The following is a 57362-nucleotide window of genomic DNA, read 5'->3' on the forward strand; positions in this document are numbered from 1 at the left end:
TGACCGGCACGGAGGGCGTCGGCGAGGTCGGACCGGGCTGGGAGTACTACCTGGACGCCCTGGCAGCCTCGCACGACGGCCAGCCGGCACCGAACTTCGACGACTACTACCCCGCCATGAAGGAGCACTTCGAAGCGCAGCGATAGCGTACGCCGTCGAGGTGCCGCACCACCCCGGCATCGACGTCGAGCCGATCGCCACGTTCGTGCCGAAGATGTTGGACGCGCACCGCTTGACCGAGGACACGTTCTTGTGGGCCATTCCGGGGGTGCGGCCCTCGTGCTCGCGCGCGCTCTAGTTGATGCGCGTCAATCTATCTGGCAGGCTCGGCATTCGGATCGAACAGAGTGGAGCCCGCATGCCTGCACTTCGTCGGATCGTCGCAACCACAGCGTTGGTCGGGGCGGTGTCCGCGTCCGTCCTGCTTTCCGGGCCTGCGGTCGCCGCCGAAACCAAGACCTTTTACGGCAACGGAATGAACAATAACTACTTCACGGCGCTGGCCAACGCCAACAACGCTGCGCGCTCCCTTGCCAGCGCGGACGGCTTCGATCCAGACACGCAGTGCAGCCACGGGGGGAGCTTCACCACGCAGCCGTGGCCGGGCCTCTACTCGGTGCTGGCGCAGATCAACTGCACCCGCTGAGTATCCACCTCAGGGGCCTTCGGGGTAGCTTCGCCCGACTCGGGGAACGCTTCGTGTTGTAGCCGGATCGGGTGACGGCCAACGCCGACCGCGACCCGCACCGGCCCGGCGCGAGCCCTTCTCCGAGCACGGGTACTCCGGCTCCGGGAACGAGTCTCAGCCGGTGCTCGACGGCTGGATCAGCGAGTCGTCGGCGAACACCAGCCCACGGTCCGTTCGACGTCGGCCTTGCCGTCTACGTCCTTCTCGCCGCGCTCTTCGTGGTCGGCTGGAGCGGCTGGCTGGTCCGCTCGGAAGGCGCGCGCCGCGCGGCGTCCGTCGAATGCGTGGAGCAGCCGGCCGCCAAGGTCGATGCCCTGACCGCTCCACTTGAGCATCACCGGTGACCCACGATCTCCGGCGAGGGGTAGCGAAGAGGCCGGCTGGAGTGTCCTCCAACCGGCCTCTCACCTGCTGTCTTCTGTTGTGTGTCGGCGACGCGTGAAATCGGGCTCTGGCACACATTCTGTGAGTCGTGCTCGCTGAAGGTTCGGGTTGGGTGCCGGAGTGGAGATCATTTCGGCGTTGCTGCCTCATCTGGTTGGTCTGCGGTTGGACGCGGTGGTGGTCCGCGGCGTCGGGGTCAGGATCGACGCGGCGACACAGACGGTGCGGGCGCCGTGCGGCGCTTGCGGCACCTGGTCAACCACGGTGCATGGTCGCTATGTGCGGCGGTTGGCTGATGTCAGGTTGGGTGGCCATGAGGTGCTGGTCGCGTTGACGGTCCGCCGATTCGCCTGCTCGAACGTCGGGTGCCGGCGGCGGACGTTCGTCGAGCAGGTTCCCGGGCTGACCCGCAGGCATGCCCGCCACACGGTCCTGGCGGCGGGTGACCTGGAAGCGGTCGCGGTGGCCTTGGGCGGTCGATCGGGCAGCCGGTTGGCGCAGCGGTTGGCGGTGTCAGTGTCCCGGATGACGTTGATCCGGATGATCCGGCGGATGCCTGACCCGCCGCCGGTGACGCCGGCAGTGCTGGGCGTGGACGACTTCGCCCGACGGCGGGGGCACCGATACGCCACCGTGCTGCTCGACATGCACACCCGCCGGCCGATCGACGTCCTGCCCGACCGCACCGCCGACACCCTCGCCGCATGGCTGCGCGACCATCCTGGCGTCCAGATCATTTGCCGGGACCGCGGTGGCAGCTATGCCGACGGCGCCCGCAAGGGAGCACCTGACGCGATTCAAGTCGCCGACCGGTGGCACCTGCTCAAGAACCTCAGCGATGCCGTCGAAAAAGTCGTCCGTGGGCACCGCCGATGCCTACGGGAACACACCGAACCGACGCCCGCCCTGGCTGGACCGATCATGGACGAGCCGGTCAGGACGGGCCGTCGGGCGGCGAACACCCGCCAACGCCACGCGGCCGTGCACGCCCTGCGGGCCGAAGGACTGTCGATCAGCGCGACCGCCCGCCGCCTCGACATGAACGTCAGAACCGCCCGCAAATACGCTCACGCCGCGACCGCCGAGGCGTTGATCGGCCCGAACGCCAGCAGCCGGCCCAGCGTCCTCGCACCGTTTCACACCCACCTGCGTCAGCGACTGACCGACGGCATCCACCAGACAGCCGACCTGCACGCCGAGATCTTGGTCCGCGGCTACCAAGGCAGCCTGCGCGTGCTGCGGGACTGGCTCGCCACGAACCGCACCCGACCCACACCTGCGACCGCAGTCCGGGTGCCGTCGGCCCGGCGGATCACCGCCTGGATCATGCGACCCGGCCACAAACTCACCGACGACGACCACACCGACCTCGCCGACGCCCGCAGCCGCTGCCCCGACCTCGACACCGTTGCCGATCTCGCCCGCGGGTTCGCCGCCCTGGTCCGTCACCAGGGCACCGGACAGCACCTCGACGCCTGGATCGACCGCGCCCGCAACGCCGGATACTCCGAAATTCGCGGCTTCGCCGCCGGTCTGGTCAGCGACCGCGATGCCGTCGTCGCCGGCCTCGCTCAGCCCTGGAGCTCAGGCCCGGTCGAGGGCCACGTCAACCGCATCAAGACGATCAAGCGACAGATGTATGGCCGCGCGAACCTCGACCTCTTACGCAAACGCGTCCTGATCAACCCGTGAGCCGCCACCAAGATCAATCACAGAATGTGTGCCAGAGCCCGATTTTTCACGCGTCGCCGACAGTAACCTGCGCATATTCCCCCGCCAGGCGACATAGATTGTGGTCGACTGCTACGCAAGACGGCTGAGCGCTCCGCGTGAATCAGGACGCTGCATCGGATCTGACTTGCAGAACCATAAAGCCGCAGGTAGGCGCGAGTGCCGTTGAGTGCGGTTCAGTGTCGTTGGATGCAGTTCACTGCTGTTCAGTTCACGCGCCTGCTCCCACCCCGCTCCCCCGTCGCGGCCCCATGTGGACCCATACGGGCAGCCGGGACAGTCGGCCCATCGTAGGGTCCTCCGTTCTCGCGGAGCGACCCGACCGGCAGCGGTGTGTGCAACAGCCCGACTGTCGCGTAGGAGGGCAGTCCCTCTTGGGGCATGGTCGGCATTGGCCCAGAGCGGGTGGCCTTCGGTCGTCCACCGAAGGCCACCTCACCGTCCACGTAAGGACCTGTTCGGCTCGGTAACCTCTGCCGCCCGGCCTGCCCTGCGGACCCAGATTGAGGTCAGTTCCTCACGCGCAGCCGCTCAGGCCCCCGCCCCGGCGGCCTTCCGTAGGAGCTCGAACATGAGCCGGGCGTGTGGCTTCAGTACCCCCCGGCTCTTGTAGTCCGCCTCGCGGAACAGCAATTGCCGCTGGCCGTTGCCGACCTCCCGGTCGAGCATCCGCCGCAGCGAACGCTCGACCCGGGCGTGGAGGTCGTCCGCCGGCTGGTCGGCTAGCAGCGACAGGGCACGGTGCAGGGCGGTCTCGGCGTCCGGCAGGTACAGGTAGTCCGAAGCGGTCGGCAGACGCTGCCGGGACAGGTCAACGCCGTACCGGAAGGCCACGCCGATCAGGTCGGCCTCGGAGAAGTCATTTCCGTGGAACTCGTTGGACTCCCGCAAGGCGAGCGCCCGGTACCCCGGTGGTTCTGTCCGCCCCTGCTTCGCCAGGAACGCCAGGTCACTCGCGAACCCCTCGGCGGAACCGGGCGGTGGAGCGCCCCAGAACGTCGTCGACCTGATCCGTCCGGTAAAGACGCAGTCCACAATCTCCAGGTAGTTCGCCGTCAGATCGCGGATCTCCGCCTCCCGAAAAGTGCAGCCGACGAACTGCGAGTAGCCGGCAGTGCCGGTAAGCACCGCGCCGTCGAAGGAGCACTCGACGTACTGCGACAACTCCATGCCGGAGCCGAGCGCTACATCCTGAAACCGGAGTCCTTCGAAGCGGCACCGCTCGAAACACGCACCGATACCGACCAGCCCGGTCAACCCCTGCGCGGAGTAGTCAACCCCGACAACCTCCTCGCGCTCGACGACCAACCGGTTACCCTGCTCACCTGCCACGATCCACCCTTGCCGCTCGCATCCGCTACTTCCTCCAGTTGTACAAGGCGTAGCCCCTCGTCATGCCTCCTAACGCTCGGACAGCGACAGATCCGGATGTTCAGTCGCGAGGCCAGCCGGGCTTGTGCTGCTGTTGGCCTGGGGAAATTACGACAGCAGCTCGTACTCCTCCGCGAGCTGCTCGGCGTAACGGCGTACCAGGTCGTTACCGGTGGCGCGTACCCGCCGGACCAGCTCAGCTGCTTCACCGGTCGCACCTCGGTCCAACAGCAGCGCAGCGAGCAGGCATCGGCAACGGTTCTCCAACAGCGCGGCGTCAACGAGCACGTCCAACCTCGTGCGGCGAATCTTTCCCTGCTGGTTGTCGGTCCTGCCGTTGGTCACGATCCCGATGCGCCAGCCTGCCGAGCGCAGTTGTCGGAGCGCGTCGAGATCCTCGGCTCTGCAGGAGACCAGCTCGGGCACGCGCTGGCGGTACTGCTGCCAGAGATCCTCAGCGGCTTGCGTGAGAGCGAATTCGTCGCGAACTGCGGTGAAGAAGGGGCCTCTGGGGCCTGGCATGTGTGCGTCGGTGGCGATCAGCCAGGTCAGGGCTTTATCGTCAAGTCCGCGATCGGTCACGAACTCTTCAGCCCATTCGCGGAACGCTGCCTGGCGATCGATGAGGGTGTTATCCAGGTCGAACAACGCCAGTCGCTGCATGGTGGCACGGTAATTGATCGCTGCCTGTCTGCTTCGAGCACGCTCGTCAGCCGCTGGCCTGACCAGCTGTCGTTGGTGCGTATCGGTTCCAGGTGCCGCCGGCGGCGGCGTGGTGCCGTTGGGTGACCGGAACGTGCTACGACGATGGAGCCAGTGCCAGGTCCAGGTGTGGTGGCCTCGGTGGGTGTGGGTGTGGGGGTGGGCACGGACTTCAGGCGTCTGCGCAGGGCTCCTGACCAGGGCCTAGAGTTGCTTATTCGCTGAAACTAGGGGAGCCCCATAGCCGAGCGTTGACAAAACCTGCGCGTACGGTGACCTTCACGTCACCTACCTCTCGGGAGAACGAGCATGGGCCTGTTCCGCCGTCAACCCACCCCACCGCCGGACGACAACGACCGCGCCGTCAGCGAGTTGATGGACCGCCACCACCATCGGGCGAGCATTCTCGACGGCGACGACAGGATGATCATCCAGCCGGGCCAGGCGCTAGAGAACTTTGCGCTGACGATGGAACGTCTGGACAACGACATCGACACCCCGGTCGGGGTCTCCGACGCCGCCTCGTTCGAGGAGGTCCTCGGGATGATCCAGATGGGAATGGGGTCCTTCCTGGCGGTGCACCTGGTCAACACGGCGATGCGGATCATGTCCGCGCGTTACCCGGAGGAGTTGGTCAGGAGGCCGCTGCCGGAGCAATACGACCTGCGGAAGCTGGTGCCGGTGCTGACGTTCACCGACGAGCAGCATGAGGCAGCGCGCCAAATCTTCAACCAGCGGACCCTAAGCACCGTCGACCTTCAGGCGGAAGACATCGACGATGTGTGGGAACGGCTGAGCGAAGAAGACCAGGTCCAGGTCGTCACCGCCCTGTTCTTCATGTTCGGCAACAAGGTCGGCGCGATGAAGTACCGCACCGGCATTAAATAGCCGAGAGCACGAACACCAGTGCCGGGCCCCGCATCCACCGGGAGCGGTCGCCAGTCGTCCTTGGACATGAAGTTGATGTCGCCGCCGTACACGGTGCGGTGGTCGACGCGGTTCTGCGCGGCGCGGCGTTGCCGCTCAGCCGCCGACACCGTTGTGTCGCCTGAGACGGTGCGGGCCCGGCCGGCGTCACGCTGGGTTTCACGCCGGCAACGCTCCAGTGAAGGTGCTTCCCATCTCGGCGAACAATGCCAGGCCTGCTCGGCCGGCGCCGGCACGGGAGTAGCGGGCGACCAGGCTGCCTGGTCGACAGCGGTCCCGGCTCGATGGTGACCTGGAAGATGGTCCTTGGGCTGCCTCAGGCGCTAACGTACCGTATGCCAGTTATTGATCTGGATGCGCCGTCGCGCAGCTCGCCGCCTCTGCGACGCCCGCACCCTCGGCTTGTTATTGCCGTCGGCGTGATGCTGGGCCTTGGCTGTCTTACTGGCGAGCCGGCGGAACGGCCTTTGCAGGTTGATACGAGGTCGGTTTGCGGGCCTCCTACGGTTGAAGCAGACAACGCGGCGACTCCAACAACCCTGTGGCCGAGGGTCGAACTCACCATCGATTCTCAGACCGGCCGTATCGTTTCGGTGCGGTGCCACACTCCTTAGCTCGCTGCGACACGGAGCCTCTCGTGCACGGCGGAGCCTTGGAGGACATGGCCAGGGCAGACTGCGTTCGACGGTCGTGAAACGTGGCAGGCCCGGACGCCCCGGGCCTGCCACGTTCCGCTCGTCAGATGAGTTCACCGTCGAGCGATGTAGGTGATCTTCTCCGGGGTCGGGAGGTTCACGGTCGTGTAGGGATTGTGCGTCCAGTCCAGACCGCCGAAGCGAAACGTGCCGATCTTGTCGCCGGTGGCGTACTGGTACACGTTCGACCAGGTGCCGTACAGGGTACCGGTACCCGTGTAGCCGTTCGGGACGCCGTTCAGCATGCAGAGACTGGTCGTAGAGCACCCCGGGCCGACGGGGGTGAGCGCGGACGGGGTGATCGTGCTCTCGGTGTCGATTGCGGCCAGGATCTTGCCGGCCTCCGGGTCAACGAGCAACTGAACCTTGTGTCCGGAGTTCGCGATCCTGTCGATCTCCTCCTCGCTCTGTGACCCGGCGAGGGACCACAGCATCTCCGTGTAGTCGGGCACGAGGATCGACTCGTTGACCGGGGCCGGGGAAAGCCCGCCAGACGGCGCTGCACCAGCCGGCGAAACGAACGACAACGTTCCGAACATCGCGGCGAACACCAGCACCGCGAGCTTGCGCATTCCCACCTTAGTCACCTTGGGTAAACCTTCCGTCGCTAAGAGGGATGAGCTGTAAGGATGCCCGGCTTGCCCTCAATAATCAAGTCCGCCAATGTTTGGTTAATATGAGCATTTAATTGCATTCATTAAACCCGCTGGTGAGCGGGGCTCAGCGCTTTCGGGGGTTCTGCTGGCCCCGGCCCTTGCGATCGGCTTGATGGCGGGATCGTCGTGGTGAGCAAAGCAGGTCGTCGGCCAGGTGGCGCCGGCCGCCATCGCGGCCATCAGCGCGGTCGCCCTGGCCGCGATCGGGGCGTCGACGTGGTGCTGCCGGCGCAGGCCCCGGCGCTCGACCAGTGGGCCCGGCCGTAGTTTCCAGACCAAAAACAACTCCAACGCTGGTCAAGGGCGTGATGGAGAACCAATCTCCCGGGCGTTCGTACGGTGCTGCGACCAGGGTTGGCGTTGCTCTCGACCCGAAAATTACGGCGAGCCCTGACAGGACTGGTTCCGGTGTGATTCGGGGATACTTCGTCTATGCGCGGCCATGCCTTCGCCTTGATTCCCTGCCTGCTGTTGGCGGGCTGTTCCGCAGGCGAGAACGCGACACCGTCGGCGGCTCCTGCCACGACCGCGTCACCGGTCCCGTCACCCGCCACGTCGGCGCCGACACCCGCGACGATCGCGATTCCGACCGGACCGCTTCGGCTGACCGGTGAGATGACCCGGCCTGGGGCGCGACTGCGGTTCGGTGAGAAGGCGATCGTGCCCGTCCGCCACTATTACCCCCTGCTGAAGACCTACGCCGAGGGCGTGCTCGGCATCGTGGTGCAGCGCATTCAGACGACCCCGGGTTCGGAGGTCCAGGGCAACTTCGACGAAGACAGCAGGGCGGTACTGAAGCGCCACACCGCGTACTACGCCAAGATCATCATCACCAACGAGAGTGGCAATGCCTTCTCGCCGGGAACGCCGCGCTTTACCGGCGAGTTCGGCGACTTCGGTCCCGCCGTCACCGTGACCGGCGAGATGCGGCTGCCGGGTTGCCGAGAGAGGTACCCACCCGATTCCGACGAGTTCGATCGCAAGGGCGCCGAATGGAAGACCTGCCTGCTCGCCGTGTCATCACGTTCCCGCCCCATGACGGAGGTGCGGTACGAAGACGCGCCGTACGGCAAGGAGATTCAGTTCGAACAAGACCCGTCACCGGACTTCAACAAACACTACAACCTCGGAGCGATCACCTGGTCCTAGGGTCGACGGCGCGATCTCAACGGGCGCGCCATCAAGGGCCGGCCGTAGTTTTCGGGTCGAAAGCAACGTCAGCCTCTGGTCGCAGCACCGTACGAACGCCCGGGAGCTTGGATCTCCATCAGCCCTGGACCAGCGTTGGAGTTGTTTTTGGTCTGGAAACTACGGCCGGGCCAGATAGCGCCGCGACCCCTCGGCGTGCAGGACGCCGAGGGGTCGCAGCGGACGACTTTCCCGAGCCCGAGACCCCGGCGATCGACACCAGCTTGTTCAGCGGGATGTCGACGTCGCGGAGGTTGTTTACACGCGCGCCACGCACGCAGATGACATCCGGCACGGTGGAGCCAGCGGCAGGAACTGAATCCATGTTCGGGCTTCTCTTCGGCAAGGGCGAGGGTGGTGCGCATGGTTGCGGGATGCGTACGCGACGGTGCTCACACCCCGGAAAGGTGGAGGGTGAGGATCCGGCCAGCTCCACGTCGACAGGGCAGAGCGAAGTGCGGCGCCCGCGACCGGGAGGCTTCCGCCCGCTGCGCCGTCGACGATCGCAGCGGGCGGCAGACGAATGAGGCCTCACGTCGTCGGTACGACGACGACGTACTTTCCGGGCTGGTGGCGGGACTCGACGTCGCGGTGTGCATCGGGCACCTTCTCGAGACCGTGATAGGCCCCGGCGATCACGACGTTCAGAGTGCCGGATTCGATGGCCCGCAGGTACTGGTCCAGCGCATCGGAGGGGAGGTCGCTGGCTTCGCCGGCGTAGCTGGTGAGGCGGACTCCGGTAGGGATGGTGAACGGGTCGAAGTCGGGGATGGTCCAAGCGCCGCTGAGTGCGCCGGCGAAGCAGACGGTGCCGCTGGGTCGGATGAGGGAGAGCACATCGGGCAGTGCGGTGGCTCCCACGAATTCGAGTGCGGCGTCGATGCCGTCCGGTGCGATCGTGCGGATCGCGTCCGGCAGGGTGTCATCGTCGACAAGGGCGTGGTCGGCGCCGACGCGGGTGAGGAGCTCGGCTCTCGCGGGGTTCCGGGTTGTTGCGATGACCGTGGCGCCGAGGTGGTGAGCGATCGCGATGGCGGTCAGTCCCACGGTGGAGGTGCCGCCGTGGATGAGGACGCTCTGGCCCGATTTCAGCCCCAGTCCGGTGGTGATCGAGCCGTGCGCGTTCTGCATCATCTCGGGGAGGCCGCCGACGACGTCCCAGCCCAGGTCGGTGTCGAACGGGATCACGTTCGCGGCGTCGACGAGGGTGTATTCGGCGTAGCTGCCGTCGATGGTGCGGCCGAGGCCGCTCATCATGGTGGCGACTTTCTGCCCGGGAGCGAGGTCGACGCCGTCACCGACGGCGTCCACGACGCCGACGGCTTCGATGCCCAGGATTCGGGGGAAGGAGAAGTCGGGGCTGGACTCGCCCTGGCGGCTGGTTACCTCGGACTCGTTGACACCGAACGCCATCACGCGGATACGCACCCATCCCGGGCGCACGTCGGGGATCGGAACGTCGCTGACGATGAGCCCGTCGATGCCGACGGGGCCGGTCAAGCGGATGGCGCGCATTCTCGAAACCTTCACGGGGATCGACCGCCCGTAGCCTGCATGCGACCAACGCGACCGCATGTGCAGGCCGCCCCGCGCATGTAGTCGGCGGCCTTGGCCTCGTCCACTGCGGCGGCGATGGTCGCCGCCGCGGCGTACCCCGGCCGAAGTTGCCGAACGGATCCGGGCGACGTCGATGGCGACCAGGAGCCGCACGTCCTTGTCGAGATCACCGGCCCGACCGAAGCGGCCATGCTGCGTAGGGCCGCCGATTGGTTGGAGACCTTCGACGGCGCTGTCCTGGTCCTCGCGACCAGTTGGCACGGCGACATCAGCGAGCTCACCCAGCAGCCAGACGTGGGGGCCTACGGCGGCGAGCGATTCGCGATAGATCGTTCACGTCATGCTGATGGGGTGACCACCAACGGTGAAGCGGGCGGGCGACGGACCCGGTTGGACTGGCGCGATGCCCCTCGACCAGCCCACGGTCCGCGGTGCCCATCAAAGAAGAACCGCCCACAGGTCTCCGGATCCGGCACCCTCTCGGCGCACCCGCTAATTGATCTTGCCTAACGGGACTTCTCCGAGCGTTGGTCCTCAAGGGCCGGGACTCACCGGTCTTGCAGAGCGACGACCTGCCCGTCGTCCTGGGCTGAAATGAGGCCAGGCAGCGCGCTGTACAGGGTGCTGCGCGAGACACCGAGGAGCTTGGCGATCGAGGTCATGGTGCGGTTCGGCTCGGCGAGCAGCTGCAGCGCGTACGCAACCTTCTCTGGTGTCATCGCCGGCGGCCGGCCGAGGCGTTGCCCGCGGGCGCGAGCGGCGGCCAGGCCCTCGTTGGTGTTGGCCACGATGATCGTGCGCAGGAACTCGGCGAGCGCGGCGAAGACGTGGAAGACGAACATCCCACCTGCGGTGGTGGTGTCGAGCTTCTCGTGCAGGGATTGGAAACCGACGCCGTGGCGCTTGAGGCGGCCGACGATGCCGATCAGGTCTTCCAGCGAGCGGCCGAGCCGGTCGAGCGAGACGACGGTGAGCACGTCGCCGGGTCGGATGTACTCGAACACCTTGGCCAGCTCGGGCCGGTCGGTGTTCTTGCCGGAGGCCTTGTCGAAGAAGCACTTGGCGCAGCCGGCCGCAGTCAATGCGGCTTGCTGGCGGGCGAGATTCTGCTCGCGGGTGGAGACTCGCCCGTAGCCGACGAGCACGCCTACGAGCGGAGTCGGGGCGAGCAGGTCGCCCTCGGCGGGCATGGAGGTGACGGTCACGCCGTCCAGAGTGCCCAACAAACCCGTCGTCGCTTTGTTGGACACGCTGATTTCCCGGACGGGTTTTTCGGACGCGATTTACCCGCCCCGACGATGCATCTTGATCTTGTTCGAAAAACGATCGTTTCTCCGACAGCCCTTGCGCCTACGGTGACTCGCACCTCAGCCAGCTCGATCGCCGCCGCCACGCCCACCTCGGACCTCCATCGCGTCGCCTCATCCTGTGCGGTGCCGCCGCCAGCGGGAACGCGGGCAGGACTCCAGTGGGACGCTTCGGGCTCCTATCAGGCCACATCGGCCCCGGCTGGCGGCGGCACGGCGACGTCCTCCCGCCGGTCGACGTATCGCTAACAAGGCACCGCGGCCCGTTGTTTTTCGGGTCAGACCGCCGGGAGGACGTCGGCGATCATGATGCCTGGAGTTGTTTGGGCTGAAAGCTACGGACCGCCGATGGCCGGAACCATCGCTACTCGGAGTTGGCACCTTCGATGGCAGCTTGCAGGTTGTCGTGGACGATTCGTGTGTGTGGGTGGTCGTTGCCGAGCACCCGCCGCACGTCGGCGAGGGCTTGCTCGAACAGCGGGACCGCCCGCCCCAAATCACCGGCCGCGCGGTAGGCACCAGCAAGATTGCTCGCCGAAACCAACGTGTCCGGATGGTCATCTCCGAGCACCCGCCGCGAGTCGGTGAGGACCCGCTCGAACAGCGGCATCGCCCGCCCCAAATCACCGGCCGCGCGGTAGGCACCAGCAAGATTGCTCACCGAAACCAACGTGTCCGGATGGTCATCCCCGAGCACCCGCCGCAAGTCGGTGAGGACCTGCTCGAGATAGGCGATGGTTTGGGGGAGGCTTCCCTGCTCGTGAAGGAACAGGCCAGCCTGGTTGAGCAGGTAGGCCTGTGCGCCGCGGTCGCTGTCGGTGCTGTGTGCTCTGGTGACGGTGGCGAGCGCGTCGATGTGAGGTATCAGAGCGCGCCACGCCGGCCAGGTGGTGGGATTGCGCCAGCCGTCGGGCAATGCAGCGGTCAGGGCCTTGGTGGCGGCGCTGCGGGCGGCGGTGATGTCGTCGGTTTGGCGATGCGGGTCATCGCGATCGGGAGTGCGGGCGACGGCCTGGACGAGCCGGTGCACCGTGACCGCCCGGGTGATGGGGTCGACGGTGAGCATGTTGTACGCAGCCAGCCGGCCGATCGCCCGCACTACCGCCGGTTCCTCCTGGCCGTCGCCGCCGGTGTGGTGCCACAGGTCGCGGGGGATGGCTTCCGGGGCGTACCAGGCCAGGGTCCGTAGCAGCCGTCCGGGCAGGGGGTCATCGGCGAGGGCATCGAGGGTGACCTGCCAGACCCGGGCGATCGTGCGTTCGGCGGCCCGGCCTTCCCCACCATCGCGGTACATGTGGGCGGGATGCTGGCCGAGGAGCCGCAGGTAGTCGCCAGCGGTGACACGGGTTTGGGCCAGGTAGGCACCGGCCTGTTCCACCGCCAGCGGCAGGTAGCCCAACTCGTCGCAGACTGCGGCGGCGTCGGCGGGGTCGATGGCGGCACCAGCACGGGACACGATCTCGGTCAGCAGGTCGACCGCCTGGTCGGGTTCGAGGACGTCCAGGTGCAGCGGGGTCACGAGGTCGGGCCAGCCGGTGGCACGCCGGCTGGTCACCAGGATCCGGCCTCGGGGCAGCCGGGCCAGCAGATCGGTGATGTGGTCGGGATCGATGACGTTGTCGAGGATCAGCAGCCACCCGTCGTGGCAGGCCAGCCACCGCACGGCCCACTCCCGCAGGGCCGGTGACGGCAGGGCCGCGCCGAGACCCGGCTGCAACGCGACCGCCAAGGCGACCAGACCAGCGTCGAGAGCGGCGGGGCTGTCAGCGGTGATCCACCAAGTCGGGCGGTGCTCGTCGCGGTGCGTAGCCGCCCACTGAGCCACCAGGGTGCTCTTGCCGATACCGCCGAGCCCGTGCACAGCCTGCACGACCACCACACCCGGATCCAGGACCGTCCTGTCCAGCCAGCCCAGCGCATCCTCGCGACCCACGAAAAGCCGCCGTACCGGCAGGTTCACCAACCCGGCCGGTGCCGGCACCGCCTCCGGCGCGACCAGCGCCTCCGGCGGCAGCACCGTAACGTGCTGGGTATTGGTCGCATGGGCACCCGTCGACGCGATGCCAGGAATGCTGCCCGCCGTGATGGCACCCGACCCGCTCGGCCCAGCGGACTCACCTGCCGGCGCTGGCGTCGCGGGATCAGCGTGCGCAGGCGTTGCTCGGCCGCGTCGAGACCACCAGCTCATCGGTGTTGGGTGTTCGTCGCGTTGTCGCCGGTCGAGGCGATACCCGTGATGTCACCACCCGCCACGATCGACCCCGGCCCGGCTGGTGGCGGCACTGCGGCCGCACCCGGCGGCGTCGCTGCCGCAGCGGGGCTTCCCGACGGGGCCAGTACGACCGCGGCGACCGCGACCACCAGACTGGCGACCCCGGCCACCCAACTGGCCACCTCCACCCCCTGCAGACCGAACACCACCGCCGCCACCACCAACCCGGCAGCGGCCACCCCACCCACCCCGATGATCACCCAGCGTCGCGAACGCATGACCACATCATCGACTACTCGCGCCACCACAGCACATCGGACAGTCGAGGAACCAAGTAAGCCAGATGCACACCAAAAACTAACTTTGCTCCAAAGCGAGCTACTCAACGCCGGACAGCGCGAGAATTGATCGGCGAGCATAGCCGCGCCGACGCCCGTCGGGGATGTGCAGCACCGAGTCGGTGTGTTCGATGGTGGCCGCATCCAGGGGAAAGGATCGTCTCCTGCTGGAGTCTGCCTTCGTAGATCATCGAGGCGGGCGCCTCGATGCCGAGCGCACCCCGACATCTTCACCATGGAGATCTGACCGAGTTGCGAGACGTCCCTAGGTTCCCGGGAAGGCGTTCACCCTGGAAGAGGGAGTGCAGGCGAGCCGCCACGGATCCGTGCTCAGTCCCACAGGTGAGGAGCGCGGGCGGTTGGGCTGCTCCCAATCTGCTCCCGATCTAAGGGCGAAAGCGCGAAAGCCCGTTACCGGCGGTTCCGGTGACGGGCTCGCTACCTGCAAATATTAACGGTGGGCGATACTGGGATCGAACCAGTGACCTCTTCGGTGTGAACGAAGCGCTCTCCCGCTGAGCTAATCGCCCTCAGCGCCGATGACTCTACCTGATCGAGGGACCGGACCGGAAATCCGGGGTCCGCGTGCCGCGCGGCAGTCGGCCCATCCGGCGGAGCGCCGGGTCAGTGCGTCGCCAGGTAGTGCAGCGCCTCGGCGACCACGTCGATGCCGAAGCTGTACTTCAGCGACAGCCAGACCACCGAGCCGACGAAAACCAGGCCGACGGAGCCGAGCAGGAACCGTACGGCCAGCGATCGGTCCTTCACCCACTGCGTCCAGTTGTGCACGTGCCGGCGGGTGAAGCCGAGCAGCCGGCGGGCCCAGTGGAACTCGACGGCCCAGATGCCGAGGCCGGCGATCACCAGCAGCCAGCCCGGCCCCGGCAGCGGGATGAGGGCGATGCCGATGGTGACGACGAGGGCGCCGGCGATGGCGATGAAGATCTTGAGGGTCACCCGCCCGGTCGGGTTGGCCCGGATCAGGTCGAGGGTGGTGCCCAGCCGTTGCCGCCAGCGGGGTCGCTGCCGCCGCTCGGCCAGCGCCGTGCCGCCGGCGCCATCCCGGTCGGTCGCCGGCCGACCGGGCCGGTCGTGCTGCTCCGTCGGCACCCCGCACCCCCGCCTTTCGGCTGCCCGGGCCGCGACTTTCGGCGGGCCCGGCACTGCCATCGGATCCACTGAGGATCGTTTCGTAACCATTTCCTCCCCCAGTGTGGCTCGCGCCCGTCACTGCAACGGCCGACTGGACGTTACCGGAGTAAGTCGACGACTGAACCACCCGATGCCGGGCGGGATCACGCACTGGGCAGAACCGGAAATCCTACATGAATATTCACATTCACGCGGCCTTTCCGACCCCCTTCCCACCACTGGGTGAAGTCAGCGTATGGCGGAGCGTAGCCAGGAGTAGCACCTGAGTATGGGAAAAGCGGGACACGCGCGTTCCGCAGCGGTGCCGGGGGGAGATCGTCCATGAGTGTCATCCGACCGACGACCGTAGAGGTCGAGACGTCGCTAAGGCTCGTCGCACCTGACGCCACCGCCTTGCCGGTGCGTGCCAGTCTGCGTTACGACCCTGCTGATCCGTATGCGGTCCATGTCCTGTTCCACGCCGAATCCGCCGGCGGCGAGGCGGTCAGTTGGTCGTTCGCCCGGGAGCTGCTGGTCACGGGCCTCGACGAGCCGGCCGGCATCGGGGACGTGCGGGTCTGGCCCTGGGCCACCCCGCGCGGGGACTTCGTCGCGCTGGCGCTGTCGTCGCCCGACGGCAACGCCCTGTTCGAGGTGCCGCGCAGCGTCCTGGTGCGTTTCCTGCGCCGGACCTACGTCGTCGTCCCGCGCGGCCGCGAGGCCGAGCACCTGGACGTCGACACCGCGGTGAGCCGGCTGCTCGCCGGTCGCTGAACCACCGGCCACACCGGCCGTCCGGGGCCGCGCGGATCTGCCGAGTCCGCGCGGCTCCGGCCCACCAGGGGGTACGCGCACCGCCTCCCGCCCTTCGCCGGTTCAGCCGTGAGTGGTGATGCCGCCGTCGACCGGGATCACCGCACCCGTGAGGTACGCGCCGGCGCGGGACGACAGGTAGATCGCGGTGCCGGCCATGTCCTCCGGCCGGCCGATCCGACCCAGCGGCACCTGCCCCTCGATGGCGGCCCGGGAGGCGGGGTCGTCCAGCGCGAACGCCATCATCTTGCTCTCGAACGGCCCCGGCGCGATCGCGTTGACGGTGATCTGCTCGCCGGCCAGTTGGTGGGCCAGGCTGCGGGTGAGCATGTGCACGGCGGCCTTGGTCGCCGAGTACGCGTACACCTCCATCATCGGCACCCGGATGCCGTCGATGGAGCCGATGTTGATCACGCGGGCCGGGTCGTCGGCGCTGGCCGACGCGCGCAGCGCGGGCAGCAGCGCGGTGGTGAGCCGGAAGACCGCCTTGACGTTGACGGCCCAGAGCTTGTCGAACGCGCTCTCCGGGTACGACTCCAGCGGCGCGCCCCACGTCGCGCCCGCGTTGTTGACCAGCACGTCGAGCCGGTCGAACCGCTCCCGGACGGCGGCGGCCAGGCCCTCGGCGCCGGTGTCGTCGCCGAGGTCGGCGGGGATGGCCTCGCAGCGCCCCTCGGCGGAGAGTTCCTTGGCCACGGCCTCGCAGACGTCCGCCTTGCGGGACGAGATGATCACGTGTGCGCCGGCCCGGACGAAGCCCTGGGCGATCATCAGGCCGATCCCCCGCGAGCCGCCGGTGACCAGGACCGTCTTGCCTTCGACCGAGAACAGATCCGTCATGCCCATCCCATCGCGAGTCGGCCGGGGCCGCCGGGGCGGGGCGGCCCGACCGGCGCGGACCCCGGCTCCGGCCGTGCCTCGACCGGACGGCGCTACCGCTCGGTAACGTAGCCCGGCCCCGACGACCTCGACAACCCCCGCCGGGCGGCCCGGGCCAGCCCGCCGCGCATCCGCGCGGCCCGGCGCACCGCTCGGCCGGCGGGAGCCCGCCGGCCGGGCCCGCGGTGCGACCGGCCGCGCGCGTGACCTGGGCGGCGCTCCCGGGATGCATTGGTCGTCGCTCCGGGCTACCGTCGCAGGCGATGGTCTCTTCCGGTCAGCTCTCCCCCGCTCCGCCCGGCAACCTGGCGACCGCCGCCGCCGAGATCGACACGGTCGCCCTCGGTGACCTCGCCTCCGAGCCGCGCTGGCGTCGTCCGGTGCTGCTGGAGAAGGACCTGCTCGTGCTGACCACGGGCGGACACGGCACGGCCGAGCTGGATTTCCGCGCCCTGCCGTGCCGACCCGGCACCCTGCTGCGGGTGCGCGCCGGCCAGGTGCTGCGCTGCGCCGGCCCGCAGCTCGACGCGACGGTGGTGCGCTGGGATCCGGCGGCGCTGCGCGGACTCGACGTCGACCCGGACGCCGTCCCGGCCTGGCTCCAGCTCGCCGGCGAGGACGAGGACGCGGTGATCAACGAGGTGAGCCAGCTGGCGGTGGACTGCGAGCGCCACCGGGGGGTGGCCGCCGCGCGCGGACTGCTCCGCCACCAGCTCGCCGTGCTGCTGCTCCGGCTGTCGCTGCTGCCCGAACGCGCCCACCCGGCGACCCGGGCGGAGGCCGCCACCTTCCACCGGCTCTGCCGCGAGGTCGAGCGCGGCTACCAGCACACCCGCCGGGTCGAGGACTACGCCGCCCGGCTGGGCTGCTCGGTGCGTACGCTCACCCGGGCCTGCCTGGCGGTGACCGGGCGCAGCGCCAAGCAGGTGGTCGACGAGCGGGTGGCCCTCCAGGCGAGCCGGCTGCTGGCCGCCACCGACGAGCCGATCGCCCGGATCGGCCGGCGGCTGGGGTTCTCCGAGCCGACGAACTTCGGCCGGTTCTTCACCCGGGAGGTCGGGGTGAGCCCGGGCGCGTTCCGCGCGGCCCGTGAGCAGCCGGTACCCGGGCCGGTGGTCCGTCCCCGCCCGCCCGCCGACGCGGCCGGCCGGCCGCGCGGGGCATGATGTCGGGGTGCAGATCTCCGCGCGCGGCGACTACGCGGTACGGGCGGCCCTGAGCCTCGCCACCGCGTACCCTCGGCTGCTGTCCACCCAGGCCATCGCCACGGAGCAGGACATGCCGCGCAAGTTCCTGGAGGCCGTCCTGGCCGACCTGCGGCGGGCCGGCATCGTCCGGGCGCAGCGTGGCGCCGAGGGCGGCTACACGCTGGCCCGGCCGCCGCGCGAGGTGACCGTCGGCGCGGTGCTGCGCGCGGTGGAGGGCCCGCTGGCCGGGGTGCGCGGGCTGCGCCCGGAGGAGACCAGCTACGAGGGCGCTGCGGAGAACCTGCCCGGGCTCTGGGTCGCGGTGCGGGCCGCCGTGCGGCGGGTGGTCGACGAGGTGAGCCTCGCGGAGATAATCAGTGGCCGGCTGCCCGCCCACGTCCGTAGGTTGACGGCCCTGCCCGACGCCTGGGAGCCGCGCTGATGCCCACCCCCACCCTGCACACCGACCGCCTGCTGCTGGAGCCCTATCGGCCGGACGACGCCGAGGACGCCGTGTCCCTGCTCGCCGACCCGGAGGTGGGCCGGTTCATGGGCGACGGCCCGCTGAGCGCCGAGGAGGCCGGCGCCCTCTTCGGGCGGATCTTCACGAAGGTCTACGCGGACGACCTCTTCGACGTCTGGGCGGTGCGCCGCGACGGTCGCTACGTCGGACACGCCGAGATCAAGCGGACGGACCAGGTCGACGGCCACGAGATCATCTACGCGCTGGCGAAGCCGGCCTGGGGCGCCGGTCTCGGCACGGAGCTGGCCCGGGCCCTGGTCCGCTACGGCTTCGACACCCTCGGCCTGCCCCGCGTGTACGCGACGGTCGCCGACGCCAACCACGCCTCGCTGGCGCTGCTGGGCAGGATCGGCTTCGTCCACGAACGCGACATCGCCGAGGTCGACGGCGGTGTGACCCGCGTGCTCGTCGTCCACCGCGCCCCCGCCTGACGCCGCCCCCGGTAACCGGCGGCACGGTCCGCATTCCACACCCGCCCGCTGCGTGATGAGGGCGTGGCCCGGTCGGGTCAGGGCCGGGCCGGCGTGCCCGTCGTGGTGTAGCCGCCCCGGTGGTGCACCAGCGGGTCCCCGTCCTCGCCGCCGCCCAGCGCGAGCGGCTCGGCCACGAAGAGGGTGTGGTCGCCGACCGGCACCCGGTGCGCGACCCGGCAGAGCAGCCGGGCCAGCGCCCCGGTCAGCAGCGGCACGTCGAACGGCCCCGGCGTCCAGTGCGGATAGGCGGCGAACCGGTCGATCCCGCCGGTGGCGAAGACCCGGGCGGCCTCCCGCTGGTGGGCGCCGAGCAGGTGCACGGCGACGTGCTCGGCCCGGGCGAAGACGGGCCAACTCGACGAGGCGGTCCCGAGGCAGAACGAGACCAGCGGCGGGTCCAGCGAGACCGACGTGAACGACGTGGCGGTGAAGCCGGCCCTCACGGGCTCGCCGGAGCCGTCCGGGCGGGCCGACGCGGCGGCGTCCGGGGCGACGGTGGTGACGACGGTGACGGTGGCGGCCTGCCGGCGCAGCAGCGCCCGGAACAGGTCCCGGTCCACCGGCAGCAGGTCGGCGCCGCCCTGCGGGGACCACTCCACGGTGGTCACGCCGGCTCCGGGCCCGGGCGGGCGCCGGGGGTGCGGGGCAGCCCTGCGTCGACGGGCGGGCGAGCCGCGTGGGGAAGATCGTCCCGCTGCGTCATCGCCCCATGCTGCCGGGGCCCGGGGCGCCGGTCAATGCCCCTATCGGGAGGGCGGGATCGACGTCGGCCGACACCGTCGCGAACCCCTATGCCGGCGGGTGGGGCTCGGCGCGCCCTCGGACGCAGAGGGGCCGGCACCGTCCCTCGGCACCGTCCACCCCGGACGGGCAGGGGTTTCACGATTCGGCGATCCGGGCATGTTCGGGTTCGACAGGGCAGGGAAGGGAATCGAAGGGAGCACGACGATGGGTCTGATGTTCCGCAAGCGCAAGAAGTACGGTCCGATCATCCTGAACTTCACCGAGAACGGTTTCTCCTCCTGGAGCATCAAGATCGGTCGCTGGTCCTGGAACTCGCGGGCCAAGGCGCACCGGGTCGACCTGCCGGGTCCGCTGTCCTGGAAGCAGGACAAGTCCCGGGCGTGAGGTCCCGAGGTCGAGCGGGGTGCCGGTGGATCCACCGGCACCCCGCTCGGCGTTCGCGTCAGGACGCCGTCCCGTCCTTCCGGGCCGAGACGACCACGTCGCCGCCGAGCCGGCCGTGCTCCGGGTCGCGGGCCGCCTCCCCCGCGTCGAGCAGGCCGGTCAGCGCCCGGACGGCGTCGGACGACCGGTAGACGGTCGCGGTGAGGGCGTGTCGGCGCAGCTCGGTGACCGTACGGGGACCGGAGCGCGCCAGCTCCGCCAGCAGTTCGCGGCGCAGCGGGCCGGACTCCGGGGCCGGGACGACGTCGAGCAGCCGCCCCGCCGGGTCGCGGTAGCGCACGCCAGCGGCACCGTCGACCGCCCAGAGCGCCTCCTTGAACGCCTCCAGGCTCTTGTCCGACCTGGTCGCGAAGGCCAGCAGCCGCGCCGGGGCCCCGTCGGCGGGCACCAGCTCCACCTCGGTCGTCAGCGGGAACCCGGCGTCGGCGAGGGCGGCGCGCGCGGGGGTGCCGGCGGCGGTGGCGAGCAGCACGTCCGCCGGCTTGCCGACGGCCGCGGCGGTCAGCACGGCGGGATCGGCGGCGTCGTCGTCCACGACGGACAGCAGGGGCGCGCCGGCCGCGCCGCCCGCCTTGACCGCCACCGGCAGGCGGGCCGGACCGCCGGGCACGAGGTGCACGGCGACTCCCGCCGGCAGCTCCGCCTCCACGGCGCCGAGCCGGGCCGGCAGCTCCTCGGTGCCGTCGGCGAGCACCAGCACGGTGAGCTGGCGGCCCCGCAGCCGGTCGGCGTGCCGGGCGACCACCCGCAGCGCGGCCTCCGCGGAGCCGGCGTCGCCGCCGGCGTACGCCAGGGCCAGGGTGGCCCGGCGGGCGCGGTGCAGCGCCCCCGGCAGCCAGGTCTCCAGGTGTCGGACGAGCAGCTCGCGCAGGACGGCGTCGGTCGGCATGCTGCCGTTCTACCGCACGCCCGTCCCGGGCCGGGCACAGCTCCCCCACCCGGACCCGACGGCGCGGCGCGGCGCGCGGTCGGCGCGGCGTCCGGTCCCCGGGCCGGTCAGGGCGGGGGCACCGTCGGATCCCGGTCGGGTCAGGCCGGGACGGAGACGCCCACGCCGCCACGGGTCTGGCCGCCGTAGCGCCGCCGCTCGGCGTCCAGGTCGAGCCGGCCGATCCGCTTGCGGGCGGCCAGGGCGGCGTCGTCGAGCCGGTCGGCGGGCACCAGCCAGACGACCTCGAACTCCAGCCCGTCCGGGTCCTGGCCGTAGAGGCTCTTGGTGGTGCCGTGGTCGGACGCGCCGACCAGGGCGCCGGCGGCGGCGAGCCGCTGAGCGGTCACCTCCAGCTCGTCGAGGGTGTCGACCTCCCAGGCCAGGTGGTAGAGCCCGACGGTGCCGCGGCCGGCGGTGGAGGGGCCGGTGCCCGCGCCGACCTCGAACAGGCCGAGGTCGTGGTCGTTGGTGGAGCCGGGCGCCTGGAGGAAGGCGGCGCCCCGGAAGCCGTCCGGCGTCATCGGGATCGGCCGGAAGCCCAGCACGTCGCGGTAGAAGGCGACGCTGCGGGCGAGGTCACTGACGTAGAGCACGGCGTGGTTGAGGCGGTGGATTCCCATGCCACCGACGCTAGCGCGATTTTGTTGAACGTTCAACTATCTGGCGTATGATGGGCGCCATGACCCGCTGGCTGGATCCCGACGAGCAGCGCACCTGGCGCGCGTACCTGACCGCCTCCCGCGCGCTGATGGAGGCGCTGGACCGGGAGCTGCAACGCGACGCCGGGATGCCGCACGCCTACTACGAGATCCTGGTCCGGCTCTCCGAGGCGCCGCGGCGGCGGCTGCGGATGAGCGACCTGGCCGAGGCCAGCGGCTCGTCGCGCAGCCGGCTCTCGCACGCCGTGGCCCGGCTGGAGGCGGCCGGCTGGGTCCGCCGCGAGGAGTGCCCCACCGACCGGCGCGGGCAGCTCGCCGTCCTCACCGACGAGGGATTCGCCACCCTCGCCGCCGCCGCGCCCGGCCACGTCGAGGGCGTACGCCGACACCTGTTCGACGCGTTGACCCCGGCCCAGGTGGACCAGTTGCGCCGGATCAGCGAGACGCTCGCCGCACACCTGACCGGTTCTTGACCAATACACTCCCGCTCGGGTCTTGTACTTACCGTCGTCGGATGAGCACGATGGGGCGTGCCTTCCGGCTTCGGTGATCTGACTGACCAGGCGCACCACCTGGTATCCGCCGGCGACCTCGCCGGCGCCCAACGGCTGCTCGCCGACGCGCTGACCGACGCCGATCCGCGTCCGGCCAACGCGACACCCGAGCTGGCCGAGGCCGCCAGCCTCCAGGCCCGCGTGCTGGTCGCCCTCGGCGAGCCGCACTCGGCCCGGGGCTGGGCCGCGTTCGCGTACGCGGCCGCGACCCGGCTGCACGGGCGCGCCGACCAGCGCACGGTGGCCGCCGCGGCCACCCTCGCGGCGGTGCTGCACCGGGTCGGCAGCTGGTCCCGCGCCGCCCGGCTCTACCAGGAAGTGATCATCGAGCTGACCGCGCTCGACGGTCCCGAGTCGCTGCGGGTGCTCGCCGCCCACGCCGACCTGGCCACCGTGGAGTACGCCCGCGGCCAGTGCCAGGTGGCCCGCGACCGGTTGCAGGACGCCTGGGAGCTGCACCGCGAGGTCTACGGCGACGGGCACCCCAGCGGCATCAAGATGCTGGCCCGGCTCGGGGCGATGCAGCGCGACTGCGGGCAGTTCGCCGAGGCGCACGACAACCTGGCGCTCGCCCGGGAGCTGTGCCGGCAGCACCTGCCGGCCGACGACCCGCTGGCGGCGCAGGTGGCGGCGCTGGCCCGGGCGGCGGCCAACCCGGACCATGTCTGTGCCGACACCGCGCCCGTCGGCCGGGACGGCCCGATCGTGCCGTCCGCGCGCACCCCGCCCCCGGGCGACGGGCCGACGACGGCGCAGCACCCCTCGCAGCCGGGCTACCGCCCGGCGGAGCCGGACCCGTACGCCGGGCCGCCGCACGTGGTGCCGACACCCCGGCAGCCCACGGAGGACCCGCCACCCGGCTGGTGGCCCCCCGAGGCCGACGCCGGGGACGGGCCGGCCGACAGCGCCGTGCCGCCGGCGGTCGTCCCCCTGGCCGGCGGCGCCACCGACGAGGCCGACGGGGTGCACCGGGTCCGCCAGCCCGGCGCGCCCGAGGAGCCCTACCAACCGTCGCGGCTGCTGCCGGTGCCGGTGCACCGCGCGCCGTCGCGGCGCGGCAACCGGCTGCTGCCGCTCGTCGTCGGCGGAGTCGTGGTGGTGCTGCTGGGCACGGCCGCGGTGATCGCCGGGGTGGCCGGGGTGGCCGGTGACCCCGACCCGGCGCCCCCGGCCGCGACCGGCGCGCCGGCCTCCACCCGGGCCGGGGACCCGGCCGGCACGGGCGCCCCGACCGCCGCCGGCCCGACGGCCGAGGCCGTGGCATCCCCCGGCAGCCCGCCGGGTTCGGTGACGCTGCGGGACAACCGCGACAACGTGGCGCTGCGCTGGACGTACCCGGCCGGCGGGGAGGGCCCCGTGGTCATCTCGGGCGGCCGGGTCGGCCAGGCGCAGACGGCCTTCGCCAACCTGCCCGCCGGCACCACCGCCTTCGTCGTCTACGGCCTGAACCGCAGCACCGACTACTGCTTCACAGTCGCGGTCGTATGGTCGACCGACACGATCGCCCGCGCGCAGCAGGTCTGCACCCGCCGCGGCTGACGGGTCCTCCAGCGGCCCCGCGCAGCCGCTCCGTCAGGGCCGCTCCGCGTCGGGCAGGGCCGGCAGCAGCAGCCGTACCCGCAGCCCCGGACCGCCGCCGTCCCGGCCGGGGTGGGCGTCGGTCAGGACGATGCCGCCGCCGGCCCGGCGGACCAGCTCGCGCACGATGGCCAGGCCGAGGCCGGCGCCGCCGTCGTCCCGGGCGCGGGCGTCGTCGAGCCGGGTGAACCGGCCGAAGACCCGCTCCCGGTCCGCGGCCGGGATCCCCGGCCCGTCGTCGGTCACCGTCACCAGGTGGTACGCCACGGCACCGTCGCGGGCCCCCCGGCCGGCGGTCCCGGCCCCGCTGTCCCCCCGGCCGGCGGCTCGGCCGTCGCCCTCGCCGACGGTTCCGCCGTCGCCACCCGCCCGGTCGCCGCCCGCCCGGTCGGCGGCCGGCCCGGCGGCCAGCACCACCTCGCCGTGGGCGTGCCGGACCGCGTTGTCGACCAGGTTGGTGAGGATCCGGCGCAGCTCGTCGGGGTCGCCCTCGGTCCACAGCGGCGTCGCCGGCGCGTCGAGGCGCACCGGCGGCGACGGGTACCGCGCGGCCACCGCCGCCAGCAGCGCCCCCAGCTCGACCGGCCCGGTGGCCCGCGCCGTCGGCCGCTCGTCGAGACGGGCCAGCAGCAGCAGGTCGTCGACGAGCCGGCCGAGGCGCTCGGTGTCGGCGAGCAGGTTCGCCGACACCGCCGTCCAGTCCGTCCGGTCGGCGAGCCGCCGGGCGACCTCCAGCTCGGTACGGATGTTCGTCAGCGGGCTGCGCAGCTCGTGGGCGGCGTCGGCGACGAACGCCCGCTGCCGGTCCCGGGCAGACTCCAGCCGGCCCAGCATCCCGTTGAGCGTGACCGCCAGCCGATGGATCTCGTCCTGCGACGCCGGTACGGGCAGCCGCCCGCCCCCGTCCCGTCCGGTGATCTCCTCGGCGCCCCGGCGCAGCGCCTCCACCGGGCGCAGGGTCGCGCCGACCACCCGCCAGGCCACGGCGGCGAGCACCGCCACCAGCAGCGGGAAGCTCACCAGCAGGATGGTCCGGACGACGTGCGCGCTGTGCCGCACGTCCGCCAGCGACCGGGCCACCAGGACGGTGCGCGGGTCGGCGGCGGTGCCCGCCGGTACGGCCACCACCCGCACCGGCCCGGCCAGCCCGACCCGCTCCCCCGACACCGTCAGCCGCTGCCGCGCGCCGGTGTCGACCCGTTGCGGCGACACCATCGGCACCAGCCGGTCGGCGTCGATCGAGGCGGCCCGCACCCTGCCCTCGGCGTCGATCACCTGCACCCGGACCTGTCCACCGGCCACCGGCAGCGGATCGGGCAGGACCTCCTCGGCGGCGAGCAGCGCGACCGCGTCGGCGGTCCGGAACGCCTCGGTGTCCACCGCGCGTTGCAGGGCCCAGCCCAGCACGGCGAGCAGGACGAGGCCTCCGACGGCCAGTCCCCCCGACACCCCGAGCACCCCGACCACCATCAGCCGCCCGCGCAGCCCGAGCGCGGCACGCAGGCGCCCGCGCAGCCCCCGCGTCACGGGGCGAGCCGGTAGCCGGCGCCCCGGACCGTCTCCAGACGCTCCCGGCCGATCTTGCGCCGCAGGTAACCGACGTAGACCTCGACCGCGTTGGGTGCGGTCTCGACGCTGGCGTCCCACACGTGGTCGAGCAGCTCCGTCTTGGAGACCACCTCGCCGGGGCGGCGCATCAGGTAGTCGAGCAGCGCGAACTCGCGGCTGGTCAGCGCGACCTCGGCGTCAGCCCGGGTGACCCGCCGCCGGGCCGGGTCGAGCCGCAGGTCGCCGACCGCGAGGACCGTGGGGCGTTCGGGGGCGCCGCGGCGCAACAGGGCCCGCAGCCGGGCCAGCAGCACGACGTACGAGAAGGGCTTGGTGAGGTAGTCGTCGGCCCCGCAGTCCAGCCCGTCGGCCTGGTCGTACTCGCCGTCCTTGGCCGAGAGCATGAGCACCGGCAGCCAGTGCTCCTCGGCGCGCAGCCGGCGGACCAGCTCGTAGCCGGAGAGGCCGGGCAGCATCACGTCGAGGACCATCGCGTCGTACCCGCCGTGCCGGGCCGCGTCGAGCCCCTCCGGGCCGGTCGCCGCCACGTCCACCGCGAACCCCTCGGCCTGCAGACCCCGTTGCAGCGCGGACGCCAGCCGCGACTCGTCCTCCACCACCAGCAACCGCACGGGGTCAAGGGTGCCACCCGCGCGGGCGGTCGTACGGTCGTCCTCAGCGCCCTCACAGCGTCCAGGGGGCAGGATGTCCGGCAGGAGGTGTCACATGTCCGTCCTGAAGAGCCGTCCCGTCCTGCGCTGGCTGGTCCCGGTGACCGCCGTCGCGACCGTCATCGGCGGCGGCGCCGCGCTCGGCACGTTCGCCGCCCAGGCCGAGCCGAGCCTGCCGCCGCGTACCGCCGCCCAACTCCTGGTCGACCTGCAGACCTCCCGGCTGGAGGGACTCTCCGGCACGGTGGTGCAGCGCGCCGACCTGGGTCTGCCGCCGCTGGCCGGCCTGGTCGCCGGCGACGGTCCGGCCGGCCTGCTGACCGGCACGCACACGCTGCGGGTCTGGCACTCCGGGCCCGACCGGCAGCGCATCGCGCTGGTCGACACCCTCGGCGAGCGGGACGTCATCCGCAACGGCCGCGACGTGTGGGCCTGGAACAGCCGGTCCAACACCGCCACCCACCGCACCCTGCCCGAGGGCGCCGCCGGGGCCGAGACCCCGCAGTTGCCGGTCACCCCCGGGGAGGCGGCCGACCGGGCCCTGGCGGCGATCGGCCCGAGCACCGAGGTCAGCGTCGGCCGATCCGCGAAGGTCGCCGGCCGGGACGCGTACGAGCTGGTGCTCGCCCCGCGCGACGCCGCCTCGCTGGTGCACCAGGTGCGCATCGCCATCGACGCGCGCCAGCACGTGCCGCTGCGCTTCGAGGTCTTCGCCGACGGCAGCGACAAGCCGGCCTTCGAGATGGCGTTCACCCAGGTGTCGTACGCCCGGCCCGCCGCCGACCAGTTCACCTTCAACCCGCCGCCCGGGGTGAAGGTGACCGAGGAGACCGCCGGCAGGCAGCCCGCCGACGCGCCCGGGAAGCGGCCGGCGCACGGCGAGCGGCCGGACGTGCGTACCGTCGGCGAGAGCTGGGCCACGGTGGTGGTCGCGCGGCTCGACGGCGCCGGCGCGCCCGCCGACCGGGCCGGAACCACCCCCGGCCGCGCCGGGAACGGGTCGACCGCCGACCCGGCGGCGCTGCTCGGCAAGCTGCCGAAGGTCAGCGGCGACTGGGGCAGCGGCCGGCTGCTGACCGGGAAGCTGTTCAGCGCGCTGCTCACCGACGACGGCCGGCTCATCGCCGGCGCGGTAACGCCGGAGCGGCTCTACGAGGTGGCCAGGGGCTGAGAATCGGCAGTCCGGGGGCCCGCCAAGCGGCGGGCCCCCGCTGTCTGTGCGGTACGGGTCGTGGCGTGGCCCGGCGCGCTTGGTCGCGACGGCCGGCGCACGGTATCTTTCTCAGTTCAGGCAACAAAAAAGAACGGCTCTCAAAGCCGTTCCGAGAGAGATGCTACTCGAATAGGAGACGGCTTGTCAAGGCATTCCGCCGATTCCGCCGAATTGCAGTCCGATGACGAAATCGGCCGCGAACAGGAATACGTCTCGATGCTCTACCGCCGGCTGGACGAGCTGCGTGAGCAGGCCTCCCGCCGGCTGGGCGACGAGCTGCGGGCGACCGGCGGCACCCGCCAGGCACTCTCCCAGCGCGACAGCGCGGTGCGGATGTACGCCGGTCAGGTCGAGCAGTTCTCCGCCGTGGAGAGCGGTCTGTGCTTCGGCCGGCTCGACACCGACGACGGCGGGCCCCACTACATCGGCCGGATCGGCATCTTCGACACCGACGGCGACTACGACCCGCTGCTGATGGACTGGCGCGCCCCCGCGGCCCGCGCCTTCTACCTCGCCACCGCGGCCAACCCCCAGGGCGTACGCCGCCGCCGGCACCTGCGTACCCGGGAACGCAAGGTGACCGCGCTCAACGACGAGGTCCTGGACCTGGACACCGCCTCCCCCACCGCGCACGAGGAGCTGACCGGCGAGGCGTCGCTGCTCGCCGCGCTCAACGCCGGGCGCACCGGCCGGATGCGCGACATCGTCGAGACCATCCAGGCCGAGCAGGACCGGATCATCCGCGCCGACCTGCCGGGCGTACTGGTCGTGCAGGGCGGCCCCGGCACCGGCAAGACCGCCGTCGCGCTGCACCGCGCGGCGTACCTGCTCTACACCCACCGCGAGCAGCTCTCCACCCGGGGCGTGCTCCTGGTCGGCCCGAACGCCACGTTCCTGCGCTACATCTCCCAGGTGCTCCCGGCGCTGGCCGAGACGGGCGTGCTCCTGCGGACCCAGGGCGACCTCTTCCCGGGGGTGAGCGCCCGCCGGGCCGAGCCCGCCGCGACCGCCGCGCTCAAGGGCAGCGCGGTGATGGTCGAGGTGCTGGCCGCCGCCGTCCGGGACCGGCAGTGGGTGCCCGACGAGCCGCTGGAGATCGAGCTGCCGCAGCAGGAGGTGCTGCTGCTCGACCCGGAGACCGTGCGCGCCGCCCGGGACCGGGTTCGCCGCTCCGACCGGCCGCACAACCTGGCCCGGGCGCTCTTCGACGTCGAGATCGTCCACGCCCTCGCGGCCCAGGTCGCCGAGCGGATCGGCGCGGACCCGCTGGGCGGGGAGAACCTGCTCGACGAGGCCGACGTGGCGGAGATCCGCCGCGAGCTGCGCGAGGAGCCCGAGGTGCGGGCCGTGCTGGACCAGCTCTGGCCGGTGCTCACCCCGCAGCGCCTGCTCGCCGACCTGTACGCCTCCACCGAGCGGATCGCCGTCGCCGCGCCCATGCTCAGCGACGCCGAGCGGGCCATGCTGCACCGCGAGCCGGGCGGCTGGACGCCGGCCGACGTGCCGCTGCTGGACGAGGCGGCCGAGCTGCTCGGCGAGGACGAGCGGGCCGCCGCCGCTCGCCGGGAGCGGATCCGGGCCATGCAACGGGAGTACGCCGAGGGCGTGCTGGAGATCGCCCGGGGCTCCCGCTCCATCGACGTCGAGGACGAGGCCGACGGCGGTGAGATCCTCGGCGTCACCGACCTGCTCGACGCCGACCGGCTGCTGGAGCGGCAGGAGGAGGCGGACCGGCTGACCACCGCCCAGCGGGCCGCGGCCGACCGGCGCTGGGCGTTCGGGCACGTGATCGTCGACGAGGCGCAGGAGCTGTCGCCGATGGCCTGGCGACTGCTGATGCGCCGCTGCCCGAGCCGCTCGATGACCATCGTCGGCGACGTGGCGCAGACCGGCGCGCTGTCCGGCACCCCGTCCTGGGCCGACGCGCTGGAGCCGTACGTGGCGCAGCGCTGGCGGCTGGAGGAGCTGACCGTCAGCTACCGCACCCCGGCCGAGATCATGGCGGTCGCCGCCGACGTGCTCACCGAGATCGACCCGGCGCTGCGCCCACCCCGCTCCGTACGCTCCAGCGGAGTGCCGCCGTGGGACCGCGCGGTGGCGCCGGAGCACCTGGCGGCGGAGTTGGTTGCCGCCACCACCCGGGAGGCCGCCGGCCTGGACGACGGCCGGCTCGGGGTGATCGTGCCGGCCGGCCGGGTCGACGAACTGGGCGCCGCGCTCACCGCCGCCCTGCCCGAGGCGGCCGTCGGCGAGGACCCGGAGCTGGAGAGCCGGGTGGTGGTGCTGACCGTCGGCCAGGCCAAGGGCCTCGAATTCGATTCGGTCCTCCTGGTCGATCCCGACCGCATCGTGGCGGAGTCACCCCGGGGCCGAAGCGACCTCTACGTCGCCCTCACCCGCGCCACCCAACGCCTCGGCATCCTCCGCCCCACCTGACCCACCTTCCCCGGCTCCCCACCCGCCCGCCTCCGGCCTCCGGGCACCGGGCACCGGGCTCCGGGCTCCGGGCTCCGGGCTCCGGGCTCCGGGCTCCGGGCTCCGGGCTCCGGGCTCCGGGCTCCGGGCTCCGGGCTCCGGGCTCCGGTGATCATGAGGTTGGCGGCGGTGTTGATCTCTACGGCTGCCGTCAACCTCATGATCGACCCGGTGGGTCGGGCCCGGGAGGGGGCCGGGGTGGGACCGGGCGGCGGATGGGCCGGGCCGGGGTGGGCCTGTCAGTCCGGGGTGAAGTCGCCGACCTGGCTGGCGGTGCCGGACTGGTCGCTGGTGGAGCCGCCCGCCGGGGTACTCAGGCCGCCGGTGGTGGCGTCGCCCGTGGTGGTCGGGGCCACCTTGCCGGGGTGCCGCTCCGGCTGCCGTGCCACCCGTCGCACGCTGGCCGGGCCCGCGGTACCGCCGGTCGTGGTGACGGCGCCCTGCCCCCGGGTGGGCCCGCCGTCCCGCAGCACCTCCGGGTCGATCGGGACGTGGGCGGGGTCGTCCGGGTCCTCGTCCTGGATGACCCGCTGCACGTCGGTGCGGGGCACGGTCACCTCGTCGAGGGCGCCCTCGCCGTACACCCCGCCGGCGATCCGGTCCTCGGCCTGCCGGGCGGCTTCCTGTCGCATGTCGTCCTCACGCACGTCCATCACCTCGCAGAAGTGTCGGTCCGGATTGCGTGCCCGAGGGCCGGCCCGGCAAACCCGCCCCGACGCCCCACCCCATGCTCGGTCGATCATGCAGTCGTGGTGCCGGCCAGATGCCCGTTCGGGCGTTTTGCCCCACCACAACCGCATGATCGACGCCGACCTTCGGGGCGCGGGGCCAGGGCCGGGGCGCGGGGCGCGGGGCCACGGGTGGTCGGACTATTCGGGCAGCCGTGGGGGTTACTGGCCCCGGCGGCTCGGGTAGACGGCGGGTGCCCCCGCCATGAACGCGAACCGTGCCGTGGCCGACACGCGGTAGCGGGGCGAGGGAACGCAGGTACGACTCATCGCATCCTGAGGAGGACAAGATGAGCACGCAGGCTGCTTCCACCAGGCCGATGAACCGGACGACGCAGGACGCGCCCAACCGGGCCATGCAGGACCGGGCCATGCAGGAGACGCCCACCCGTCCGATGCCGATGATGCACGACGGGCACCGGGAGGCCATGCAGGCGCCTGGCACGGAGACCAAGCCGTCGCTGCGTACGACCGAGTTCTGGGTCTACATCGCGGCCGTGATCGGCGTGCTGGCCGCCTCGCAGCTGGTCGGCCGGAACTCGGCCGGCGTGGACATCTTCCGGGCCGACAACGCCTGGTTCATGATCACGCTGCTGACCATCGGGTACCTGGGTAGCCGTGGTCTGGCCAAGGCCGGCAGCAACTGGCGCAGTGGTGAGGAGCGCAAGGCCCGGCACTGACCGGGCACCGCTCCACCAGAAACGGTGGCCTCCGGGACGACAGTCCCGGAGGCCACCGTCGTGTGTGGTCCTACTCCTCGAAGCCGCCGAAGTCCTCGCCGTCGCCCTCGAAGGCGTCGCCGATCATGTCACCGACGATCATGCCCCCGACGGCTCCCATCGCGGCACCGGCGACGACGCCGCCCATGCCGACGCCCCGGCCATGCCCGTGCCCGTGGCCGCCGAACCCGTGCGCGCCACGCAGGCTCCCGTAGCGGGATGTCGTCTCCCGCAGCCAGCCGTCGACCACCTGGACCCAGTCCGTCCGGTCGGCTTCGGTGTGCGAGACGCGGTAGTGGCCGAACGCGTCGTGCCCGGCGGTGAGGAACCCGCCGCGCTTGTCGCACTCCAGGATGACCTCGACGCCGTGCGGGCTGGTGACGAAGGTCAGCTCGACCTCGTTGATGGTGCCCGCGTACTGGGGCGAGGCGAAGAACTCGATCTCCTGGTAGAACGGCAGCGTCTGCTGCGTGCCCCGGATGTGGCCGCGCTCCAGGTCGGCGTGCTTGAAGCGGAAGCCGAGCCGCTGGAACGCCTCCAGGATCCGCTCGTGCACCGGCAGCGGGTGCACGTTGACCTGGTCCAGGTCGCCCTTGTCCACCGCCCGGGCGATGGCCAGCTCGGTGCGCAGCCCCATCGTCATGCCGCGCAGCCGCTGGCCGTAGACGTCGGTGATCGGGGTCTCCCACGGCACCGGGAGCTGGAACGGGATGGCGAGCTGCTGCTTCGCGGCGAGCTGGAGCGGGCCGCTGACCGGCAGCCGGTGGAACTCCATGACGCCGGCGTACTCGGTGTCGTGGCCCTCGATCTCGACCCGGGTGACCAGGCCGACGACGACCTGCTCGATGTTGGCCGGCGCGTCGCCGCCGAGCAGGTTCACCTGGCCCTCGAGGGCCAGGCCGGGCCGGGTGTTCGGGTTGGTCAGGACGGTGTCGACGCTCGGCCCACCCACCCCGAACGCGCTCAACATCTTCTTGAAGACCATCGGAACTCCCGCGCAAAGACACCGCGCTCCACCCTGGAGCCGGTCGCTGACTTCCCGGGACCCTAACCGGAGGCGCTGTGAAGTGCCTGTGAAGGCGCGCCGTCCGACGAGAGCACCGCAGGCCGGCGCGTCCGACGCGGAGTCGAGCCTGCCGCGACGGGTCCGACGGCCGTACGACCGCCGGCTTGAGCGAGCGGGCGATCAGGCGGCGCCGTCGGCGGCAGTGAGCCACCGGCAAACGGCGGAGAGGTCGGCTTCGGTAAGCCCGACGTACGGATCGACGCGGTGCAGCAGCGCCCGCGCCGGGTGGTGGGCCGCGACCCAGCGCCGGTCGGCGCCGGTTGTCTCGTCGTCGAGCCAGACGAACGGGCGTCCCGCCGCCCACCGGGTCAGCGGCTCGGTCTTCCAGTGCAGCCCGCGCCTCGGTTCCTCGTCGTCGTCCGGCCATTCGACGACGGGCAGGTCGGGGAGTCCGAGCCGGGGTGCGACGATCTCGTTCGCTTCCGCCATCCACGTCGTCGCCCAGACCAGCTCGCAGCCCAGGGCCAGCAGCCGGCGACCGTCGTCCGGGTCGAGCCGGTCGAGCAGTGGGTTGCCGGTGCCGTCCAGCGGCGCGACCGCGCCGCCCGAGGAACGCCTGCGTTCAACCGGCCGGGCTCTGAACGGGATCAGCGGTCCGTCCACGTCGAGGAAGACCAAGGGGCGGTCGGTACGGCCGGGCAGCACGGATCGAACCGTATCGTGGGGCGGAACCGAGCGGGCGAGGAGCGGCTCTGGTGACCCACGCCGACGGGGTGCCATGATCGGTTCGTGTCGCTGTGGGAGGCAACCTCGCGCGTCGGAATGCCCCTGATCGTCGTCGTCGGCGCCGCAGCCGCGGTGTACGTCGCGTTCTCCGAACCGCCGGACAAGTTCTCCCGGCCGCGCGGCTGGCAGTGGGCGTGGGTGGGGCTGTGGCTGATGGCGGCCGGCGACGCGGCGTTCGGCATCGACAGATGGTGGTTCGAGCGCGCCTGGAAGGGCGCCAGCGCGCTGCTCGTCGCCGTGGCCGTCACAGTCGCCGTGTGGCGCCGCCACCGGTGGCGGAAGCGGGTCCGGCTCGCGGGCGACCCGCCTCCACCCGTCACTCGGCCGCCCCGGCGGTCGGCCTCGTGACCCTTCCCGGCCCGCTGGCGGTCGCCGCACGAACCGGGGCAGGGCACGGTTACCAGGCTTCGCCCAGGCAACTGACACGTGATACGCCTGAGTACGCTCGCCAAGATCGGCGGACGTCATGACGAGGAGGTGACGAGTGCTGCCATGCCAGGTTCTCGACACGTCGCTGCTTCCACCACGCGATCGGTTCGCCTGCTGGTACGAGGTGATCGAGTCGGAGGCGGCTCCTGCTCGCATCAGCAGCCCGCACCTGGATGACTTCGTCGCTCAGGCCAAGAGTGTGGATCTTGGAAATGTGAAGCTGGCGGGACTGCGATACCCGACCCTGGACACCACGCGGACCTCGAAACTGGTGCGCACGAGCCAACCGGACAACTACCAGTTCGTCCTGACGACGGCGGGCGACAGCGCCATCAGCCAGGATCGCAACCACTCGGCCGTCGAACCGGCGTCGTTCACGTTCCTGGACAACTGCAGGCCGTTCGCCGGTCGCCACCGTTCCACGGGGCAGGGACTCGCGGGCTCCATCTCCGTCGTGATCCCACATCGGACGTTGCCACTGCCGGCGGACAAGGCTCGACGGTTGCTCGCCACGTCGATTCCGTCCGACACGGGCATGGCCGCGCTGCTGGCCCAGTTCGTACACCGCATCGTCAGGTATCCGGAGCAGTACCAGGCCTCCGACGCCGTCGTCCTGGGCGCGGTGGCGCTGGATCTGGTGGCCGGCACGCTGGCCCAGCACCTGGATGCCGCGGAACTCCTCCCGGGCGAGGTTCGCCAGCGCACGTTGCGGATGAAGATCCGGAGCTTCATCGAGAAGCACCTCGGCGACCCGGAGTTGACCCCGGGCGCGATCGCTGCCGCCCATCACGTCTCCCTGCGGTCGCTGCACCGGCTCTTCGAGGGCGAGGAGTTCACGGTTGCGGAACTGATCCGGCGGCAGCGCCTGGAGCGCTGCCGCCGAGATCTGGTCACCCCGTTGAAGGCAGGACAGCCGATCCACGCCATTGCCGCGCGATGGGGATTCCCGGATAAAGCGCACTTCAGCCGGCTCTTTCGGGCGACCTACGGCATGTCAGCGCAGGAGTATCGCGAGCGCGGTCGCTGATCGCGGCACGCACGGCACCTCAGGGGTCTCAGCCGGCCCGGACGACGACCAGTTCGCCGACCTGCTCGGCGAGTTGAGCGCGCGCCTCCGTGGGCAGGCCCGCGTCGGTGACGAGCATGTCGGCCTCGGACAGCGGGGCGATCGTGGCCATCCCGATCGTCTCCCACTTGGTGTGGTCGGCCAGCACCACCAGCCGCCTGGACGCGTCGATCAGGCACCTGTTCGTCCCGGCCTCCAGCAGGTTCGGGGTGGTGAACCCGGTGCGCGGGCTCATCCCGTGCACGCCGAGGAAGAGCACGTCGACGTTGAGGGAACCGATCGCCGCCTCGGCCACCGGCCCGGTCAGGGCGTCCGAGGGGGTACGGATGCCGCCGGTCAGCACGACCGTCTGGTCGGCGCGGGGATTCTGGTGCAGGGCGTCGGCGACCGGGATCGAGTTGGTCACCACGGTCAGGCCGCGTACGTCGGCGAGCAGGGTGGCCAGGTCGGCGGTCGTGGTGCCGGCGGAGAGCGCGACGGCCATGCCCGGCTCGACCAGGGCGGCGGCCCGCTCGGCGATGGCGCGCTTCTCGGCCCGCTGTCGGGCCGACTTGGCGGCGAAACCGGGCTCCTCGGCGGAGCCGAGGCCGGCCAGCGTCGCGCCACCGTGGACCTTGTCGATCAGCCCCCGGTCGGCCAGCGTCTCCAGGTCGCGCCGGATCGTCATGTCGGAGACGCCGAACCGGCTCACGAGGTGGCTGACCCGCACGCCGCCACGCTGCCGGATCAGTTCGAGGATCGCGGTCTGCCGCTGTCGCGCCAGCATCCGGATGACCTCCCTCGGGCCGTCACCGGGCCGCGTCGGTGCTCGGACCCTCGCGGACCACGGCCACCTCGCCGGCCGGCACGACCAGTTCACCGCCGCAGCTCGTGCCGGTCAGCAGCTCCACGCCGGTGACGTCGAGCCGGACGTCGGCGTCGGTGTGGTTGATGACGAAGAGCCAGCTGCGGTCTCCGGCGCGCCGCCGGACCACCTCCACCTCGGCGGGGACCTCCGCCGCCGGGCGTACCCCCGACTCGGCCACCAGCCGGGCGACCAGCCGGTCCGTCGCCGCCGCGTCCAGCCGGGTGCCGACGTACCAGGCCGCGCCCGCGCCGACCGGGTGCCGGGTCAGCGCCGGCACACCGGGCAGGGGCCCGTCGGCGTACGCGGCGAGCACCTGCGCGCCCTCGGGATGCAGCCACTCCGTCCACACGTCGGCGACGGAACCGTCGTCCAGGGTGACCCGCTCCCCCGCCCGCAGCGGGAAGAACTCCTCGACGCGGACGCCCAGCAGTTCCCGGAACGCACCCGGGTAGCCGCCGAGGCGCACGTGGTCGTGCTCGTCGACGATGCCGCTGAAGTACGTGACCAGGGCGGTGCCGCCGGCCTCGACGTACGCGCGCAGCGCCGCGGCGTGCGCGTCGCGCACCAGGTAGAGGGTGGGCGCCAGCACCAGCCGGTAGCGGGACAGGTCGACCGACGGGTGCACGACGTCGGCGGTGATCCCGGCCCGCCACAGCGCGTCGTGCAGCGCGTCGAGGCGGTCGGCGTACGTGACGTCGACGGTGGGGTGCGAGTCGAGTTCCGCGCCCCACCACGCCTCGTAGTCGAACAGGATCGCCACCTCGGCGTCGACGCGGCTGCCGCGCACCTCGGCGAGGGCCGCGAGGTCGGCGCCGAGCCGGCACACCTCGCGGAACACCTTGGTCTCGACGCCGGCGTGCGGCACCAGCGCGGAGTGGAACTTCTCCGCCCCGGCGCGGGAGGCCCGCCACTGGAAGAAGAGCACCCCGTCGGCGCCGCGTGCCACGTGCGCCAGGCTGTTGCGGCGTAGCTGGCCGGGGGCCTTGGCGACGTTGCGCGGCTGCCAGTTGACGGCGCTGGTGGAGTGCTCCATCAGCAGCCACGGGGCGCCGCCGGCGACGCCCCGGGTGTGGTCGGCCGCGAGGGCGAGGCCAACGTGGGCGCGCGGGTCGGCGGCGGTGAGGTAGTGGTCGTTGGCGACGACGTCCACGTCGGACGCCCAGGAGTGGTAGTCCAGGTACTTGTTGCTGATCATGAAGTTCGTGGTGACCGGCTGACGGACCAGGCGGGTGAGCACCTCGCGCTCGGCGCGCAGTTGGGCGCGCTGCTCGTCGGAGGAGAAGCGCAGGAAGTCCAGCTGCTGGGTGGGGTTGGCGAAGGTCGGCGCTGTGCGCGGCGGGTTGATCTCGGTCCAGTCGCCGTACCGCTGGCTCCAGAAGGCGGTGCCCCAGGCGTCGTTGAGCCCGTCCAGGTCGCCGTGGCGCTCGCGCAGCCAGCGGCGGAACGCCTCGGCGCTGACGTCGCAGTAGCAGTGCACGTTGTGGCAGCCCAGCTCGTTGGAGACGTGCCACATGACCACCGCGGGGTGCTCGGCGTAGCGGGTGGCGAGGGCCTCGACCAGGGCCAGCGACCGCTCGCGGAACACCGGCGAGCTGGGGCAGTACGCCTGCCGGCCGCCCGGCCAGAGGATCGCGCCGTCAACGCGTCGGGGCAGCGTCTCCGGGTGCCGGTGGGCCAGCCACGGTGGCGGGCTGGCGGTGGCGGTCGCCAGGTCGACCGAGATCCCGCCGTCGTGCAGCACGTCGATCGCCCGGTCCAGCCAGCCGAACTCGTACGCGCCGGGGGCCGGCTCCAGCAGCGCCCAGGAGAAGATCCCCACCGACACCAGGTTGACCCCGGCCCGGCGCATCAGCGCGACGTCCTCGATCCACGTCGACTCGGGCCACTGCTCGGGGTTGTAGTCGGCGCCGAACCACATCTGCTCACCCTGCCATCGCCGCATGAATGCAGAGCGTGCCCGGCGAAGCCGACCAAGTCAACACGTTCCAACATCGATGATCTTTACAACGTTTACCGGCCGACCCCCTTTTCGGGGCCCAGTTGTCGATTCCCTGCCGCACCCTTGACAGCGCCGGGAGGACGAGTAGCTTGAGGCGCCACTGGCAATTCATGTTCACCAATGTGGATTCGCGATGGATCCGATGTGTGTTCACGGTTGCCGGGGCACCGTCACCGACGGCCCTCGGGCACCTCTTCATCCGCAGGAGGCATCATGTCCCGTCCCCGCACCCGAGCCGAATACCTCGCCCGGCTCGTACCCCCCTCCGTGGCCGGCCTCGACCGTCGTTCGCTGCTGGCCGGCGCGGCCGGCACCACCGCGCTGCTCGGCACGGGCCTGATCGCCGGCTGCGGTTCCGACTCCGGCGGCTCCGGCGCCAAGACGGTGTCGCTGGGCTCCAACCAGTCCGACCCGAAGCCCAAGGAGGTGGTCGCGAAGGTCATGGACGGGTTCCGGACCTCGTCCGGCCTCGAGGTCGCCGTCAACACCGTCGACCACAACACGTTCCAGGAGAACATCAACAACTATCTCCAGGGCAAGCCGGACGACGTGTTCATGTGGTTCGCCGGCTACCGGATGCGCTTCTTCGCCGCCCGGGGCCTCGCGAGCGACCTCAGCGACGTCTGGGGCAGGCTCTCCGGGATGTCCGACGCGTTCCGCAGGGCGTCGACCGGCGACGACGGCAAGCAGTACTTCGTCCCGTCGTCGTACTACCCCTGGGCCGTCTTCTACCGCAAGTCGGTCTGGCAGCAGAACGGCTACCAGGTGCCGAAGACCCTCGACGACCTGACCGCCCTCGCCGGGCAGATGAAGAAGGACGGCCTCACCCCGATCGCCTTCGCCGACAAGGACGGCTGGCCGGCGATGGGCACCTTCGACATCCTCAACCTGCGGATCAACGGCTACCAGTTCCACATCGACCTGATGGCCGGCAAGGAGTCCTGGACCTCCGAGAAGGTGAAGAAGGTCTTCGACACCTGGCGCGGCCTGCTGCCCCTGCACCAGCCGGACAGCCTCGGCCGGACCTGGCAGGAGGCCGCCCAGTCGTTGCAGCAGAAGAAGAGCGGCATGTACCTGCTCGGCCTCTTCGTCGGCCAGCAGTTCGACGACAGCGAGCTGGCCGACCTCGACTTCTTCACCTTCCCCGAGATCGACCCGGCGATCGGGGCCAAGGCCCTGGACGCGCCCATCGACGGCTACATGATGGCCCGCAAGCCGAAGCAGGAGGCCAACGCCAGGAAGCTGCTGGAGTACGTCGGCTCGAAGGCGGCTGCGGACATCACCGTCGCGAACGACCCGAGCACACTGGTCGCCAACAACGAGGCCGACACCAGCGGCTACAGCGCCCTGCAGAAGAAGGCCGCCGAGCTGGTCGGCTCGGCCACCGAGATCGCCCAGTTCCTGGACCGCGACACCCGCCCGGACTTCGCCTCCACGGTGATCATCCCGGCGCTCCAGCAGTTCATCAAGGACCCGAAGGACATCGACGGGCTGACGTCCAGCATCGAGAACCAGAAGAAGTCGATCTTCACCGACTGACGGCGAGAGGTGAGGGCACCGTGTCCGACCTGCCCCTGATCCAAGCGGATCGCGCCGTGCCGCCGCCGGCCGCGGTCACCCCCACGGGTGGTCGCCGCCGGCGCGTACGGCTGCTGTCCCGCACCGACCGCGTGGTCGTCGCGCTCATGGTGGCCGTACCGCTGCTACTCGTCGTCGGCCTGGTCTGGCTGCCGGCGGGCGCCACCGTGCTGCTCTCCGGCACCGACTGGGACGGCATCGGCCCGGTCGGCGACATCGAGTGGGTCGGCGGCCGCAACTACGCCGACGTGGTCCGGAACTACCCGCCGTTCGTGCCGGCCGTGCAGAACAACCTGCTCTGGCTGGCGGCGCTGTTCGTGGTGGCCACCCCGTTCGGGATGTTCCTGGCCGTCCTGCTCGACAAGGAGCTGCGCGGCAGCCGGTTCTACCAGACCGCGCTCTACCTGCCGGTGGTGCTCTCCCTGGCGCTGATCGGCTTCGTCTGGCAGCTGCTCTACTCCCGCGACCAGGGCCTGGTCAACGCCGTCCTCGGCACCGACGTCGACTGGTACGGCGACCCGGACGTCAACATCTGGGCCGTGCTGGTGGCCGCCGGCTGGCGGCACGTCGGCTACATCATGCTGCTCTACCTTGCCGGGCTGAAGGGCGTCGACCCGTCGCTGCGGGAGGCCGCCGCCGTGGACGGCGCGTCGGAGGGCCGGACGTTCTTCCAGGTGATCTTTCCGGTGCTCCGGCCCATCAACATCATCGTGCTGGTGGTGACGGTGATCGAGTCGCTGCGCGCCTTCGACCTGGTCTGGGTCATCAACAAGGGCCGCAACGGCCTGGAACTGCTCTCCGCGCTGGTCACCCAGAACGTGGTGGGCGAGGCGAGCCGGATCGGCTTCGGCTCGGCGCTGGCCACCGTCATGCTGGTCGTCTCGCTGGTCTTCATCACCGTCTACCTGGCGACCGTGCTGCGGGAGGGACGCCGATGAGCACCGCGACCGCGCCCCGGGAGGACCGGACCGCCCCCGCGACCCGGCGCCGCCCGCCGCCGCGCCCGGCCCGGGTGGTGCTGCACGTGTTCCTCGCGGCGGTGGCCGTCGGCTGGCTCTTCCCGATCCTCTGGGCCGTGCTGACCTCGCTGCGCTCCTACGAGTACACGGCCACCAACGGCTACGTCTCGCTCGGCGGGTGGACCCTCGACAACTACGTCACCGCCTGGCGGACCGCCGAGTTCGGCAAACACTTCCTGAACTCCGTCTACATCACCGTGCCGGCGGTGCTACTGACCCTCTTCCTCGCCTCGTGCGTGGCGTTCGTCATCGCCCGGTTCAGCTGGCGGACCAACGTCGTCCTGCTCGGCCTGTTCACCGCGGCGAACCTGCTGCCCCAGCAGGCCCTGCTCATCCCGCTGTTCCGGCTCTTCACCCAGGTGCCGCTGCCGGCGTTCATGAGCGACTCGGAGCTGCTCTACGACAGCTACTGGGGGCTGATCCTGGTCAACGTCGCCTTCCAGTGCGGCTTCTGCGTCTTCGTGCTCAGCAACTACATGAAGGCGCTGCCGCGCGACCTCTACGAGGCCGCGATGGTCGACGGGGCGAGCGTCTGGCGCCAGTACTGGCAGGTGACCATGCCGCTGTGCCGGCCCGCGCTCGCCGCGCTGGCCACCCTGGAGGTGACCTGGATCTACAACGAGTTCTTCTGGGCCACCGTGCTCATGCGCACCGGCGACAAGTTCCCGGTGACCAGCTCGCTGAACAACCTGCGCGGCGAGTTCTTCACCGACAACAACCTCGTCTCGGCCGGCTCGGTGCTGGTCGCGATCCCGACCCTGGTGATCTTCTTCCTGTTGCAGAGGCAGTTCGTCCGGGGCCTGACGCTGGGGGCTTCCAAGGGATGACCATCGTCCACCTCCGCCGCGCCCGGACCAGCCTGGTGCTCGACGCCCGCGGCCCGGGGCTGCCCCGGGTCGCGCACTGGGGCGCCGGCCTCGGCCCGGTTCCCGACGGCGACCTGCCCGCCCTCGTCGACGCCACCGTCGCGCCGGTCGTACCGAGCAGCTTCGACGCGCCCACGGTGCTCTCCCTGCTGCCCGAGGCGGCCGCCGGCTGGGGCGGCCGGCCGGCGCTCGCCGGGCACCGCGACCGCCGGGACTGGTCCACCGCCTTCCGGCTGGACGGCGTCGACGTGACCGACGACGACCCGGCCGCGCCGGCCCGGGTCACCGTCCAGGCGGCCGACGCCGGTGCCGGGCTGTCGCTGACCGTCGAGATCGCGCTCGACCCGACCGGGCTGGTGCTGCTGCGGCACCGGCTGCGCAACACCGGCGACCGCCCGTACGAGCTGCGGGAGCTGACGCCGGTCCTGCCGGTGCCGCCGGTCGCCACCGAGCTGCTCGACCTGACCGGCCGGTGGTGCCGGGAACGGTCCCCGCAGCGGCACCCGTGGCCGATGGGCGCCTGGGTACGCGAGGGCCGGCACGGCCGCACCGGGCACGACGCGACCCTGCTGCTGGTCGCCGGCACGGCCGGGTTCGGCTTCGGCCACGGCGAGGTGTGGGCGGTGCACACGGCGTGGAGCGGCGACCACGTGACCTTCGCCGAGCGGCGCCCGACGGGCGAGTCGGTCCTCGGCGGCGGCGAGCTGCTCGCCCCTGGCGAGGTGGTGCTCGACCCCGGCGCGGAGTACGCCACCCCCCTGCTGCACGCGGTCTTCTCCGACGTGGGGCTGGACGGGCTCAGTGACGTCCTGCACACCCACCTGCGCGCCCGCCCGCAGCACCCGACCACGCCCCGCCCGGTCACCCTCAACGTCTGGGAGGCCGTCTACTTCGACCACGACCTGGACCGGTTGCGCGCGCTGGCCGACCACGCCGCCGAGGTGGGGGTGGAGCGGTTCGTGCTCGACGACGGGTGGTTCCGGGGGCGTCGCCACGACCGCGCCGGCCTCGGCGACTGGTACGTCGACGACACCGTCTGGCCCGACGGCCTGCACCCGCTCGTCGACCACGTACGCGGGCACGGGATGCAGTTCGGGCTCTGGGTCGAACCGGAGATGGTCAACCCCGACTCCGACCTGTTCCGCGCCCATCCGGAGTGGGTGCTGTCGGCGCCGGGCCGGCTGCCGCCGGAGTGGCGGCACCAGCAGGTGCTCGACTTGGCCCGCCCGGAGACGTACGCGTACCTGCTGGAGCGGCTGGACGCGCTGCTCGCCGCGCACCCCGGCATCGACTACCTCAAGTGGGACCACAACCGGGACCTGACCGAGGCGGGCCACCACGGCCGCCCCGGCGTGCACGGGCAGACCCTCGCGGTCTACCGGCTCCTCGACGAGCTGCGCCGCCGCCACCCGGGCGTGGAGATCGAGAGCTGCGCCTCCGGCGGCGGCCGGGTGGACCTGGAGATCCTGCGGCGCACCGACCGGGTCTGGGCCAGCGACTGCAACGACGCCCTGGAACGGCTGGCGATCCAGCGCTGGACGGGGCTGCTGCTCCCGCCCGAGCTGGTCGGCAGCCACATCGGGCCGGAGCGCTCGCACACCACCCACCGCGTGCACGACCTGGGCTTCCGGGCGGCCACCGCGCTCTTCGGCCACCACGGCATCGAGTGGGACATCGGCGCGATCGGCGCCGGGCGGCGCCGCGAGCTGGCCGCCTGGGTCGCGCTGCACAAGCGGCTCCGCCCGCTGCTGCACGCCGGCCGGGTGGTCCGCGTCGACCACCCCGACCTGGCCGTCTGGGCGCACGGCGTGGTCGCCCACGACGGTTCCCACGCGGTGTACGCCGTGGCCCGGCTGGCCACCTCGGTGACCCAGACGCCCGGCCCGGTCCGGCTTCCCGGCCTCGACCCCCACCGCCGGTACGCGGTGCGGCCCGTCGCCGGTGTGCCGGAGCCCGCGACGCTCCAGCGGACCGCCCCGGGTTGGCTGGCCGACGGCGGCGTCACCCTCGGTGGCGCGGTGCTGGCGAGCGTCGGGCTCCAGATGCCCGCGCTGCACCCCGAGCAGACCGTGTTGCTGGAGGTCACCGCCGTCGACCGAGGGGCGGGCGGATTTCTCGGATGATCTCCGGCCGGGATGTCGAGAACCGGGGTGCCGGCTTCTACCGACGGGTGAGAGCACCGATGATGGTGCGCAGTCGTGAGGAGCCAGACGTGAAGTACATGTTGCTCATGCAGTTCAGCGCCGCCGGCACGACTCTTCGCCTCGCCGCACATCTACGGGGGGTGCGATGAACGTTCGACGCATGTACCCTAGCCCGCATGACCATTGCCCCTTCGCCCCTGTCGTCGGGCCTGCCCATGACCGGCCCCGCCGCCGGCCGCCGACGCCTGCGCGCGAGTATCTACGTCCGTCTGTCCAACGCTGCCGACGACGCGAACACGTCGAAGGAAAACATGATCGCCGAGTGCCGGGCCCTCCTCGCCCGGGAGAACTTCGAGGAGGTCGCCCTTCACGTAGACGACGGTCTGTCCGGCGGTATCCGCAACCGGCCCGAGTTCGCCGCCTGGCTGGACGATGCGCGATACCAACGGTGCGAAGTCCTGGTCGCCCATCACGTCGACCGCATGACCCGCGAGGGCCTGAACGTCGCCGCGATGATCCTTGACGTCCAAGAGGGGAAGGACCCGACGACGGGTCAGGTCGTCCGCCCGCCGGTCCGGCTGATGGACACGAAGGGCGTCGACAGTAACGGCGGCGTCGCCTTCCGCATGATGTTCCTGATCAAGGCCGAGGCCGCCCGGGAAGAACGCGAGCGAATCCGCGAGCGCATGGCGGGCCGCGCGACCCGGCTTCGTCTGGCGGGCCGCTGGCCCGGCGGGACGCCGCCCTTCGGGTACGAGGTCGTCCCGGCCCCGGACGGGAAGGGCCGCACCCTCGCCCTGGTCCCCGAAGAGGCCGCCGCCCTGCGCGAGTGCGCGGACCGCCTCCTAGCCGGCGACGCAATCGCCCGGACGGTCCGCTGGCTGAACCACAACGGCCCGAAGCCGCGCCGCGCGCCCGAGTGGTCGCGGGTCACCCTGAAAGACGCCCTGACCGGGGATCACCTCCTGGGCCGCGTCACGGTCGGCGGCGTCGTCCAGCGCGACGACCAGGGCCACGCCCTGACCCCGTTTCCGGCGGTGTTGGACCTCGTGACCCTGGTCGAGCTGCGGAAGCTCCTCGCCCCGGGCCGCGAGCGGAAGACGCCCCTCGGCCGGAAGCCGGCCCGCCTGGCCTCGCGGCTAATCGAGTGCGGGTCGTGCGGGTCGTACCTTCAGGTGGTCCGGCGCGAGGGCTACCGCACGGCGGCCGAAGATGCACAGGGCCGGGCCGGTCGCGGGGCCCTGATCGCCTACCGCTGTCACGCCCGGTCCGAGGGCCGGACGTGCGAGCGCGCCGTGATCGTCTCGGCCCTCCCCTTCGAGGCGCACCTAGAAGAGCGCTTCCTGATCGACTTCGGTCACGCCCCGATGATCGAACGCCGCGTGATCCTGCCTGACGACGGGGCACTAGTGGCCGTAGAAGAGTCCCTAGCCGCCGTTCTCGCCGACCTCGCACGGGCGGCCACCCCCGAGACCTTTACGCGACTGCAAGCGCTTCAGGCCGAACGCGCCCGCCTAGCCGACCTCCCCCGCGAGCCCGTCGTGACCTACGTCGCGACCGGCCGCACAATGGCCGAGGAGTGGCACGCCCGGGACCTGGAAGGGAAGCGCGAACTCCTGGCCGAGGCGTACGAACTTCTGCGGGTCGGTCCCGGGAAGCGTGGCCGGAAGGGTTTCGACCCCGCGCGCCTGACCGCGATCCCCGCTGAAGGGGTCCACGACCCCGACTGACCCGTTTACACGCCCTCCCGGACGCCCTCGGCCATCCCGCCGGGGGCGTTCGCATGTCCGGACCGTGACGCGGGGGTGACGCCGGGTACGGAAGAGCCTCGCCGGGGTGACGTAGTGACCCCCGTTTCGTCACTCTCCTATTACTTCTTCTAGAGGAGGAGGAGGAGAGCTAGAAGAGGGATAGGGAAGTGACGAAACGTGCGTCACAGCGTCACAGGGCTTCGCCGCCCTCCTCGGCCAGGTGCGGCCGGTACTCCCGAATCCACGCCTCGACGTCCTCGATACGCCACACCGTGCCCATACGCAGGACGTCGTACGGCCGGGGGAAGTCGGGCCGCTGGACGAGCTGACGGACCCGCTCACGGCTGACCCCGAGGCGTTGCTGAATCTCGCCCGTCCCGTACAGGTGTTGCGGCACGCGCCGAGAGTAGCCACGCCGGCAGTGTGCAAACCGGGACTGTGCAAGTAGGGACTTGGCACACCGGGACTACCACCTTGACAAGAGGTGCGTTGAACGCGACGCTAAGTCAATGCCACGACTACGCAGGATCACCCCCGTCCGGTTCGCCCCTCAGCACCGCCCCCGGCTGCGGCTGCGGCCCCTCGGTCTGGCCTGTAGCTGCGGCCTGACGTCCTGGCGACGGTGCCCCACACGCCGGAACCCTCACGGCCTCGGCCCCCTCGCGGAACCCGTCCGCGCGACCGCCCGTGCCCCGCGCTGGAACGCCCCGACCCGCGAGGTCGCCCCGGTCGGCCGCGCCGGTCGCCTGACCCGCGCCGGGGCCTACCGCGCGAACGGGGGCCGCTGGTGACCGCTCCCGCGCCCCTGCGCCGGCTGAAGGCCGGTGACGTCGTGTGGCTGACCCGCGAGGCGTCGCCGCAGTTCGTGACCCCGATCCGCGTCCGCGTGATCCGCGAGATTCCGGAGCGCTACACGTACGACGGTTGGACGTGGTTCGAGGGCTATCAGCTCGACGGGAAGGGCGGCGCCGTCGCGAAGCGGGAGCTTTTCGTCTTCCGCCAGGGGGTCCGATGGCTCGACACCCCGCCCGCCCCCGCGAGAACCGTCCGCCGCCCGCTCCCCCGCACGCCCGTACGTGTGGGCCAGTAGCCCCGCGACCTGCGCAAACCGCCCCGGCCTGACTAGCGCCTAGTCAGGCCGGGGCGGTTTTAGTTTCGCCCTGAACAGCCGGGCGCACCCTGGCCGACTCCTCATGTGTCCCTGATAGACACGAGGCCCGAGGAGGCCAGCGTGACCCGTGACATCACCGTGAAGTACAGCGCCGACGGTTACGGCACCGAGACCGCGACGACGACGCTCCGGCTCGAAGAGTCCTACTCGCAGCGTGGTGACGCCTTCATCGGGATCGACGAGAAGTCGGCTTACGCCTACCTCTCCCCCGCCGCCGCCCGCGAGATGGGCGAGTGGCTGGCCCGGCGCTACGGCGTCGGCGGCTACCTCGACGCGAAGCCCGGCGAGACCGTGAAGGTCGTCAACCGGGACGGCACGCTGAAGCGGACGGACGAGGTCCGGTCGGCGGTCGACAGCGACGGTGACTACAGCCTGCGGCACTTGGGCTACGTCTCGGCCGCCCTCGTTCGCCACGCCGACGCGATCCTTCCCGAGCCGCCCGCGACGGTCCCCGCGACGCCGGCCACCCCGCCGGCCCCGCGCTTCGAGAGCGGGACCCCGGTCGTGATCGTGACCGACGACGCGCAGGGCTGGGCCGGGTCGCCGTCCCGCCTCCCGAAGGGCACCCCGGCGGTCGTGGTCGAGCCCTCGGCTTCCGGCGCGGACCGTGGTTACTACGTCCACGCGATGCGGGACGGCCGGCTCTCGCGGGTCGCCGTCCGGCCGTCGGACATCGCGCTCACGCTGACGGCCGACACCCCGGCCGTCGCCTCGACGACCGCCACCGTCACCGCGCCCTTCACGCCGAAGGTCGGCGAGGAGTACGCCCTGAAGCCCGACGCGCGGATGTCTTCGACGCGGTGCATCCTGCTCACTCAGGGCGTGACCCGCGTCCGGGTGGACTCCCGCCCGGACAGCGACGGCGACCTGTGGGTGACCGCGCTGGACGGCAGCAACCCCGGCCGGGGCGGCTACGTCCTGCCGTCCGGCCTGGCGCCGCTCCCGGCCCCGACCCCGGCCCCGCTGGCGGTCGGTCAGGTCCGCGAGCTGAAGTCGGGTGCCCGGTCGGTCGTCGGTCGGGGCCTGGCGTTCACGGGGATGACCGTGACCCGCGTCCGCCTGACCAACAACCCCGGCGACGGGGACTGGCGGGTCGAGCAGGTCGACGGCACGACGGGGCGGCTCTACCCGCTGAGTCAGTGGGTCGGCGCGGCCTACCTGGGCGAGCTGGTCGAGGAGGCCCCGAAGACGGGCCCGCTGACCGTCGGCGAGGAGGCCGTCTTCGTCGAGGACTACCGGACCGCCACGGGCCGGCAGTTCCGCACGGGTGACCGCGTGAAGATCACCGAGGCGAAGGACCGCTTCGGTGACCATCACGTCCGGTTCACGCGGCTGTCCGACGGTGCCTCGGCCTACTGCTACGCCCGCCGGCTGCGGCGCCCCTCCGGCCCCTGGGCCGTGGGTGACATCGCGGTCGTGACCGAGGACACCCCGCTCGGGGCGAACCTGCGGGTCGGCGCGCGGGTCCGCGTGACGAAGATCGACGGCGAGACGATCCGCGCGCAGTACGTGAGCGGCGGCGGGTCGCGGCACGACCTGACCGACGGCTACTACCTGCGGGCCCACCACCTGCGGCGCCCGTAACACCCACTGAAAAGGCCCGTCCCTGGGAGTCCCCGGGGGCGGGTCTTTTTCGTGTCTGTGCACCTGAACAGCCCGCGCGCCGCTGGCCGACTCCTCCTGTGTCCCTGAACGACACAGGCCCGAGGAGGCCCCGTGCTACCGCTTTTCAGCTATACCGACAAGGACGGCGACCTTATCGAGGTCGAGCGCGAGACCGCCGAGGGGCCGGACGTCCCCCTTGCGGTGACCGTGGCGCCCGTCGGTGAGGGCCGCGCGGTCGCCTACCTGTCCCGCGAGGCGGTCGACCGCCTGCGCGCCGCGCTCGCGCCGTTCGGCACGCGCCGCGAGGCCCCGCCCGAGACCGGCAACCCCGCCGCGATCCTGGACTACGTCGACCCGGACGGCGACGCGCTGACCGTTTACACGCGCACGAACCCGGCCGAGCCGCTGTCCATGTCGATCAACGCAGGCGAGGATCACGAGCAAAACGTCCACCTGACCGCCGAGGGCGTGACCCGGCTGCGGGCGGCCCTGGCGCCGCACGACCCGGCCGAGCGGCCGACGACCGGCACAGCGATTCACTCGCTGGCCGAGCGCTTCACCCGCGCGACGCCGACCCCGGCGGTCGAGGTCGGGCGGGAGTACCGGCTACTGCCGGACGCGCGCTACACGAACGGCGAACGCGCCATCTTCGACGCGGACGTGACCCGCGTACAGGTCGTGGACGGCCCGACCCGTCAGGGCAACGTGCGGGTGCGTTGCCTCGACGGGGAGTACGACCGGGGCGCCGAGTTCCACGTCGGCCCGACCTACCTCGCCCCGCTGACGGGCGACGCGACTCCGACTGCGACGGTCGTGGACGAGCTGACCCCGGCCGACGTCGCGGACCTGGTCGACCCGTGCGCCTACGTCGTCACGGACGACTCCTTCCCGCTCGACGCCCGTCGGGTGGCCGCGCTGAAGCTGGCGCACGAGTTGTACCCGGACGCCGCCCCGGGTGACCTCATGGTGATCGTGGCCTTCCTGGTCGGCGGGATGGGCGGCGTCGCCGAGCTGGCCGCGTCGGCCGCGACCGCCGCGACGGTCGGGGGTGCCCGGTGAAGCGCGCCCTCCCCTACGCCGCTGGCGGCGCCCTCCTCGGGGGCGTCGCCGGCCTGTCCTTCGGGATGGGCAACTACCTGGCGACGTGGCTTCTGTGGTTCCTCTACTTCTCCGTGGTCGAGCTGCGGGCCCTGTTCAACTCCCGCGAGGGTGACACCCTCAGCGAGCACGTTTGGCAGTGGTTCGCGGTCGGCGGCGGTCGCCCGGTGACCGGCTGGGTCCGGCTGCGGCGGGTGGTCCTGCTGGGCTTCGTCGTGTGGCTGGGCGTTCACTTCGTCGGCGGCGGGGTGATTGTGTGAGGTTCGGTGACGCCTTCGACATCGACGACGGCTTCGACCGGGACGACGAAGTCGAGTTCCGCATCTCCGGTAACGGGTCTGTCTACCTGGGCCGCCGCGACGTCCGCGACGTTCGCGACCACCTGACGGCCCTCCTCGGCGACGCCCCGGCGGGTAGCCCGATGGCTACCCAGCCGGCCCCCGCGCCCGCCTCGGGCCTGTCCCGTGCCGAGGCCCTGAAGCTCGCCGAGGAGACCGTGACGCGGCTCGCCCCGGCGACGAACGCCCGTGGCTACGCGGACGGGACGGCCTCGCTGACTGACCGTGTCGCCGCAATCCTTCGCACCGCTGACTACCTGACCGGAGGTACCGCCTGATGGACCTGACTGCGTACGACGGGACGCGCTACGTGGTCGCTGACGATTGGGACAGCGACGGCGACCTGAAGATGATGGACGACTACTTCCGGCGGGACACGGTCCGCGCGCTGCGGGACCACCTGACGGCCCTCCTCGGCACCGACCCGGCCACCGCCGCGACGGCCGCCCGCGAGACCGCGTCGCGCCTGCGGTGCGCGGGCCTGCCCGTACAGGACGGCATCGCCGACGCCTTCGAGACCTTCGCCCACCTGCTCGACAAGGAGACCCCGTGACGATGGACCGCTCCGACGCCCTGGCCGTCGGTATGGAGGTAATCGAGGACGCCGACGCGGGCGCGGCCACCTGCGGGACCTCGCCCGAGCGGGCGGCGGTCGCGTTGGAGATCGCCCGCTTCCTGGTCGGCGCCGACGGGTACGACGAGGAAGCCGACGAGGAGACCGAGGAGGCCGCCCAGCTCGACGCCATCGGCCCGCTGGGCGCGCTCGCGTCGGTCACCTGTTCGGTCTCGCCCGGCGACACGGCGGCGGTCGACGCCTACCAGACCGTCCGGGGCAAGCGGGTCCGGGTGGTGACGACGGACAGCGGTAACCGTCACACGATCGTCCTCACGCCCGAGGACGCCCGCCGCTTCGCCGCCGGCATCCTGAACGCCGCCGACGCGGCCGACGGGACCTCGGGCCTGTCCTTCGGCGTGGGAAGCCCGCTGTCGTGAAGGAGGCCGCAGCCGTTCTCGCGTGGGTCGCCGCCGGGTCCTTCGGCGTCTTCCTGTTCACGCTGTCGCTGACCGACCTTGTGACCGGACCGGACGTGTGGGCCGCGACGCGGGTCTTCGTCCTCGGTGTGTGCTTGGTCGCCCTGGTCCGCGCGCCGTTCGTCAAGGCGGCCGAGGAGACCGAGGAGGTCGAGGAGTGATCTCCTGCCGCTGCGGCGCGAGTTGGTCCGGCCTGACGATCGCGCACTGCGCGTGTTGTCACCGGACCTTCTCGGCGGTCTCGACGTTCGACCGGCACCGCCGTAACGGCCGCTGCGTCGACCCCGTGACCGTTGGTCTCGCTGCGAACGCTCACGGGGTCTTCAGGACCCCGGGGGTGTCCGTCCCTGCCCCTGCCCGCTGATCGCCCGCGAGAGGTCGTCTCTCGCACCCCGGAAGGGCACGTCTGGCCTCGCGCTGGGCGTGCCCTTCCCCGTACCCGAAGGAGTTCCCGTGTCCCGTGCCCTGTCCCTGGGCGTGTCGGCCGTCATGGCTGGCGCGCTCGCCGTGACCGTCGCCGCGTGCGTCGACCCCGAGGCGGCCTGCGCGAAGCCGGGGGCGCCCGCCCCGGCCCCGAGGCCCGCAGCCCCGCAGGCCCCGCGAGTGCAGGCCCCGCCGCGCCCGCCGGTCAGCAAGCCGACCACCTACCGGACCGAGCACCGCGACGGCCGGACCGTCGTCGTTCCGATCGTGGTCGACGACGACCTTTTCGAGTCCGACGACTGTGGCGACTGACCCCGCCGCCGACCTGGCCGAGCTGGTCGCCGAGGCGGCCGAGCGGCACGCCCTCGACCCGGCCGACTTCGAGGCCCGCGTTCGCCGTCAGCTCGCCCGCCGGATGGCCCGGGGTGCGCAGCCGGTGAAGATGTGCCGGACTTGCGTGACGCTGCGCCCGGCGCTCGACTTCGCCGAGGACGCCCGGTCACGGGACGGTCTTCGCTCGACGTGCCGTGCCTGTGCGGCCGAGGCCGAGCGCGACCGCCGCGTGTCGTAACCCTGGCCGACTCACTAGGTAGAGCGGGGAGCCGTGTAAACGGACCCGCTAACGACGCACACGCCCCGCCTTCCTACGACCGGCGAGCCCCTGGGGGCCGGCTAGGACGGTGGGGCGTTCGCGTCTCTGGACGCCCCGAGCGCTTCGGCCATCGGGGTTCGGATCTCGCCTCGGGCGGGGCGCTCTCCTTTCGGACCTGGCCGTGAGAGCACCCGCCCGAGCGCCATTCTCACGCCCCCGGCGTGCGCTCTCTCCGCCGCACGCGAGCCCCGCACTGCGCGGGCGCGCTCGCACGCGAGAGATTGAGCGCCCCGGGGGCGTTCGTCGTCTACCTGGGGGGTCGCTATGACCTGGGAGGGGTCAGATCGAAGGGCCCGCCTTCCGCACGATTGGGCACTGCGCCGCGTGCGGGTGCTTCGTCGGGACGGCTATCGCTGCCGGCAGGTCTTCACCACGGGGGAGCGCTGCGGCGCCCCGGGGTCCGAGGTCGACCACATCGAACGTGGGGACAACCACGACCCCACCAACCTTCAGACCTTGTGCGCTCACTGCCACGCACGCAAGACGGCAGGCGAGGCGGCCGAGGCCCGGCGGGCACGCCCGCGAGCGCAGCGAACGCGCGAGCCCGAGCGTCATCCTGGCTCGCTGTGACTCTGCGTGGTTGTCACTCTCTGTGCAACACCCTGGGGGGTGGCCCCCCTCCGACCCTGGCCCCGCACCGAAGCGGCATAGCATCTCGCCCTCTGTACGGGCATAGAGGTCACGGAGTGAGCCTCGCACCCGGGTTTACGTCACGCACCGTGACCCCCGCTCGGGCCCTTCCCGCCGATGCATAACCCGCCGCAACCGCCGTCTTCGACGCCCGGCCCTGACCGCCGCCGCTTCAGATTCGCGCGGTAGTTCGCGCGCTTGCGAGCTTTCCGCCGCTTCCGGGCCTCGGGGTCCGTCGCGCCCGACTGCCGCGCGTAGAACCTGTCCGCCCGCGCCTTCCGCTTCCGGAGGTCGCGTGTGTGCCAGCCGCCGCAGCCGTCGCACGGGTAGGGCTCCTGGGCGTCACCGAAGCGGTCGGCCGCGCGAGCCGCCCAGAGCACCGCGCCGGCCTCGGTCGCGAAGCGGACCTTCCCGCGCTCCCCACACTTCCGCGTCACGGCCCGAGGCTACCGCCCAGCCGCGCACGCCCCGCCCGTTTACACGCCCGAAAGGAGGTCCCGCCGTGGCCCGTGGCACCATGCACGCCCCGAAGCCGGACGGCACCCGCCGCCGCCGCAACGCGCCGACGCACGGCGAGACCGTCCTTCCGGCCGACGACGGCACCCTTCGCGGGCCGTCCCTCGGCGAGCTGATGCCGGGTCGGGAGTTCCCCGAGGACGTCCACCTGTGGTTTGACGACTGGCGGCGCTCCCCGCAGGCCGCAGTGTTCGAGCGGACCGATTGGCGGCGGCTGGCGCTGCTCGCCCGGACCGTCGAGGGCTACCTGAAGCGCCCCTCGGCCGCCGCCCTGTCCGAGATCCGGATGAACGAAGAGCGCCTAGGCGCCACGGTCGTCGACCGGATGCGGGCCCGGATGCGCGTCGAGACCGACGCCGACACCGCCGAGGAAGACCTTCCGGCGGGCGTCGCGTCCCTGGCCGACCGTCGCGCCGCGCTGCGCGACCGGCTCGCGTGACCGCCCCGGACGCCCGGGAAGCCGCCCTCGAAGAGCTGAACCGCCTCGCCGCGCTCGAAGCCCGGAAGGCGGTCGCCGCCCACGCCCTCGCGACGGTCGAGACGTTCCCGCTCGACGGGTCGATTAAGACCCTCGGGTGGGGCGTTATCGATTGGGTCGAGGCGTGGCTACTTCAGCCCGACGGCGACGAAGCCGGCGAGCCCTACCGGCTTACCCGGGAACAACTGAACTTCGTCCTTTGGTTCTACGCCATTGATAACCGGGGACGCTTCATTTACCGCCGCGCTGTATTGCGCCGGGCAAAAGGCTGGGGGAAGTCCCCCTTCCTCGGCGCGCTCGCGCTCGCGGAACTGTGCGGCCCGGTCCGTTTCGCGCGCTGGAATGAGGACGGCGAGCCCGTCGGCAAGCCGCACCCCGCGCCGTGGATCGTAATTGCGGGCGTCAGCGAGACGCAGACCGAAAACACCATGGCCGCCATTCGGTCAATGGTCGAACAGTCGGCGCTAGTCGAGGCCGAGGGCCTGGACATCGGGAAGACGCGCATCTTCACGCCCTCGGGCGGAAAGATCATGCCCGTAACCGCGTCCAGCTCGACCCAGGAAGGCGCTAGGCCGAGCTTCGCCATTATGGACGAAACCCACCATTGGATGGAATCCAATGGTGGGTATGCCCTGGCGAAGGTGATCCGCCGCAACCTGGCGAAGAGCCGCGACGGTATGGCGCGAGCGATCGAAACGACGAACGCGCACGGCCCCGGACAGGACAGCGTCGCCGAGGTCTCTTACCTGGCGTACCTCGCCCAGCAGGAAAAGCGCACGCGCGGTAAGGGCATCCTCTACGACTCCCGCGAGGCGCCCGGGTCGATCGACCTGTCCAACCGTGACGAGTTGATGGACGGCCTCGCAATGGCCTACGGCGATTCGCTGTGGGTCGACCTCGAACGGATCGCCGAGGAGGTATACGACCCGGCGACGCCGCCCGAGGAGGCGAGAAGGTTCTATCTGAACCAAATCGTCGCCGCTGCGGATAGCTGGCTCGCGCCCCACGAATACGACGCGAACGGCCCGGAAGAGCGCAGCAAGAAGGGCCTTCCGGCCCTGGCGCCGCTGAAGCGCAGCGAGCCCGGGAAGTGGCGCGAGGTCGACACGGTTTGCCTCGGATTCGACGGCGGCCGTACGGATGACTCCTCGGCCCTGGTCGCGGTCCGCATGTCCGACGGCGCGGCCTTCCTCCTCGGCCTCTGGGAAAAGCCCGAGGGCCCGTCCGGCGTCGGCTGGGAGGTCAATCAAGACGACGTTCGAGGCGTGGTCGATAACGCTTTCGCGACCCTCGACGTGATCGGGTTCTTTAGCGACGTGGCGTATTGGGAAACCGACGTCGACCGCTGGCGAGAACTGTACGGGGAACGCCTTCTAGTAAAGGCGACCACCCGCCACACGATCGCGTGGGACATGCGCTCGCATCAGGGCGACACGGTCCGCGCCGTCGAGGCGCTTCACCGCGCGTTCATCGATGGCGAGGTCCCCCACGACGGCGAGCCCCGCCTTCGGCGCCACGTCCTGAACGCCCGCCGCCGGCCTAACCGCTGGGGCGTGAGCTTCGGCAAGGAAACACGCGAGAGCCCGAAGAAGGTCGACGCCCTGGCGGCCCTCCTCCTCGCGGTCATGGCCCGTCAGCGCGTGATCGCGGACGGCGCGCTCGCGAAGCGCCGGAAGCCGACCGGCCGCCTGTACGGCTTCTAGCCCTCACCCGTTTACACGCCTCGGAAGGAGGCCCCCTTCGTGCCTGCCACTGACGGCGCAGTCGTCGGCCTCGCCGAGGAGCTGATAGCGGAGCACAAGGCCGCGACCGGCAACCCGCACGACGGCGCCGGGAAGATCGCCCGCTACCTGCGGGGTGACCACGATCAGCCGTACGCCCCGCGCGGGGCCCGCGATGAGTACCGGGAGCTAGCCCGGAAGAGCATCACGAATTGGCTTCCGCTGATCAGCGAAACGTACGTGAAGGGCCTCTTCGTGGACGGCTACCGGGCCGCGAGCGGGAAGGAGAACGCCGGGCCCTGGCGGTACTGGCAGGAAAACCGCCTGGACGCCCGGCAGACGATCGCCCACCGGGGCGCGCTGGACTTCGGCGCGTCGTTCGTGCGGGTCCTTCCCGGCGGCCGGGTGCCGAGCATCCGGCCCCTTCCGGCGCTGAAGACCCACGCCGTCTACGAGGACGACGACGACGAGTTTCCCGTCTTCGGCCTGTACGAGAAGGGCCGCAGCCGCGACGGCGCGGACCTGTTCGAGGTCTACGACGACGCGGTGGTTCACCTCCTCGCCCGCCCGAAGGGCGAGAAGCTACGGATCGTCCGTCAGGATCTCCACCGGCTAGGCAGGACGCCGTTCGTCCGCTTCCGCGACCGCCTCGACGGCGAGAACCGGGGCGTGATCGCGCCGCTGATCGTGCTGCAAGACCGGATCAACGAAGCCGTCTTCTCGCTGCTGATCGCGTTGCAGTTCGCGTCCTTCCGGCAGCGTTGGGCAACCGGCCTGGCGATCCCGACCGTGGACGACCCGGAGAGCCCGCTCTTCGGCCAGCCCGTCGAGCCGTTTCAGGCCGCCGTCGATCGCCTGTGGGTGACCGACTCGCCTGACGCGAAGTTCGGGTCGTTCGATCAGACCGACGTGACCGGGCACCTGGAAACCTACGGGTCCGGCGTGCGGACGCTCGCGGCGATCGCCCAGCTTTCGCCTCACGTCCTCCTCGGCGACCTGGTGAACCTCTCGGCCGACGCCCTGGCAGCCGCCGAGGCGAGCACGCAGCGCAAGATCGGCGAGTACGAGACCGTCTTCGGCGAGTCGTGGGAGTCGGCGCTTCGCCTCGCGGCGTTCGCTGCGGGCGACAAGACGGCCGCCGCCGACACGACCGCGCAGGTCCGCTGGCGCGACACCGAGGCCCGCAGCATGGCTGCCGCAGTCGACGCCCTCGGGAAGATGGTGACGATGCTCGCCGTGCCGGCTGAGGCCGCGTGGGAGCGAATCCCGGGCGTCACTCAGGACGACATCGAACGCTGGCGCGAGATGGCGAAGAGCCCGGACGGCCTCGCCCAGCTCGCCGCCATCTTCGACCGCCAGTCGGCGACGCCGGCCCAGCCCGAGAAGGAGCCCGCCCCCGTGAAGGAGTAACCCCGTGGCCGCCGTCTTGTCGACGCACGCCCTCGCTGAGCACTACCGAGTTGCACAGGCGAAGGTCGCGACCGAGGCGGCGGCCGGGGTGACCCTGGCGGTGAAGACCTTCCTTAACCCGGCGGACCTCTCGAAGTCGTTCCCGGCGTACGCCGCAGCGGCGGGGAAGGTCGTCTCGGACGCCCGCGTGAAGGCCGCCGAGCTGGGCGGGGCGTTCTACCTGGCGCACCGGCAGGCCGCCGGGGTGCGCGGGGCTATGCCCGAGATCGCCTGGGCCCCGCCGCTCCCTGGCGGTCAGCTCGCCGCGTCCCTTCTCGTGACCGGCCCGGTCGCGGTGAAGCGCGCGATCCGCATGGGCGCCACGGTGGACCAGGCCCTAGCGGCGGCCGAGGTCAAGGCGGCCGGCGCCGCGTACCGGCACACGTCGAACGGCGGCCGGGGCACGATCAAGGGCACCGCCTACCGCGACAAGAAGGCCCTCGGCTGGGCCCGCGTGAGCGACGGTCGCCCGTGCGCTTTCTGCGCGATGCTGGCGAGCCGGGGCGCGGTCTACTTCAGCGCCCAGACCGCCGGCCTGACCGACGACGGCGACAAGTACCACGACAACTGCGGGTGCTTCGTCGTCCCCGTTTACACGCACGACGACCCGATTCCCGGCCTCGGCCCCGAGCTGGAAACCTTCTGGAACGACGTTCAGAAGCGGAAGGAGAAGGGCGTAAAGCCCTTCGCGGCCTGGCGGAAGGCGTACGACGAGAAGTACCCGGAGGGGTCGAACCCCTCGGACAAGATCGCCGACGCCCAGCGGGCCGCCTACCAGGCCGAAGCCGCGAAGAACCGCGAGACCTTCGAGGCCCACCAGGCGCAGCTCGCCGCCGAGGCCGCCCGCGAAGCCGAGAAGGCCGCAAAGGCTGCCGCAGAGGCCGCCGCCGAGGCCGAGGCAATCGCGCAGGCCGCCGCCGACGGGATGCACCGGCCGAAGCCGAAGCCGGCAGACCTGAAGCTAGTGAAGACCCTCGGCGGGTCGCACGGCGCCCAGCTCTGGCAGGACGAGAAGACCGGCGCGAGCTGGGTTTTCAAGGCGCAAGCCGACGTGAACACCGCCGTCGACACAGGCACCGCGAAGCTCGCCAAACTCCTCGGGATGCCGGCCGCCGACACGTACGCGTACGAGCTGGGCGGGAAGTCCGGCTCGCTGCAATTCATGCTTCCCGGCGGGGACGCCTTCCCCGGCCCGGACTCGCAGAAGATCGACCCGACGAAGCTGTCCGCCGAAGACGCGGTCGCCCTTCAGAAAAACCACGTCCTCGACTGGCTCTTCGCGAACCACGACGCACATAAGGCGAACTTCGTCCGCGACGCCGACGGGAACCTAGTCGGAATCGACAAGGGCCAGGCGTTGAAGTTCTTCGGCCGCGACCGGCTCGACTGGACGTTTCACGCGAACGAACACGAGCCGATCTACAACACGCTTTATCGCGCGTACGCCGAGGGGAAGGACGTCCCGCTTCTCGACCCGAACGGCGAGAACGAACTAGCGATCTTCCTGGAGTCGGTTCAGGGGATGCCGGACGACGCCCTGAAGGACGTCTTCCGCCCCTACGCCGAGGCCGCCGCCGCGCGGGGTTGGCTGCTGACCGGGAACCACTGGAACCCGTCGGCGCTCGAACCGCTGGCGCCGGGCCTGAAGCCGAACGACGTCGAGGGCTTCCTAGACGCCCTGGTCGCTCGGAAGAACCGGCTCGCCGACGACTTCGGCGCGCTGTGGGCGAAG

Annotated in this window: 58 protein-coding genes and 1 tRNA gene (2 of these 59 running past the window's edge); 37 read left to right on the forward strand and 22 right to left on the reverse strand. The window is 71.5% G+C overall.

All coding sequences use genetic code 11. The features are described 5' to 3' along the window. On the forward strand, positions 1-146 hold the end of the coding sequence (locus tag DER29_RS02015; RefSeq protein ID WP_121395760.1) for an SRPBCC family protein. Its footprint begins 334 nt before the window's first position; the window shows 146 of its 480 coding nt (coding positions 335-480); its start codon lies off the left edge, out of view; its stop codon occupies positions 144-146. A gap of 212 nt (positions 147-358) precedes the next feature. Next, complete coding sequence (locus DER29_RS34035; RefSeq protein WP_121395761.1) at positions 359-646, forward strand: hypothetical protein; 288 nt, start codon at positions 359-361, stop codon at positions 644-646. A gap of 179 nt (positions 647-825) precedes the next feature. On the opposite strand, the gene DER29_RS02030 is transcribed toward DER29_RS34035, so the two are convergent. Next, positions 826-1026, reverse strand: a complete 201-nt coding sequence (locus DER29_RS02030; protein WP_121395762.1) for a hypothetical protein — start codon at positions 1024-1026, stop codon at positions 826-828. A gap of 220 nt (positions 1027-1246) precedes the next feature. Between DER29_RS02030 and DER29_RS02035 the strand changes: the two genes are divergently transcribed. Beyond that, entirely contained in the window at positions 1247-2764 is a 1518-nt protein-coding gene (locus DER29_RS02035; protein WP_233599988.1) for an ISL3 family transposase, read from the forward strand. Between the two features lie 570 nt (positions 2765-3334). On the opposite strand, the gene DER29_RS02040 is transcribed toward DER29_RS02035, so the two are convergent. Then, complete coding sequence (locus tag DER29_RS02040) at positions 3335-4135, reverse strand: hypothetical protein (RefSeq protein WP_121395764.1); 801 nt, start codon at positions 4133-4135, stop codon at positions 3335-3337. A gap of 147 nt (positions 4136-4282) precedes the next feature. Continuing rightward, positions 4283-4837 (reverse strand): HAD family hydrolase, encoded by a 555-nt coding sequence (locus tag DER29_RS02045; protein ID WP_121395765.1) that lies wholly within the window; start codon positions 4835-4837, stop codon positions 4283-4285. A gap of 348 nt (positions 4838-5185) precedes the next feature. Between DER29_RS02045 and DER29_RS02050 the strand changes: the two genes are divergently transcribed. After that, positions 5186-5764, forward strand: a complete 579-nt coding sequence (locus DER29_RS02050; protein ID WP_121395766.1) for a hypothetical protein — start codon at positions 5186-5188, stop codon at positions 5762-5764. 787 nt (positions 5765-6551) lie between these two features. On the opposite strand, the gene DER29_RS02055 is transcribed toward DER29_RS02050, so the two are convergent. Beyond that, positions 6552-7076 carry a hypothetical protein gene (locus tag DER29_RS02055; protein WP_148709961.1) on the reverse strand — a complete coding sequence of 175 codons (525 nt, stop codon included), beginning with the start codon at positions 7074-7076 and terminating at the stop codon, positions 6552-6554. A 510-nt stretch (positions 7077-7586) separates the two neighbouring features. On the opposite strand from DER29_RS02055, the gene DER29_RS02060 reads away from it, so the two are divergent. Beyond that, on the forward strand, positions 7587-8303 hold the full coding sequence (locus tag DER29_RS02060; protein ID WP_148709962.1) for a hypothetical protein: 717 nt from the start codon (positions 7587-7589) through the stop codon (positions 8301-8303). Between the two features lie 570 nt (positions 8304-8873). Here the strand turns inward: DER29_RS02060 and DER29_RS02070 are convergent. From DER29_RS02070 to DER29_RS02095, 6 genes are all read right to left on the reverse strand, one after another. Next, positions 8874-9857: a zinc-binding dehydrogenase gene (locus DER29_RS02070; protein WP_121395769.1), complete on the reverse strand. Its 984-nt coding sequence runs from the start codon at positions 9855-9857 to the stop codon at positions 8874-8876. A 590-nt stretch (positions 9858-10447) separates the two neighbouring features. Further along, a complete protein-coding gene (locus tag DER29_RS02075) occupies positions 10448-11149 on the reverse strand; it encodes a recombinase family protein (protein WP_121395770.1) in 702 nt (233 codons plus the stop codon). 421 nt (positions 11150-11570) lie between these two features. Next, positions 11571-13223, reverse strand: a complete 1653-nt coding sequence (locus DER29_RS02080) for a tetratricopeptide repeat protein (protein WP_121395771.1) — start codon at positions 13221-13223, stop codon at positions 11571-11573. A gap of 167 nt (positions 13224-13390) precedes the next feature. Then, entirely contained in the window at positions 13391-13696 is a 306-nt protein-coding gene (locus DER29_RS02085; RefSeq protein ID WP_121395772.1) for a hypothetical protein, read from the reverse strand. A 518-nt stretch (positions 13697-14214) separates the two neighbouring features. Continuing rightward, a tRNA-Val gene (locus tag DER29_RS02090) sits at positions 14215-14286 on the reverse strand. A 94-nt stretch (positions 14287-14380) separates the two neighbouring features. Next, on the reverse strand, positions 14381-14926 hold the full coding sequence (locus DER29_RS02095; protein ID WP_121398931.1) for a TIGR02611 family protein: 546 nt from the start codon (positions 14924-14926) through the stop codon (positions 14381-14383). Between the two features lie 303 nt (positions 14927-15229). On the opposite strand from DER29_RS02095, the gene DER29_RS02100 reads away from it, so the two are divergent. Beyond that, positions 15230-15661 (forward strand): SsgA family sporulation/cell division regulator, encoded by a 432-nt coding sequence (locus DER29_RS02100; protein ID WP_067311359.1) that lies wholly within the window; start codon positions 15230-15232, stop codon positions 15659-15661. 102 nt (positions 15662-15763) lie between these two features. Here DER29_RS02100 and DER29_RS02105 read toward each other — a convergent pair whose 3' ends face one another. Further along, on the reverse strand, positions 15764-16540 hold the full coding sequence (locus tag DER29_RS02105) for a glucose 1-dehydrogenase (RefSeq protein WP_121398933.1): 777 nt from the start codon (positions 16538-16540) through the stop codon (positions 15764-15766). 302 nt (positions 16541-16842) lie between these two features. Between DER29_RS02105 and DER29_RS02110 the strand changes: the two genes are divergently transcribed. The 3 genes from DER29_RS02110 to DER29_RS02120 are packed head-to-tail and all read left to right on the forward strand — an operon-like array spanning position 16843 to position 18720. Next, complete coding sequence (locus tag DER29_RS02110; protein ID WP_121395773.1) at positions 16843-17745, forward strand: AraC family transcriptional regulator; 903 nt, start codon at positions 16843-16845, stop codon at positions 17743-17745. A gap of 7 nt (positions 17746-17752) precedes the next feature. Further along, positions 17753-18208 (forward strand): Rrf2 family transcriptional regulator, encoded by a 456-nt coding sequence (locus DER29_RS02115; protein WP_121398934.1) that lies wholly within the window; start codon positions 17753-17755, stop codon positions 18206-18208. Further along, a complete protein-coding gene (locus DER29_RS02120; protein WP_121395774.1) occupies positions 18208-18720 on the forward strand; it encodes a GNAT family N-acetyltransferase in 513 nt (170 codons plus the stop codon). The genes DER29_RS02115 and DER29_RS02120 overlap by 1 nt, the downstream gene beginning before the upstream one ends. A gap of 77 nt (positions 18721-18797) precedes the next feature. Here the strand turns inward: DER29_RS02120 and DER29_RS02125 are convergent, their stop codons facing one another. Further along, positions 18798-19370, reverse strand: a complete 573-nt coding sequence (locus tag DER29_RS02125; protein ID WP_370040013.1) for a flavin reductase family protein — start codon at positions 19368-19370, stop codon at positions 18798-18800. A gap of 340 nt (positions 19371-19710) precedes the next feature. Here DER29_RS02125 and DER29_RS02130 point away from each other — a divergent pair, with 340 nt between their 5' ends. Beyond that, positions 19711-19890 (forward strand): DUF4236 domain-containing protein, encoded by a 180-nt coding sequence (locus tag DER29_RS02130; protein WP_007075522.1) that lies wholly within the window; start codon positions 19711-19713, stop codon positions 19888-19890. 58 nt (positions 19891-19948) lie between these two features. On the opposite strand, the gene DER29_RS02135 is transcribed toward DER29_RS02130, so the two are convergent. Further along, positions 19949-20839 (reverse strand): hypothetical protein, encoded by an 891-nt coding sequence (locus DER29_RS02135; protein ID WP_121395775.1) that lies wholly within the window; start codon positions 20837-20839, stop codon positions 19949-19951. A 140-nt stretch (positions 20840-20979) separates the two neighbouring features. Next, positions 20980-21501 (reverse strand): VOC family protein, encoded by a 522-nt coding sequence (locus DER29_RS02140; RefSeq protein WP_121395776.1) that lies wholly within the window; start codon positions 21499-21501, stop codon positions 20980-20982. A 50-nt stretch (positions 21502-21551) separates the two neighbouring features. On the opposite strand from DER29_RS02140, the gene DER29_RS02145 reads away from it, so the two are divergent. Then, positions 21552-22013 (forward strand): MarR family winged helix-turn-helix transcriptional regulator, encoded by a 462-nt coding sequence (locus DER29_RS02145; protein ID WP_121398937.1) that lies wholly within the window; start codon positions 21552-21554, stop codon positions 22011-22013. A 57-nt stretch (positions 22014-22070) separates the two neighbouring features. Continuing rightward, entirely contained in the window at positions 22071-23633 is a 1563-nt protein-coding gene (locus DER29_RS02150) for a tetratricopeptide repeat protein (RefSeq protein WP_121395777.1), read from the forward strand. A gap of 33 nt (positions 23634-23666) precedes the next feature. Here DER29_RS02150 and DER29_RS02155 read toward each other — a convergent pair whose 3' ends face one another. Further along, on the reverse strand, positions 23667-25199 hold the full coding sequence (locus DER29_RS02155) for a sensor histidine kinase (protein WP_370040014.1): 1533 nt from the start codon (positions 25197-25199) through the stop codon (positions 23667-23669). Beyond that, a complete protein-coding gene (locus DER29_RS02160; RefSeq protein ID WP_089001271.1) occupies positions 25196-25852 on the reverse strand; it encodes a response regulator transcription factor in 657 nt (218 codons plus the stop codon). The genes DER29_RS02155 and DER29_RS02160 overlap by 4 nt, the downstream gene beginning before the upstream one ends. A gap of 94 nt (positions 25853-25946) precedes the next feature. Here DER29_RS02160 and DER29_RS02165 point away from each other — a divergent pair, with 94 nt between their 5' ends. Both DER29_RS02165 and DER29_RS02170 read left to right on the forward strand, forming a co-directional pair. Then, positions 25947-27062, forward strand: coding sequence for a sigma-E factor regulatory protein RseB domain-containing protein (locus DER29_RS02165; protein WP_121395778.1), 1116 nt, complete (start codon positions 25947-25949; stop codon positions 27060-27062). A gap of 258 nt (positions 27063-27320) precedes the next feature. Then, positions 27321-29540, forward strand: coding sequence for an ATP-binding domain-containing protein (locus tag DER29_RS02170; RefSeq protein ID WP_121395779.1), 2220 nt, complete (start codon positions 27321-27323; stop codon positions 29538-29540). Between the two features lie 278 nt (positions 29541-29818). On the opposite strand, the gene DER29_RS02180 is transcribed toward DER29_RS02170, so the two are convergent. Then, positions 29819-30226 carry a hypothetical protein gene (locus DER29_RS02180; protein ID WP_121398940.1) on the reverse strand — a complete coding sequence of 136 codons (408 nt, stop codon included), beginning with the start codon at positions 30224-30226 and terminating at the stop codon, positions 29819-29821. Between the two features lie 371 nt (positions 30227-30597). Between DER29_RS02180 and DER29_RS02190 the strand changes: the two genes are divergently transcribed. Continuing rightward, positions 30598-30987 (forward strand): hypothetical protein, encoded by a 390-nt coding sequence (locus DER29_RS02190; RefSeq protein WP_121395781.1) that lies wholly within the window; start codon positions 30598-30600, stop codon positions 30985-30987. 70 nt (positions 30988-31057) lie between these two features. Here DER29_RS02190 and DER29_RS02195 read toward each other — a convergent pair whose 3' ends face one another. Beyond that, entirely contained in the window at positions 31058-32011 is a 954-nt protein-coding gene (locus tag DER29_RS02195; RefSeq protein ID WP_121395782.1) for a sporulation protein, read from the reverse strand. A 201-nt stretch (positions 32012-32212) separates the two neighbouring features. Beyond that, positions 32213-32737 (reverse strand): HAD domain-containing protein, encoded by a 525-nt coding sequence (locus DER29_RS02200; protein ID WP_370040015.1) that lies wholly within the window; start codon positions 32735-32737, stop codon positions 32213-32215. 84 nt (positions 32738-32821) lie between these two features. Here DER29_RS02200 and DER29_RS02205 point away from each other — a divergent pair, with 84 nt between their 5' ends. Both DER29_RS02205 and DER29_RS02210 read left to right on the forward strand, forming a co-directional pair. Beyond that, the gene (locus tag DER29_RS02205) at positions 32822-33166 is read left to right on the forward strand and encodes a hypothetical protein (RefSeq protein ID WP_121395783.1); all 345 of its coding nucleotides are present in this window, start codon (positions 32822-32824) and stop codon (positions 33164-33166) included. Positions 33167-33302: 136 nt separating this feature from the next. After that, positions 33303-34274, forward strand: a complete 972-nt coding sequence (locus DER29_RS02210; protein ID WP_121395784.1) for a helix-turn-helix domain-containing protein — start codon at positions 33303-33305, stop codon at positions 34272-34274. A 28-nt stretch (positions 34275-34302) separates the two neighbouring features. Here the strand turns inward: DER29_RS02210 and DER29_RS02215 are convergent, their stop codons facing one another. Together DER29_RS02215 and DER29_RS02220 are read right to left on the reverse strand one after the other, a co-directional pair. Further along, positions 34303-35079 (reverse strand): DeoR/GlpR family DNA-binding transcription regulator, encoded by a 777-nt coding sequence (locus DER29_RS02215; RefSeq protein WP_121395785.1) that lies wholly within the window; start codon positions 35077-35079, stop codon positions 34303-34305. Between the two features lie 22 nt (positions 35080-35101). Next, positions 35102-37102 carry a beta-galactosidase gene (locus DER29_RS02220; RefSeq protein ID WP_121395786.1) on the reverse strand — a complete coding sequence of 667 codons (2001 nt, stop codon included), beginning with the start codon at positions 37100-37102 and terminating at the stop codon, positions 35102-35104. 270 nt (positions 37103-37372) lie between these two features. Here DER29_RS02220 and DER29_RS02225 point away from each other — a divergent pair, with 270 nt between their 5' ends. From DER29_RS02225 to DER29_RS02245, 5 genes are all read left to right on the forward strand, one after another. Continuing rightward, positions 37373-38698, forward strand: a complete 1326-nt coding sequence (locus DER29_RS02225) for an ABC transporter substrate-binding protein (RefSeq protein WP_121395787.1) — start codon at positions 37373-37375, stop codon at positions 38696-38698. 20 nt (positions 38699-38718) lie between these two features. Beyond that, positions 38719-39675, forward strand: coding sequence for a carbohydrate ABC transporter permease (locus tag DER29_RS02230; protein ID WP_121395788.1), 957 nt, complete (start codon positions 38719-38721; stop codon positions 39673-39675). After that, a complete protein-coding gene (locus tag DER29_RS02235; RefSeq protein WP_121395789.1) occupies positions 39672-40583 on the forward strand; it encodes a carbohydrate ABC transporter permease in 912 nt (303 codons plus the stop codon). The genes DER29_RS02230 and DER29_RS02235 overlap by 4 nt, the downstream gene beginning before the upstream one ends. Continuing rightward, positions 40580-42745, forward strand: coding sequence for an alpha-galactosidase (locus DER29_RS02240; RefSeq protein ID WP_121395790.1), 2166 nt, complete (start codon positions 40580-40582; stop codon positions 42743-42745). The genes DER29_RS02235 and DER29_RS02240 overlap by 4 nt, the downstream gene beginning before the upstream one ends. Before the next feature lie 197 nt (positions 42746-42942). Continuing rightward, entirely contained in the window at positions 42943-44496 is a 1554-nt protein-coding gene (locus DER29_RS02245) for a recombinase family protein (protein ID WP_121395791.1), read from the forward strand. Positions 44497-44707: 211 nt separating this feature from the next. On the opposite strand, the gene DER29_RS02250 is transcribed toward DER29_RS02245, so the two are convergent. Continuing rightward, entirely contained in the window at positions 44708-44914 is a 207-nt protein-coding gene (locus DER29_RS02250) for an AlpA family transcriptional regulator (protein ID WP_121395792.1), read from the reverse strand. 390 nt (positions 44915-45304) lie between these two features. On the opposite strand from DER29_RS02250, the gene DER29_RS02255 reads away from it, so the two are divergent. From DER29_RS02255 to DER29_RS02325, 15 genes are all read left to right on the forward strand, one after another. Beyond that, positions 45305-45607 carry a hypothetical protein gene (locus DER29_RS02255; protein ID WP_233599617.1) on the forward strand — a complete coding sequence of 101 codons (303 nt, stop codon included), beginning with the start codon at positions 45305-45307 and terminating at the stop codon, positions 45605-45607. Between the two features lie 141 nt (positions 45608-45748). Then, a complete protein-coding gene (locus DER29_RS02260; RefSeq protein WP_121395793.1) occupies positions 45749-47272 on the forward strand; it encodes a hypothetical protein in 1524 nt (507 codons plus the stop codon). A gap of 132 nt (positions 47273-47404) precedes the next feature. Next, the gene (locus DER29_RS02265) at positions 47405-48352 is read left to right on the forward strand and encodes a hypothetical protein (RefSeq protein ID WP_121395794.1); all 948 of its coding nucleotides are present in this window, start codon (positions 47405-47407) and stop codon (positions 48350-48352) included. After that, entirely contained in the window at positions 48349-48651 is a 303-nt protein-coding gene (locus DER29_RS02270; RefSeq protein WP_121395795.1) for a hypothetical protein, read from the forward strand. Before DER29_RS02265 ends, DER29_RS02270 begins: the two co-directional genes overlap by 4 nt. Further along, entirely contained in the window at positions 48648-49007 is a 360-nt protein-coding gene (locus DER29_RS02275) for a hypothetical protein (RefSeq protein ID WP_121395796.1), read from the forward strand. Before DER29_RS02270 ends, DER29_RS02275 begins: the two co-directional genes overlap by 4 nt. Then, complete coding sequence (locus DER29_RS02280; RefSeq protein ID WP_121395797.1) at positions 49007-49282, forward strand: hypothetical protein; 276 nt, start codon at positions 49007-49009, stop codon at positions 49280-49282. The genes DER29_RS02275 and DER29_RS02280 overlap by 1 nt, the downstream gene beginning before the upstream one ends. After that, positions 49279-49722, forward strand: a complete 444-nt coding sequence (locus DER29_RS02285) for a hypothetical protein (protein ID WP_148709963.1) — start codon at positions 49279-49281, stop codon at positions 49720-49722. The genes DER29_RS02280 and DER29_RS02285 overlap by 4 nt, the downstream gene beginning before the upstream one ends. Further along, positions 49719-49922 (forward strand): hypothetical protein, encoded by a 204-nt coding sequence (locus DER29_RS02290; protein WP_121395799.1) that lies wholly within the window; start codon positions 49719-49721, stop codon positions 49920-49922. The genes DER29_RS02285 and DER29_RS02290 overlap by 4 nt, the downstream gene beginning before the upstream one ends. 292 nt (positions 49923-50214) lie before the next feature. Then, on the forward strand, positions 50215-50496 hold the full coding sequence (locus tag DER29_RS02295; RefSeq protein ID WP_121395800.1) for a hypothetical protein: 282 nt from the start codon (positions 50215-50217) through the stop codon (positions 50494-50496). Further along, positions 50486-50755, forward strand: a complete 270-nt coding sequence (locus DER29_RS02300) for a hypothetical protein (RefSeq protein ID WP_121395801.1) — start codon at positions 50486-50488, stop codon at positions 50753-50755. Before DER29_RS02295 ends, DER29_RS02300 begins: the two co-directional genes overlap by 11 nt. Positions 50756-51100: 345 nt before the next feature. Beyond that, the gene (locus tag DER29_RS36165) at positions 51101-51406 is read left to right on the forward strand and encodes an HNH endonuclease signature motif containing protein (protein WP_121395802.1); all 306 of its coding nucleotides are present in this window, start codon (positions 51101-51103) and stop codon (positions 51404-51406) included. A 562-nt stretch (positions 51407-51968) separates the two neighbouring features. Beyond that, on the forward strand, positions 51969-52421 hold the full coding sequence (locus tag DER29_RS02310; RefSeq protein WP_121395803.1) for a hypothetical protein: 453 nt from the start codon (positions 51969-51971) through the stop codon (positions 52419-52421). Next, complete coding sequence (locus DER29_RS02315) at positions 52418-54163, forward strand: terminase (protein ID WP_199729090.1); 1746 nt, start codon at positions 52418-52420, stop codon at positions 54161-54163. Before DER29_RS02310 ends, DER29_RS02315 begins: the two co-directional genes overlap by 4 nt. Before the next feature lie 39 nt (positions 54164-54202). Further along, complete coding sequence (locus tag DER29_RS02320) at positions 54203-55591, forward strand: phage portal protein (protein WP_121395804.1); 1389 nt, start codon at positions 54203-54205, stop codon at positions 55589-55591. 4 nt (positions 55592-55595) lie between these two features. Continuing rightward, positions 55596-57362, forward strand: partial view of an ADP-ribosyltransferase gene (locus DER29_RS02325; RefSeq protein ID WP_121395805.1) — the 5' portion only. 1119 nt of this gene lie beyond the right edge of the window; the window shows 1767 of its 2886 coding nt (coding positions 1-1767); its start codon is at positions 55596-55598; the stop codon falls past the right edge of the window.

The sequence above is a fragment of the Micromonospora sp. M71_S20 genome (assembly GCF_003664255.1).
Classification (GTDB): domain Bacteria; phylum Actinomycetota; class Actinomycetes; order Mycobacteriales; family Micromonosporaceae; genus Micromonospora.

Coding starts and splice junctions, on each gene's coding strand:
- DER29_RS34035 (WP_121395761.1), top strand. CDS start 359: ATGCCTGCACTTCGTCGGATCGTCGCAACCACAGCGTTGGTCGGGGCG.
- DER29_RS02045 (WP_121395765.1), bottom strand. CDS start 4,837: ATGCAGCGACTGGCGTTGTTCGACCTGGATAACACCCTCATCGATCGC.
- DER29_RS02050 (WP_121395766.1), top strand. CDS start 5,186: ATGGGCCTGTTCCGCCGTCAACCCACCCCACCGCCGGACGACAACGAC.
- DER29_RS02060 (WP_148709962.1), top strand. CDS start 7,587: ATGCGCGGCCATGCCTTCGCCTTGATTCCCTGCCTGCTGTTGGCGGGC.
- DER29_RS02070 (WP_121395769.1), bottom strand. CDS start 9,857: ATGCGCGCCATCCGCTTGACCGGCCCCGTCGGCATCGACGGGCTCATC.
- DER29_RS02085 (WP_121395772.1), bottom strand. CDS start 13,696: ATGCGTTCGCGACGCTGGGTGATCATCGGGGTGGGTGGGGTGGCCGCT.
- DER29_RS02095 (WP_121398931.1), bottom strand. CDS start 14,926: ATGGCAGTGCCGGGCCCGCCGAAAGTCGCGGCCCGGGCAGCCGAAAGG.
- DER29_RS02100 (WP_067311359.1), top strand. CDS start 15,230: ATGAGTGTCATCCGACCGACGACCGTAGAGGTCGAGACGTCGCTAAGG.
- DER29_RS02105 (WP_121398933.1), bottom strand. CDS start 16,540: ATGACGGATCTGTTCTCGGTCGAAGGCAAGACGGTCCTGGTCACCGGC.
- DER29_RS02110 (WP_121395773.1), top strand. CDS start 16,843: ATGGTCTCTTCCGGTCAGCTCTCCCCCGCTCCGCCCGGCAACCTGGCG.
- DER29_RS02120 (WP_121395774.1), top strand. CDS start 18,208: ATGCCCACCCCCACCCTGCACACCGACCGCCTGCTGCTGGAGCCCTAT.
- DER29_RS02130 (WP_007075522.1), top strand. CDS start 19,711: ATGGGTCTGATGTTCCGCAAGCGCAAGAAGTACGGTCCGATCATCCTG.
- DER29_RS02135 (WP_121395775.1), bottom strand. CDS start 20,839: ATGCCGACCGACGCCGTCCTGCGCGAGCTGCTCGTCCGACACCTGGAG.
- DER29_RS02140 (WP_121395776.1), bottom strand. CDS start 21,501: ATGGGAATCCACCGCCTCAACCACGCCGTGCTCTACGTCAGTGACCTC.
- DER29_RS02145 (WP_121398937.1), top strand. CDS start 21,552: ATGGGCGCCATGACCCGCTGGCTGGATCCCGACGAGCAGCGCACCTGG.
- DER29_RS02165 (WP_121395778.1), top strand. CDS start 25,947: ATGTCCGTCCTGAAGAGCCGTCCCGTCCTGCGCTGGCTGGTCCCGGTG.
- DER29_RS02170 (WP_121395779.1), top strand. CDS start 27,321: ATGCTCTACCGCCGGCTGGACGAGCTGCGTGAGCAGGCCTCCCGCCGG.
- DER29_RS02190 (WP_121395781.1), top strand. CDS start 30,598: ATGAGCACGCAGGCTGCTTCCACCAGGCCGATGAACCGGACGACGCAG.
- DER29_RS02195 (WP_121395782.1), bottom strand. CDS start 32,011: ATGGTCTTCAAGAAGATGTTGAGCGCGTTCGGGGTGGGTGGGCCGAGC.
- DER29_RS02215 (WP_121395785.1), bottom strand. CDS start 35,079: ATGCTGGCGCGACAGCGGCAGACCGCGATCCTCGAACTGATCCGGCAG.
- DER29_RS02220 (WP_121395786.1), bottom strand. CDS start 37,102: ATGCGGCGATGGCAGGGTGAGCAGATGTGGTTCGGCGCCGACTACAAC.
- DER29_RS02225 (WP_121395787.1), top strand. CDS start 37,373: ATGTCCCGTCCCCGCACCCGAGCCGAATACCTCGCCCGGCTCGTACCC.
- DER29_RS02235 (WP_121395789.1), top strand. CDS start 39,672: ATGAGCACCGCGACCGCGCCCCGGGAGGACCGGACCGCCCCCGCGACC.
- DER29_RS02240 (WP_121395790.1), top strand. CDS start 40,580: ATGACCATCGTCCACCTCCGCCGCGCCCGGACCAGCCTGGTGCTCGAC.
- DER29_RS02245 (WP_121395791.1), top strand. CDS start 42,943: ATGACCATTGCCCCTTCGCCCCTGTCGTCGGGCCTGCCCATGACCGGC.
- DER29_RS02280 (WP_121395797.1), top strand. CDS start 49,007: ATGGACCTGACTGCGTACGACGGGACGCGCTACGTGGTCGCTGACGAT.
- DER29_RS36165 (WP_121395802.1), top strand. CDS start 51,101: ATGACCTGGGAGGGGTCAGATCGAAGGGCCCGCCTTCCGCACGATTGG.